General features: G+C 58.9%; 41 protein-coding genes and 1 other annotated feature. Of the genes, 20 read left to right on the top strand and 21 right to left on the bottom strand.

All coding sequences use genetic code 11. The features are described 5' to 3' along the window. The 14 genes from P8Z34_04640 to ilvD all read right to left on the bottom strand — a co-directional run. Positions 1-354: GNAT family N-acetyltransferase (locus P8Z34_04640; protein MEJ2549952.1), on the bottom strand; the 354-nt coding region annotated here is incomplete at its 3' end. A 135-nt stretch (positions 355-489) separates the two neighbouring features. Continuing rightward, a complete protein-coding gene (locus tag P8Z34_04635) occupies positions 490-1,101 on the bottom strand; it encodes a hypothetical protein (GenBank protein MEJ2549951.1) in 612 nt (203 codons plus the stop codon). Between the two features lie 201 nt (positions 1,102-1,302). After that, entirely contained in the window at positions 1,303-1,596 is a 294-nt protein-coding gene (locus P8Z34_04630) for a hypothetical protein (protein ID MEJ2549950.1), read from the bottom strand. A gap of 89 nt (positions 1,597-1,685) precedes the next feature. Further along, the gene (gene aroH, locus P8Z34_04625; GenBank protein MEJ2549949.1) at positions 1,686-2,045 is read right to left on the bottom strand and encodes a chorismate mutase; all 360 of its coding nucleotides are present in this window, start codon (positions 2,043-2,045) and stop codon (positions 1,686-1,688) included. A gap of 53 nt (positions 2,046-2,098) precedes the next feature. After that, positions 2,099-2,935 (bottom strand): prephenate dehydratase, encoded by an 837-nt coding sequence (gene pheA / locus P8Z34_04620; protein MEJ2549948.1) that lies wholly within the window; start codon positions 2,933-2,935, stop codon positions 2,099-2,101. A gap of 47 nt (positions 2,936-2,982) precedes the next feature. After that, positions 2,983-4,047 (bottom strand): 3-isopropylmalate dehydrogenase, encoded by a 1,065-nt coding sequence (gene leuB, locus P8Z34_04615; protein ID MEJ2549947.1) that lies wholly within the window; start codon positions 4,045-4,047, stop codon positions 2,983-2,985. Positions 4,048-4,161: 114 nt separating this feature from the next. Beyond that, positions 4,162-5,760, bottom strand: a complete 1,599-nt coding sequence (gene cimA, locus P8Z34_04610) for a citramalate synthase (protein ID MEJ2549946.1) — start codon at positions 5,758-5,760, stop codon at positions 4,162-4,164. Beyond that, positions 5,738-6,340: a 3-isopropylmalate dehydratase small subunit gene (gene leuD, locus P8Z34_04605; GenBank protein ID MEJ2549945.1), complete on the bottom strand. Its 603-nt coding sequence runs from the start codon at positions 6,338-6,340 to the stop codon at positions 5,738-5,740. Before leuD ends, cimA begins: the two co-directional genes overlap by 23 nt. Further along, positions 6,333-7,763, bottom strand: a complete 1,431-nt coding sequence (gene leuC / locus P8Z34_04600) for a 3-isopropylmalate dehydratase large subunit (GenBank protein ID MEJ2549944.1) — start codon at positions 7,761-7,763, stop codon at positions 6,333-6,335. The genes leuD and leuC overlap by 8 nt, the downstream gene beginning before the upstream one ends. Positions 7,764-7,772: 9 nt before the next feature. After that, positions 7,773-9,410 (bottom strand): 2-isopropylmalate synthase, encoded by a 1,638-nt coding sequence (locus P8Z34_04595; protein ID MEJ2549943.1) that lies wholly within the window; start codon positions 9,408-9,410, stop codon positions 7,773-7,775. A gap of 26 nt (positions 9,411-9,436) precedes the next feature. Beyond that, complete coding sequence (ilvC, locus tag P8Z34_04590; GenBank protein MEJ2549942.1) at positions 9,437-10,450, bottom strand: ketol-acid reductoisomerase; 1,014 nt, start codon at positions 10,448-10,450, stop codon at positions 9,437-9,439. A gap of 40 nt (positions 10,451-10,490) precedes the next feature. Then, complete coding sequence (ilvN, locus tag P8Z34_04585) at positions 10,491-11,066, bottom strand: acetolactate synthase small subunit (GenBank protein ID MEJ2549941.1); 576 nt, start codon at positions 11,064-11,066, stop codon at positions 10,491-10,493. Between the two features lie 23 nt (positions 11,067-11,089). Further along, positions 11,090-12,796 (bottom strand): biosynthetic-type acetolactate synthase large subunit, encoded by a 1,707-nt coding sequence (ilvB, locus tag P8Z34_04580; GenBank protein ID MEJ2549940.1) that lies wholly within the window; start codon positions 12,794-12,796, stop codon positions 11,090-11,092. Between the two features lie 61 nt (positions 12,797-12,857). After that, positions 12,858-14,528, bottom strand: coding sequence for a dihydroxy-acid dehydratase (ilvD, locus tag P8Z34_04575; GenBank protein MEJ2549939.1), 1,671 nt, complete (start codon positions 14,526-14,528; stop codon positions 12,858-12,860). A 55-nt stretch (positions 14,529-14,583) separates the two neighbouring features. Between ilvD and P8Z34_04570 the strand changes: the two genes are divergently transcribed. Beyond that, positions 14,584-14,709, top strand: coding sequence for a hypothetical protein (locus P8Z34_04570; protein MEJ2549938.1), 126 nt, complete (start codon positions 14,584-14,586; stop codon positions 14,707-14,709). Positions 14,710-15,476: 767 nt separating this feature from the next. Here the strand turns inward: P8Z34_04570 and P8Z34_04565 are convergent. Both P8Z34_04565 and pckA read right to left on the bottom strand, forming a co-directional pair. Then, positions 15,477-15,794, bottom strand: coding sequence for a hypothetical protein (locus P8Z34_04565; GenBank protein MEJ2549937.1), 318 nt, complete (start codon positions 15,792-15,794; stop codon positions 15,477-15,479). A gap of 83 nt (positions 15,795-15,877) precedes the next feature. Beyond that, positions 15,878-17,539, bottom strand: a complete 1,662-nt coding sequence (gene pckA, locus P8Z34_04560; GenBank protein ID MEJ2549936.1) for a phosphoenolpyruvate carboxykinase (ATP) — start codon at positions 17,537-17,539, stop codon at positions 15,878-15,880. A gap of 763 nt (positions 17,540-18,302) precedes the next feature. Continuing rightward, positions 18,303-18,620 (top strand) — a binding site (T-box leader). Positions 18,621-18,661: 41 nt separating this feature from the next. Between pckA and trpE the strand changes: the two genes are divergently transcribed. From trpE to cysE, 17 genes are all read left to right on the top strand, one after another. Beyond that, on the top strand, positions 18,662-20,158 hold the full coding sequence (gene trpE / locus P8Z34_04555; GenBank protein ID MEJ2549935.1) for an anthranilate synthase component I: 1,497 nt from the start codon (positions 18,662-18,664) through the stop codon (positions 20,156-20,158). Beyond that, on the top strand, positions 20,158-20,772 hold the full coding sequence (locus P8Z34_04550) for an aminodeoxychorismate/anthranilate synthase component II (protein MEJ2549934.1): 615 nt from the start codon (positions 20,158-20,160) through the stop codon (positions 20,770-20,772). Before trpE ends, P8Z34_04550 begins: the two co-directional genes overlap by 1 nt. A 19-nt stretch (positions 20,773-20,791) precedes the next feature. Continuing rightward, entirely contained in the window at positions 20,792-21,817 is a 1,026-nt protein-coding gene (gene trpD / locus P8Z34_04545) for an anthranilate phosphoribosyltransferase (protein ID MEJ2549933.1), read from the top strand. Between the two features lie 12 nt (positions 21,818-21,829). Continuing rightward, on the top strand, positions 21,830-22,615 hold the full coding sequence (gene trpC, locus P8Z34_04540) for an indole-3-glycerol phosphate synthase TrpC (protein MEJ2549932.1): 786 nt from the start codon (positions 21,830-21,832) through the stop codon (positions 22,613-22,615). A gap of 4 nt (positions 22,616-22,619) precedes the next feature. Next, on the top strand, positions 22,620-23,276 hold the full coding sequence (locus P8Z34_04535) for a phosphoribosylanthranilate isomerase (protein MEJ2549931.1): 657 nt from the start codon (positions 22,620-22,622) through the stop codon (positions 23,274-23,276). Then, positions 23,270-24,463, top strand: a complete 1,194-nt coding sequence (trpB, locus tag P8Z34_04530; protein MEJ2549930.1) for a tryptophan synthase subunit beta — start codon at positions 23,270-23,272, stop codon at positions 24,461-24,463. Before P8Z34_04535 ends, trpB begins: the two co-directional genes overlap by 7 nt. 32 nt (positions 24,464-24,495) lie before the next feature. After that, positions 24,496-25,284 carry a tryptophan synthase subunit alpha gene (gene trpA / locus P8Z34_04525; GenBank protein ID MEJ2549929.1) on the top strand — a complete coding sequence of 263 codons (789 nt, stop codon included), beginning with the start codon at positions 24,496-24,498 and terminating at the stop codon, positions 25,282-25,284. A 13-nt stretch (positions 25,285-25,297) separates the two neighbouring features. Beyond that, a complete protein-coding gene (locus tag P8Z34_04520) occupies positions 25,298-26,209 on the top strand; it encodes an HAD-IB family phosphatase (protein MEJ2549928.1) in 912 nt (303 codons plus the stop codon). A gap of 50 nt (positions 26,210-26,259) precedes the next feature. Next, positions 26,260-27,855, top strand: a complete 1,596-nt coding sequence (gene serA, locus P8Z34_04515) for a phosphoglycerate dehydrogenase (protein MEJ2549927.1) — start codon at positions 26,260-26,262, stop codon at positions 27,853-27,855. A 411-nt stretch (positions 27,856-28,266) separates the two neighbouring features. Then, entirely contained in the window at positions 28,267-28,437 is a 171-nt protein-coding gene (lysW, locus tag P8Z34_04510) for a lysine biosynthesis protein LysW (protein ID MEJ2549926.1), read from the top strand. 1 nt (position 28,438) lies between these two features. Then, positions 28,439-29,317, top strand: a complete 879-nt coding sequence (gene lysX / locus P8Z34_04505; GenBank protein ID MEJ2549925.1) for a lysine biosynthesis protein LysX — start codon at positions 28,439-28,441, stop codon at positions 29,315-29,317. Beyond that, positions 29,314-30,351: an N-acetyl-gamma-glutamyl-phosphate reductase gene (gene argC, locus P8Z34_04500; protein ID MEJ2549924.1), complete on the top strand. Its 1,038-nt coding sequence runs from the start codon at positions 29,314-29,316 to the stop codon at positions 30,349-30,351. Before lysX ends, argC begins: the two co-directional genes overlap by 4 nt. Positions 30,352-30,394: 43 nt before the next feature. Further along, entirely contained in the window at positions 30,395-31,210 is an 816-nt protein-coding gene (locus P8Z34_04495) for a [LysW]-aminoadipate kinase (protein MEJ2549923.1), read from the top strand. Next, positions 31,203-32,420: an aspartate aminotransferase family protein gene (locus tag P8Z34_04490; GenBank protein MEJ2549922.1), complete on the top strand. Its 1,218-nt coding sequence runs from the start codon at positions 31,203-31,205 to the stop codon at positions 32,418-32,420. The genes P8Z34_04495 and P8Z34_04490 overlap by 8 nt, the downstream gene beginning before the upstream one ends. After that, positions 32,413-33,543 (top strand): [LysW]-lysine hydrolase, encoded by a 1,131-nt coding sequence (locus tag P8Z34_04485; GenBank protein MEJ2549921.1) that lies wholly within the window; start codon positions 32,413-32,415, stop codon positions 33,541-33,543. Before P8Z34_04490 ends, P8Z34_04485 begins: the two co-directional genes overlap by 8 nt. Before the next feature lie 317 nt (positions 33,544-33,860). Further along, positions 33,861-34,796, top strand: coding sequence for a cysteine synthase A (gene cysK / locus P8Z34_04480; GenBank protein MEJ2549920.1), 936 nt, complete (start codon positions 33,861-33,863; stop codon positions 34,794-34,796). A 13-nt stretch (positions 34,797-34,809) separates the two neighbouring features. After that, the gene (gene cysE, locus P8Z34_04475; protein MEJ2549919.1) at positions 34,810-35,520 is read left to right on the top strand and encodes a serine O-acetyltransferase; all 711 of its coding nucleotides are present in this window, start codon (positions 34,810-34,812) and stop codon (positions 35,518-35,520) included. Positions 35,521-35,831: 311 nt separating this feature from the next. Here the strand turns inward: cysE and P8Z34_04470 are convergent, their stop codons facing one another. From P8Z34_04470 to P8Z34_04455, 4 genes are read right to left on the bottom strand one after another with little or no spacing between them, the layout of a single operon-like run. Continuing rightward, on the bottom strand, positions 35,832-37,163 hold the full coding sequence (locus P8Z34_04470; protein ID MEJ2549918.1) for an efflux RND transporter periplasmic adaptor subunit: 1,332 nt from the start codon (positions 37,161-37,163) through the stop codon (positions 35,832-35,834). A 41-nt stretch (positions 37,164-37,204) separates the two neighbouring features. After that, positions 37,205-38,335, bottom strand: a complete 1,131-nt coding sequence (locus P8Z34_04465) for an ABC transporter permease (protein ID MEJ2549917.1) — start codon at positions 38,333-38,335, stop codon at positions 37,205-37,207. 57 nt (positions 38,336-38,392) lie between these two features. Next, the gene (locus P8Z34_04460; GenBank protein MEJ2549916.1) at positions 38,393-39,340 is read right to left on the bottom strand and encodes an ABC transporter ATP-binding protein; all 948 of its coding nucleotides are present in this window, start codon (positions 39,338-39,340) and stop codon (positions 38,393-38,395) included. Then, on the bottom strand, positions 39,333-40,328 hold the full coding sequence (locus P8Z34_04455) for an ABC transporter ATP-binding protein (GenBank protein MEJ2549915.1): 996 nt from the start codon (positions 40,326-40,328) through the stop codon (positions 39,333-39,335). Before P8Z34_04455 ends, P8Z34_04460 begins: the two co-directional genes overlap by 8 nt. A gap of 132 nt (positions 40,329-40,460) precedes the next feature. Between P8Z34_04455 and P8Z34_04450 the strand changes: the two genes are divergently transcribed. After that, positions 40,461-41,720: a sensor histidine kinase gene (locus P8Z34_04450; protein ID MEJ2549914.1), complete on the top strand. Its 1,260-nt coding sequence runs from the start codon at positions 40,461-40,463 to the stop codon at positions 41,718-41,720. Further along, positions 41,698-42,357, top strand: a complete 660-nt coding sequence (locus P8Z34_04445) for a response regulator transcription factor (protein ID MEJ2549913.1) — start codon at positions 41,698-41,700, stop codon at positions 42,355-42,357. Before P8Z34_04450 ends, P8Z34_04445 begins: the two co-directional genes overlap by 23 nt. A 373-nt stretch (positions 42,358-42,730) precedes the next feature. Here P8Z34_04445 and P8Z34_04440 read toward each other — a convergent pair. Next, the coding region (locus tag P8Z34_04440; GenBank protein MEJ2549912.1) for an ABC transporter permease at positions 42,731-43,528 on the bottom strand (798 nt) is incomplete at its 5' end.

Here is a 43,528-nt window from a genome sequence, read left to right as displayed (position 1 = left end):
AGCCGTTAAACCAGAAAGCAGGTAGATCCGCCGCAGTCGACGGTCGAGAGCTTTGGCTTCAATTGCAGCCATCAACTTCCTGCCGACTCCCATACCATGCTTTTCGACGGCGACGAACATATTTCGAACGCGATCACCGTCCAAGGATGCCGTGCCCACGATCACATCCGCGTCGACGCCCACGAGTGTATACCCGTTTCGGGCCAGATCCCGAATCCGCTCCGGCGTGTGGGAAGGGATCAAGGCTTCGATGACCCGGGGCGAATAATCGCGGATATTCACGAGCTTCAGATTTCGAACGATCAAGCGGCTCAATCGCTCTGCATCGTCCGGAGAAAACTGTCTTACATGCATGATTTCGATATATTCATAACGACCGTATCTCGTTGACTTATAGAATCTTCCCATCGCTACTCATGGGGAAGAACTTGATCTATTCCGATCTCCCCAAAGCCATTCCACAACTGCAGGCGCTCTTCGATTGTATCTCTATCTTCGATGAAGAGAACTCGCGACTCGATAAGTCGTGAAATAAATAACTCTTGTCACAGGACTGCTTGGTGCGATCTCAATCGTTGACGTGTCTACGTTCGGATTAAGCTCGACATCGGCTCTAACGACGTATCCCTCAAGCGGATATACAAAAACGACCTCGATCCATCGACGGTATTCAGTCTTTTTATATCTCAGCCAGAATTCATCCGGTTCACCCAGCAGATCAAATATCGCGGCGAGTGAAAAAGTGTCATAGGTCTGGAAACTTATCGCCCCAACGAGATCATCGATAGGATAGAGATAGCCTCCAGATTCCTGGACCGGATGCATGAATAACCACTGAATTGCTCTTTCTCTTGCATTGCCGGTTTCATGAATTCCGCCTACTTTTGGCGTATCGAGAAGGATATCGACAGCCTCCCACGTCTTGGTCTCACCGGGACTTATACCGTTCCAGCAAGGTGGCGCGCACTTTTCATCGGAAAGCAGCACCGAAGGTCCTTTTCGGGACAGGAAAAACAAAAGCCCGGCAGCCCCGAAAATGAAGATGCAGAGGATGATTACGACGTGGAAAAAGTTATAGTTATCGAGATTAAATCGGTTCATTACTGATTTTAACTAGAGGCGTAATGAAAATCTGCATGATGCTTGCATATCACGGCTTATTGCGATCTTGCTTTATTGTAACCGATGACTCAGCTACTCAGAATCGTCCGGATTGTACCGTCTGGCGGACATTGAAATCAGTTTCGCCGAAAGCCGAGAAACCCCCAGTTCACCGGGGTTGATTTGACGTCGATCTGCTTGCTACTCCAAATCCAAATGTACGCCACCCAGAAACTGGGCGATCAGATTGTAGAGCCAGGCCCCGACGAGACCCTGTAAAAAACCGATGATGCCGTAGATGAATGGCATGACGAGAATGGAACCGATGCCAAACACCGCCGACATTATCGAGGAATTTCTGAAGGAATCTCCGAAGTAAGCGCTGGTCGCCATAGAAACGACGATCGTGAACACGCCCATCAGCAGCCCCACGATAAAACCCATTACTCCCAAAATTTTCCCAGCCGATAGTGGACCGATACGTTTTAGTTCCATGACTTCCTCCTGCATCTCGAGTGGTGTTGATATTGCCCCAAACTGCTATTCAATCATAGCTTAATCTCGCGTCCCTCTACTCCCACAGTTCAATCGAGATCGTCGCGTAAGCTGTGCGTCTCTCCCAGGTAGCAATGCTTCATCTCCGCCTGCGTCTTATCCGTTTCCCAAAGCAGCAGAATACGCAGCACCATTGTCATGCTGCCCGGCACGGCCATTTCCTGAAAGCAAAGCAATCCAGGTTGGGTCCAACCGATCAAGCGTGCGGCTTCTGCGGGAAATGCCGCATTCAAATCCGGAGTCGCCGAGAACATGATTGAAACAATGTCTTCCTCGATGAGATCATTACGTTCGATCAGGGCCCGCAATAATTCCTGCGTGGCTGAAAAGATAGATTCCTTGGTGTTTTCCGGGACGCGCACTGCGCCCCGCAAAGCTCGTGTCGCCATCGTAATTCCTTTTTAGATGATGTGATGATGTTAACAATTAACCCACCTCAGGGCTATCCGGCCGATGATTTCCAATGATGCCGGGGATAAGCACCGAGTACGCGGAACATCGTGGAGAGGGCTTTTAACTCCTCCAGCGCCTCACCCACCGCCTCCTGCTGCGGAGAACCGGCGAAGTCGAGGTAAAACAGGTATTCCCAGGGTTTGCCCACGATAGGCCGCGATTCGATCTTGGTCAGATCGATGCCCCGCGCAGCGAAGGTGTGTAAGCCCTCATACAAAGCTCCGGGGCGGTTACGCAAAGCGAAAGCGATGGAAGTCTTGGCATCGTCCCCCGGATCGACGGCCGTCTTCTTCAAGCCCAGAAAGCGCGTATAATTGGCCGTATCACTTTCGATTCCCTCTGCAAGGATGTGCATGCCATAGACTTCCGCCGCTCGGTGAGAAGCGATGGCCGCCGCATCACGCCGCCCCTCCTCCGAAATGATGCGTGCGCTTCCGGCGGTATCGTAGGCAGAAACGATCTCTATGTCCGGATGCTGCTCCAACCACTGGCGGCACTGCGCCAGCGCCTGCGGATGGGAGAGGATCTGGCGCAGGTCAGCCACCTCCACGCCCGGCAAAGCCAACAAACAGTGGCGTACGCGTAGATGATATTCAGCGACGATGTGAAGTTGGTATTGCAATAGCAGGTCGTAATTCCGGTAAACGCTGCCCGCGAGCGAGTTTTCGATGGGAATCAATCCCTGATCCGCTTTACCTTCTTCGACCGTGATAAACACTTGCTCAAAAGTGGGACAGGGCACAGGCTCGACTTGGGGTCCAAAAAGAGCCAGCGCCGCTTCCTCGCTGTAAGCGCCCAATTCACCTTGAAATGCGATCGATGTCATGTTGGTTATTCAACCTCCCCTATTACAAACCGGGTAACGCCTGCGCCTTACGACCCAAGACGTGCGCAGACCGAATCACCCATGGCCTGCGTGGACAACTCACCGCCCAGATCTTTCGTGCGGTCCCCGGCTTCGATGGCTGCCGAGACTGCAGATTCGACAGCCTGCGCCTCCTCCTCCATTCCAAGCGAGTGGCGCAGCAGCATGGCCGCACTGAGAATCGTGCCTAACGGGTTGGCGATACCTTTCCCGGCGATGTCCGGTGCAGAGCCGTGGATCGGTTCGTAGACGCCCAAGCTTCCCTCACCCAGTGAAGCGCTGGGCAGCATGCCCAGCGAGCCGGTGAGCACGGAGGCTTCGTCGCTGAGGATGTCGCCGAACATGTTTTCGGTGACAATCACGTCGAAACTGGCGGCATTGGCGATCATGCGCATGGCCGCCGAATCGACCAATTGGTCTTCGAATTCGACTGCAGGGAATTCCGCCGCCACCTCGTGCGCGATCTGGCGCCACAGCCGCGAACTCTCCAGGACGTTGGCCTTGTCCACGGATGTAACCTTTCGCCTGCGCCCTTGCGCCAGTCGGAAGCCAAGCTCGACGATGCGCCGGATTTCGACTTCATTGTAAACCAGCGTGTCGATGGCCTGCGTCAGACCGTCGATCTGTTTGCGCGTGCGCGGTTCGCCGAAATACAAGCCGCCGGTCAGTTCGCGCACGATGAGCAGATCCACGCCGCGCACTCTCTCTTCACGCAGCGGAGAGGCATCGATCAACGCCGGATAGGCGAATACTGGGCGCAGATTGGCGAACAATCTCAAATCATAGCGCAGCTTCAATATCCCCTGCTCGGGGCGCACGGCTGCTTGCGGATCGTCCCACTTCGGGCCGCCCACTGCCCCCAAAAGCACCGCATCGGCTTGCTTGCATGCCGCGAGAGTCTCGTCGCTCAGGGCAATGCCCGTGGCATCGATGGCCGCACCGCCAATCAGATGTCCCTCGAATTCAAAATCATGCCCAAAGCGTTCGGCCACCGTTTCCAGGACCTTCCGGCCTTCACGAACGACCTCCACTCCGATCCCGTCTCCGGGCAGTTCAACAATTTTTTTATGCATGATGTTGGCTCCACGTGACGCGGGAATCACTCCCGTCGGATCCAGAATTCAGATCCGTGGAAGCGGAGCGCTTTTTCCTCCTCGTTCTAATTTTCGTTTCAAACCCTCGGGCGATCAACCCCCCGATGGGTGTTCCGCAATCATCAAACCGTACTCGACGCTGTCCGCCAGCGCCAACCAGGATGCCTCGATGATGTTCGCCGAGGCCCCTACTGTACTCCAACTGGAATTTTCGTTGCGCGTGTCGATGAGCACTCGCGTCGTGGCTGCAGTGCCGCTGTTGCCATCCAGGATGCGCACCTTGTAATCCATCAGTTGGAACTGGCGCAATGCAGGATAGACCGGGATGAGCGCCTTGCGCAGCGCAGCGTCCAGGGCATTCACAGGTCCGTTGCCTTCCGCAGCTGTGTGCAGCACCTCCCCATCGACGGACACTTTCACCGTCGCTTCGGCAAACGTGCCGCGACCCTGACGGTGTTCGACCATGACGACGAAATCGATGAGCTTGAAAGGCGGCTCATAGCCCGGTTCCTGGCGTTTCAACATGATCCCCACCGAAGCCTCGGCGGCTTCGAACGAGAAACCCCTCGCTTCGAGGTCCTTGATGCGTTCGAGAATCTGGCCGATTTCTCCATTCTCGCCCACCTCGATGCCCAATATCTCGGCGTGGCTGAGTAGATTGCCGCGTCCCGAAAGCTCGCTCACTACCACACGCATCTGATTGCCCACAAGTTCCGGCTCGATGTGCTGGTAGGAATGGACGTTGCGGCGCATGGCGGCGGCGTGGATGCCGCCTTTGTGCGCGAAGGCGCTGCGGCCGACGTATGCCATGTGTTCGTCGGGAGAGAGATTGGCGACTTCGGATACGAACCCGGAAACGTCGTACATTTCTTTTAGTTTGCCTTCCGGCAAACAGCGGCAGCCCATTTTCAATTCGAGATCGGGAATGATGGTACACAGATTGGCGTTGCCGCAGCGTTCGCCGTAGCCGTTGATCGTCCCCTGAATCTGGCTCGCTCCGGCCCGCACAGCGGTCAACGTGTTGGCCACGGCCAACTCGCTGTCGTTGTGCGTGTGAATTCCGAGCGTCACGTCCACCTTCTGTCCAATGGCAGAAACGACATCCGCGATAAACCACGGCAGCGAACCGCCATTCGTGTCACACAGCACCACGGTTTCCGCTCCACCGCGTTCGGCGGCGCGCAGGATTTCCAGGGCGAATTCAGGATCGTCCTTGTAACCATCGAAGAAATGCTCCGCGTCAAAAATGACCCGCCGGCCCTTGCTGCGCAGATAGGCGATGCTCTCTTCAATCATGCGGAAATTCTCACCCACAGTAGTCCGCAGCACTTCTTCCACGTGCAGCGTCCAAGCCTTGCCTACCAGCGTACAGACAGAAGTTCCCGCCGCCAGCAGCGCATTCAAATTTACATCTTCTTCCACTGGCGTGTCCGCCCGCCGCGTCGCGCCAAATGCGGTAATTTCTGCCGTTTTCCAGCCGATGTCCCTGGCGCGCTCGAAAAATTCGACGTCCTTCACGTTCGATCCTGGCCAGCCGCCCTCGATATAACCTACGCCCAGTTGATCGAGACGCTTGGCGATACGGATCTTGTCGTCACAGGAGAAAGATAGACCCTCCCGCTGCGATCCGTCGCGCAGCGTCGTATCGTAAACCTCGACGATCCGGGGTTCAGCCTGCGTAAGTTTCGTCATGTTTCGCCTCGTACCTCTCGATCGGCTCACTCATAGAGAGTAGATAATCGAGTGAATCGATTCCTTCCAACAAACAATGTTTGGAGAAATGATCGATGGGAAAGTCTATTTTCGAACCGTCGGGCAGCGTGATGGTCTGCTCCGTCAGATCGATGCTGATTTCCGCATGCGGCTCAGCGGTGATCAAAGCCACCAATTTCTGATAATCACCCGCTTCCACAGGAATGGGCAGCAAGCCGTTTTTCAATGCGTTATTTTTGAAGATGTCGGCAAAAGACGTCGAGATCACTGCCCGGAAGCCCCAGTCATACAACGCCCAGGGCGCGTGTTCGCGGGATGAGCCGCATCCGAAGTTATCACCTGCAAGGAGCACGTTCGTCTGTCCGGGCTGCAGTTGATTGAGTAAGAACGTCGGATTGGGCGACCCGTCCGGCAAATAGCGCCAATCGGCAAAGAGATGTTTGCCAAAGCCCTCTCGGTCAGTGAGTTTGAGATAACGGGCCGGTATGATCTGGTCCGTATCGATGTTTTCCTGGGGCATGTACGCCATCCGGGAGGTCAGACGCGTGAATTCAGGCATCGATTAACTCCCTCCCAGCCATCAACGGACGCGGATCGCTTACGCAGCCCATCACCGCCGCAGCGGCCGCGGTGAGCGGAGAAGCGAGGAAAGTACGGCCGCCCTTGCCCTGCCGACCCTCGAAATTGCGGTTGCTGGTGCTGACGGCGTATTGACCGGGCTCGAGCTGGTCCCCGTTCATGGCGATGCACATCGAACAGCCGGGAAGACGCCACTCCGCACCGGCCTGGGTGAAAATCCGATCCAGGCCTTCGGCTTCGGCCTGCTGGCGGATGTGATGCGAACCCGGAACCACGAGCATTCTCACCCCCTCGGCCACCTTGCGGCCTTCAAGCAGCGATGCGGCCATGCGTAAATCCGGCAAACGGGAATTGGTGCAGGAGCCGACGAAAACCACGTCGATTTTCTGGCCCAAGATCGGCGCGCCCGGCTGCAAATCCATGTACGCCAGCGCCTTCTCCACAGCAGCACGTTCGCTTGCATCGCCAAATCGGTTTGGATCGGGAATCGGTGCGCTGATGGGAATGCCCATGCCCGGATGGGTGCCGTAGGTGATCATCGGCTCCAGACCGGAAACGTCGATCGTGATCGATTTATCGTACGTCGCTTGCGGATCCGACGGCAGCTTGCGCCAGTGCTCCAGCGCACGATCCCAATCTTCGCCTTTGGGCGCATGTTCCCGCCCGGCGAGATATTCGAACGTGGCGTCGTCCGGCGCAATCATCCCCGCACGCGCGCCCGCCTCGATACTCATGTTGCAAACCGTCATACGGCCCTGCATGTCCAGCCGGCGGATCGCCTCGCCGGTGTACTCGATCACGTTGCCCGTGCCGCCTTCCACGCCGATCCGGGAGATCAAGCCCAGGATGAGGTCCTTGGCCGTAACCCCCGGACCCAACGTACCTTCGAAACGGACCTCCAGGGTGTTCGGTTTGTACTGCAGCAGACACTGCGTGGCCAGCACGTGGCTCACCTCGCTGGTGCCGATACCGAACGCCAGGGCGCCAAAGGCGCCGTGAGTCGCTGTATGGCTGTCGCCGCAGACGACGGTCATGCCGGGATGGATCAGTCCCAATTCCGGACCGATCACGTGCACGATGCCGTTGCGTTCCGTGCCCATGGGAAAAAGTGTGATCCCGAAGCGACGTGTGTTGTCCTCGAGCAAATCGAGCTGTGCCTTCGCCTGCGGCTCGAATTCGATCTGGTTCAATGGCAAGGTCGGGGTGGAATGATCCATCGTGGCGAACGTCATGTCCGCACGACGGACCTGGAGACCGCGCGCCCGCAACGCGCTGAACGCTTGCGGCGAGGTGACTTCGTGCACCAGATGCCGGTCGACGTACAGCACGGCCGGATAGCCCAGTTCCTGTTCGACGACATGGGCGTCCCAGACCTTGTCGAAAAGTGTCTTGGAATTCGTCATTGCCTATCTTTACTCCACAGCGCCCAAAGGTGCGGGTTTGGGTTCCTTCGTCTCGTCGCCCTGCACGCTCAACAGCTTGTTCAACGCCGCCATGTAGGCTTTAACGCTGGCGACGATAATGTCCGTATCCGCACCGTAACCGCCGTAGGTACGCTGATGTTCTTCGTCGCACTGCGCATGGGTTGAATGATCGCCGTCCTGCGCCTGGATGCGGACGGTTACTTCACCCTGCGCATCGATCCCCTCAGTCACAGCCTGCACGGAAAATTCAAGCAGCCTGTTGGGAACCCGGACGATCTGGTCGATGGCAGCGTAGGCCGCGTCCACGGGTCCCGTCCCGACGGCAGCCTGCACATACTCCTCACCGTCCGGGCCGTGCAAACGCACCGTGGCCGTCGGCAAGCCCATCGTCCCACAGGCGACCTGCAAACCGTCCAGCCCATAGATTTCCGCCGGCTGGTAGATCACGTCGGTGGTCAACGCTTCGAGATCGGCATCGGTAACGGTCTTCTTCTTGTCGGCCAGATCCTTGAAGCGGTAGAACGCTTCATCCAATTCCGCATCGTCGAGCAGATAGCCCAGCTCCTCCATCCGTACACGGAAAGCATGCCGGCCGGAGTGCTTGCCCAGCACCAGCGTGCTCTGCGTCAAACCGATCGTTTCCGGGCGCATGATCTCGTAGGTAGTCTTTTCCTTGAGCATGCCGTCCTGGTGAATGCCAGCTTCGTGGGCAAAGGCGTTGGCGCCGACGACGGCCTTGTTCGGCGGCACGACGATCCCCGTGTAGTTGCTCACCAGGCGACTCACGCGCGCGATCTGCGGTGTGACGATACCGGTTTCCAGGCCGAGCACCGGGTGGCGCGTGTGCAGGATCATCACCACTTCTTCCAGCGAGCTGTTTCCCGCCCGCTCGCCGATGCCGTTGATCGTGACTTCTACCTGGCGAGCGCCGGCGCGAATACCGGCCAGCGTGTTCGCCGTCGCCAGGCCCAGGTCGTCGTGACAGTGCACCGAGATGATCACGTCCTCGATTCCCGGGACGTTTTCGGCGATGCCGCTGATCAAGGCGCCGAATTCATCCGGCGTGGTGTAACCGACGGTGTCGGGTATGTTCAGCGTTGTCGCGCCGGCATTGATCGCAGCCTCCAAAACGACGTAGAGAAATTCGGGATCGCTGCGGCCTGCATCTTCGGGGCTGAACTCGACATCTTCGCAGTATGCCTTGGCGTAGGCCACCATTTCCTTCACGCTGGCCAGCACCTGCTTCGGTTTCATGCGCAGCTTGTGCTTCATGTGGATTTCAGACGTGGCCAGGAATGTGTGGATGCGCGGCCGTTCGGCGTATTGAATCGCCTGCCAGGATTTATCGATGTCAGCTTTGGTGGCACGCGCCAGGCCGCAGATGACGGGCGGCTGCCCACTCGGTCCGGCGACCTGGCCGATGTCCTCGGCGATGCGGCGCACCGCCTCAAGATCGTCCGGCGAAGCCGCCGGGAAGCCGGCTTCGATGATGTCCACGCCCATGCGCGCAAGCGCACGCGCCAATTCCAGCTTTTCGGCGGAGGTCATCGTCGCGCCTGGCGACTGTTCGCCATCGCGCAGCGTCGTGTCGAAAATGCGGACGTAGTTATTTTTCTGATCAACCATTTCCCTACCCCAATTCTCTCTTGCGATTATTCGCCGGGCTTGATCGTAACTGGATCCAAGAACGGCATCATTTCGCGCAGCTTCGCACCCACCTTCTCGATAGGATGCTCCTGCTCTTTACGACGTTGTTCGTTGAACCAGGGGCGCCCGGCTTCGTTCTCGGCGATCCATTTCTTGGCATAGGTGCCGTCTTGAATCTCTTCCAGGATCTTGCGCATTTCACCCTGAGTCTCTTCGGTGATGATGCGCGGTCCGGCGGTGTAATCGCCGTGCTCCGCCGTATCACTGACCGAGTAGCGCATGTAGTTCAAACCGCCGCGGTACATCAAATCTACGATCAGCTTCAACTCGTGCATACATTCGAAGTAAGCCAGTTCCGGTTGGTACCCCGCCTTGACCAGCGTCTCGAACGCCGCCTTGACCAGGGCGCTGATGCCGCCGCAGAGGACCGTTTGTTCGCCGAAGAGGTCGGTCTCGGTTTCCTCGGCAAAGGTGGTCTCGAGCACTCCGGCGCGTGTGGCGCCCAGCGCTTTGGCGTAGGAGAGCGTCAGCTCGCGTGCCTGGCCGCTCGGATTCTGTTCCACGGCGAACAACGCCGGTGTACCGCCGCCCTGCTGGAAAACCTCACGCACGCGATGCCCGGGCGCCTTGGGGGCGACCATGCTGACGTCGACGAAATCCGGCGGCTGGATCGTCTCGAAACGGATGTTGAAACCGTGGGCGAACATGAGCATCTTCCCCTCGCTGAGATTCTCACGTATCGCGGATTCGTATACCTTCGGTGCGGCCGTGTCGGGTACCAGCATCATGATCACGTCCGCCCAGGCTGCGGCCTCGGCGGCGTTGGTCACGTCCACATCGTGGGCGACGGCTTTTTCGTAGTTGCTGGTGCCTTCGAGTTCAGCGACCTTAACCGTCACGCCGCTGTCCGTCAGGTTGAGGGCATGTGCGTGGCCTTGCGATCCGTAGCCGATGATGGCCACTTTCTTGGCCTGAATCAGCGACAGATCGGCATCCTTATCATAATAAATCTTCGCCATTGGATAACTCCTTCTTAGAGTGTCGGCCGTATTGCGACCGTTATTTCCCGCTGTATTCCGGCACGCGCGCCGAGACGAATTCCGGATCCGCCGTAGGTGCGTGGGAACCACGCGTCATCGCCACGCGTCCCGTGCGTACCATCTCGATGATGCCGAAAGGCTCCAACACTTCCATGAGCCCTTCGATCTTGTCTTCCGTCCCCGTTATCTCGACGATCAAGGCATCCTGTGCCACGTCGACCACGCGGGCGCGGAACACGTCGCAGATCTGCAGCACCTGGGCGCGCGCTTCCGAATCGGCGGCCACTTTGATCAACGCCAGATCGCGCATCACCGAAGGCGTTTCGGTGACTTCCAGGACGCGCAGGACGTTGACCAACTTATACAGCAGCGCTTCCACGCGTTTGGCGGTGTAGGCGTCCACGTCGATGACGATGGTCATCCGCGAAACGCCGGGGATTTCGGTGTGCCCGACGGCGAGTGATTTGATGTTGAAGGCGCGCCGCCGAAAGAGCGAAGCCACGCGATTGAGAACGCCGGGTTTGTCTTCGACGTAGGCGATAAACGTGCGTTCGATGGGCGTCACCGCGGCCGGATTACCATTGTTGTTCATCATCATGAGATCTACTCCTCAATGTGTTACTTCTGCTTGGATTTCTGTGGTTCGGGACGACGGATCATGGCGTCCAGGTCGGCACCGGCGGGCACCATGGGATAAACACTGTCCTCCCCTTCCACGCAGAAATCGATTACGACCGTTCCTTCTTCTTGCCGGGCAGCGCGAACCACATCTTCCACGTCGTCGCGCTTTTCTACGCGCATTCCGGTCAGTCCGTGCGCTTCGGCGATCTTGACGAAATCCGGATTCAGCATCGGTGTGCCCACGTAGCGTCTGTCGTAGAAAAATTCCTGCCATTGGCGCACCATGCCCAGATAGCCGTTGTTCAGGATGGCGATGTTGAGTTTGATGCCCTCCTGGCGGCAAGTCGATAGTTCGGATTGGGTCATCTGGAAACCGCCGTCCCCGACGATGACCCATACCTCGCTGTCCGGCTGGGCCATGCGTGCACCGATCGCAGCGGGGAGCGCGAATCCCATCGTGCCCAGGCCGCCGGACGTGATGAGCCGGTTCGGCTTTTCGTGTTTGTAGTACTGCGCCGCCCACATCTGGTTCTGTCCCACGTCCGTTACCAGAAGGGCGTCGCCATCTGTGAGACGCCAGATATCGTTGACCACATGTGCGGCGTACAGGCTGCCATCGTCCACAGGGACGTTCTGAATGTCGCGCATTTCGGTGTCGCTCTTCAATTCGGCGATAGTCTCCAACCAATCGTCGTGCCGCAGTTTGGGGAGAGAATCCGTGATCGTGCACAAGGTTTCGCGCAGATCGCCCACGATGCCCACGTCGACCTTCACGTTCTTGTTGATTTCCGAAGGATCGATGTCCACGTGGATCTTGCGCGCATTTTGCGCGTAGGTTTTCAGATTGCCGGTGACCCGGTCGTCGAAACGCATGCCGAAAGCCAGGAGCAAATCCGCTTGCTGGATTGCCGAGTTGGCATAGGCTTCCCCGTGCATGCCCATCATGCCCAGATTGAGCGGGTGACTGGCTGGAAAACATCCCAGACCGAGCAGCGTCATCGTGACGGGAATTTGCGTCTTCTCCACGAATTCCCGCAGCTCCTGCATGGCGCCGGACATCATCACGCCGTGCCCGGCCAGAATCAACGGTCGCTCGGCGCTTTGAATGAACTCCATGGCTCGCTCGAGTTCCTCGGGCAGCACGCGCAAATCGGGCCGGTAACCGGGTAGACGAACCGGCGAATCGTCCCACTCGAAATCGACGACGCCTTGCTGCGCATCCTTGGTAATGTCCAAAAGCACGGGTCCGGGGCGTCCGGAGGTGGCGATGTAAAACGCCTCCCGCAGCGCAGGTCCCACCTCTTCCGCACGGGTAACCAGGTAGTTGTGTTTCGTGATGGGAAGCGTGACGCCGGTTACGTCGGTTTCCTGAAAAGCGTCGCTGCCGATGACGGACGAGTTCACCTGACCGGTGAGGCATACCACGGGAGATGAATCCAGCATCGCTGTGGCGATTCCCGTGACGAGGTTCGTCGCGCCCGGGCCGGATGTGGCGATCGCCACACCGGCCTTCCCGGAAGCGCGTGCGTATCCGTCGGCCATGTGTGCAGCGCCCTGTTCGTGGCGCACGCGTACGTTGCGAATGGGATAATCGTACATGGCGTCGAACAACGGCAATACCGCACCGCCCGGATAGCCAAACACCGTGTCCACGCCTAGTTTCGAGAATACTCTCCAGATGATTTCTGCGCCGGTTAATTTCATCGCCTCTCCTTCTCCTTTGAATGCATGCCTTTAACTACCTACGACCGGATTCTCTCCGGACTCAGATATCCTGAAACACGGCGCCAGTCGAAGCGCTGGTGACCATTTGTGCGTAGCGCCGCAGCCACTTGCTCTTCGTTGTAGGTTGGAACGGCGGAAGCACTTGAAGGCGCGCTTCCATTTCCTCTTCACTGAGTCGGACGTCGATCCTGCGCTCGGGCAGAGAAATTTCGATCACGTCGCCGGAGCGGATCGCGGCGATCGGCCCGCGGGCGGCCGCCTCCGGGCTGACGTGCCCGATGCATGCGCCGCGTGTTCCGCCGGAGAAGCGCCCGTCGGTGATCAAGGCGACTTTGTCGCCAAGTCCCATTCCGACGATGGCGCTGGTGGGGCTGAGCATTTCCTGCATGCCCGGCCCTCCCGCAGGGCCTTCGTAGCGAATGACGACCACTTCACCCGCCTGGACTTCCCCGGCCAAAATCCCTCGAATCGCTTCATCGTGGCTCTCGTAAACGCGCGCCGGGCCGCTGTGCTCGTGCATGGCGGCGTCCACCGCCCCGGTCTTGACCACAGCGCCTTCCGGCGCAAGGTTGCCGAAGAGAATTGCCAGTCCGCCCCTGTCCGAATGTGCGTTGCTCACCGGGCGGATGACTTCCTCGTCGGTAATCTGTACATCCTTGATGCTTTCACCAAAGGTGCCGCCGGTGACGGTCGGCCGGTCGAGGTGCAGCGTGTTGCCCGCCGAACCGATCTCGTGCAAGATAGCGGGTACACCGCCGGCGCGGTGAACGTCCTCCATGTGCCACGGTCCCGAAGGACTGACCTTGCACAGATGCGGCACTTTCTCGGCGATCTGATTGATCCGCTCGAGGGGAAACTCGATGCCAGCCTCGTGCGCGATCGCAAGAACATGCAGCACCGTATTGGTGCTGCCGCCCATGGCCATGTCCAGGGCAAACGCATCATCAAAGGCTTCGGGGGTGGCGATCTGACGCGGCGTGAGTCCCGTCTCGATCAGATCCACGATCCTCTGCGCAGCTTGCATGGCCAACTCGTCGCGTTCCGAAGACACGGCCAGCGCCGTTCCATTGTACGGCAGGGCGATGCCCAGGGCTTCCATCAGGCAGTTCATGCTGTTGGCGGTAAACAAACCGCTGCACGAACCGCAGGAAGGACAACCATGATCCTCGAGGACTTTAAGTTCGGCGTCGTCGATCTTGCCCGCCTTGTAGGCGCCGACTCCTTCGAAGACGCTGATCAAATCGACCACACGACCATCCGGTGTACGCCCCGCGGACATCGGTCCGCCGCTGACAAAAATGGTGGGAATGTCGAGCCGCATGGCGGCCATCAACATGCCAGGGATGATCTTATCGCAATTGGGAATGCAAACCATGCCGTCGAAACGATGCGCCGTGATCATGGTTTCCACGCTGTCGGCGATTAACTCGCGGCTTGGCAGGGAAAATTTCATCCCTTCGTGTCCCATGGCAATACCGTCACAGATGCCGATGGTGTTGAATTCGAAGGGCAGTCCCCCCGCATCACGCACCGCCTGAGCAACGAGTTTCCCCAATCGCTGCAGGTGTTTGTGGCCGGGAATGATTTCCACGTAGGAATTCACCACCGCCACGAAGGGCTTGCTCATGTCCTCATCCCGCACGCCCGTCGCCTTTAACAATGCTCGATGAGGCGCTCGTTCGAAACCGCTTTTAATGAGATTTGATCGCATCATATCCACCTTTAAACAATACATGAGGGCCTTTTAGCCCTCACGTAATCTCGCAATGAACCTATTCATGCCGTTGGCTTGTGTTTTCATCGCAGTCGCGCCGGTCGAAGAACACGTTGCCATGCCGCCCGGTCGAGCCGGCGCGCGGAATGGAAATCCCACCTGGGGACGCGTGCATTGATACTTCGAACGCTTCGGTTCAAAATGCATCACACATCTTCCCGATCTAGTTCGCAGGGTAATCGGTCGTGTCACGTAGCGGAACTTGATCCGATCCTTCCGACCACGCAAATCGGGCTTGGAGGGCCATATCCGATATTCGATCCGTGTCCGCATCCAGGCACCATTCGTTCGCCCAGGGCCGGCTCCAAGAATTCGGGACCACGCTTTCGATCGGGTTTCTATCTGAGTTTGATTCTGCTGCCGTCATCGTCTTTCACTCCATCGATTCATGTATCCGGTACGAAAAAACCGCCTCCGTCGATTGAGGCGGCTCCTGGTGTTCCTTACGGTTTCGCTTGGCTTCTATTCGTCTCGCATTTGCCTTCACGAACCCAGGATGGGCTCAACCGACAATCCCTGCTGCTTGATAATAAGCAACAGGACCAATATGACGATCAAAACCAATTTATCGGCGAGTCCCATCATGCTACAAAACGTCCTCAAAAACGAAGCGCCTCCCGGCTGGAAGGCGCTTGTCATTCAACATGATTGTTGCGTGTAAGCTACACTGCTCCAACCGGAACCAACTTCTCATTCTTAATCAGGATGAGAAGCAACAAGGGGCTGACAACTAAGACCAGGTTGAAGATACTCATTTTGTAACTCAACACGTTCCTTACGTATTTACGTAACTCTAGCACACATTTCGAAAATGTCAACAACGAATTTCAGAAACTCAAGTTTGATTCAAAGTCGATATTCTCGAAAGCAGGATCGGCTTTCAGATCAATGATCGTATTCCGTTCTACACTGGATTGCGGTGCACAAATCGATATCCATCTGATCCGCCAGGCACAGCGTATAGATGAAGATATCGACCAATTCAGTGACGACTTTCGCCCGCATTATCGGGTCTCCGGTCATGGCGATGCTGTCTTCGGTCGAATGGCGCTGAAACAGACGGAGCAAGTCCGCTGCCTCGACCGCGATGCTCGTGCTGAGATCCTTCGGTGAATTGCACTGGCTGATGCCCTGGCGCGTGGCAAACGTACGCGCGGCCGCACGCAGTTCTTCGAAGGTCGAAGGTAGATTCGTCGTCGACATTGTAATACCCTCCAATGGATAGATAACGGATATAAATGAGAGGAAGCGATACCAGATACGTTGTCTGGATTGTGATAATCTGTTCATGATACAGATCCCAATGATTCGATTCGAGGTCCGGCAACGCGGATCTCGATCGGACAGCGCGGCTCGAAGCGTCGGAAATTTTCGACGAATTTCGCCGCCAATTGACGGTAACGTGCCAAATAGCCGTCTCGTGAGGGCCAACTCGATGCGGGATCCAATATCCCTTCCGGAATCCCCTCACAAGCGCGGGGAACTTCGTACCCGAAGACGGGGTCCTCGACAAACTCCCCGTCCTGAAGCGTGCCGCTCAAGACTGCTTCGATCATCGTTCGGGTGTAGTCGATGCGGATGCGTTCTCCCACACCGTACGGCCCTCCGACCCAGCCGGTGTTGATCAACCAACAATCCACGGCTTGCTGCTCGATTTTCTCCCGGAGCAAATTCGCGTAGACCGTCGGATGATGAACCATGAACGGCGCACCGAAGCAGTTGCTGAAGGTGATCACGGGTTCATCGCGCAACCCTGCCTCGGTTCCGCCGACTTTCGCCGTGTAGCCGGAGATGAAGTGATACACCGCTTGTTCGGGGGTCAATCGAGCGATGGGCGGCATCACGCCGGAGGCGTCACAGGTCAAAAGCACGATGTTCCTAGGATGGCCTGCGACGCTGCCGTCGAACGCATTGTCGATCTTGGATAGCGAATACGACGCTCGCGTGTTTTCGGTGATGGCGTCGTCATTCAAATCGATCGCCCGCGAGGTCGAAGTGCAGGCCACGTTTTCCAGGATCGTGCCGAATTGCGACGTGGTGCGGTAGATCAGCGGTTCGTCCTCCGGGCTGAGTCGGATGACCTTCGCATAACAACCTGCTTCGAGGTTGAAAATCCCTTCGTCTCCCCAGGCATGCTCGTCATCCCCGATCAGACGACGCTTGACGTCGGCGGACAGCGAGGTTTTCCCCGTTCCGGACAATCCGAAGAACAACGCGACGTCCCCGTGCGCTCCGACGTTGGCCGAACAGTGCATCGGTAACACATCCTTGCGGGGAAGCAGGTAGTTCATCACCGTAAAGACGGATTTCTTGATCTCCCCGGCATATCCGGTTCCGCCGATCAGGCACATCCTGCGTTCGAAGTTGAGCAAGATGAAAGTGCCCGTCCAGGTGCCGTCAATCGAAGGGATCGCCTCAAATGAAGGTACGCAAACGATCGTAAATTCTGGCTTGAAATTGCTCTGGGCAGCTCGATCGGCGGGAAGGATGAACATGTTCCGGGCGAAAACACTGTGCCACGCCCATTCCGTGACGATGCGTATCGCAAGTCGGTTCTGCGGATCCGCGCCCGCAAAACAATCCTGTACGAACAGGTCCTTATCGGCGACGTACCGTTTGATCCTGCAGAAAATCTGGTCGAACTTCTGGGGCGAGAAGGCCTGATTGTTTTCACTCCACCAAACGTCGCCCAGCGTACTTGGTTCGCGGACGATGAACTTATCCCTGGCCGCCCGGGCGGTGTGAACGCCCGACTTTACGGCCAAGGCGCCGTTGCGCGCGATCATCCCCTCCCTGCGGCAGACAGACTGCTCGTAAAGTGACTCGATGGGCAGATTCCGATGAATTCGGCCACTGCCAGATTCCGCCAGGCTGTTCAAATTAAAATCGTTCCCGAGTCCCTCACAGTCAGCACTCAACGACTCGTTCATTTTGTTAGTGGTTTCCATTGCCTCGTCCCCATGGTCTGTTAGGCTGCTTGCTGATTTCGTGCTTCAAACGTTTTTTAACCCAATTTCGAATCACCTTGAACCGATACCGACAGGAACCACCACGACCCCGACTTATAAAAAGCGGCGGTCGTAGTATTTTTTCCCGGACCGCCGACGATGTTCCCGAGAACTGGGAATCCACGACCATCCGAGTCTCCTCTCTGGCGCCTTACCTTCCCGCTTCCAATTTCCCATTCCAAAAATCCGCATGTCGCACTCACAAATAAAAAACCCGCCATATATGTCTGGCGGGTTGGTGGTGTGTTTCAATACACGCAAGCAACTAGCCAGACACCCCCATAGAAGCTGGCAATGGCTTACGACCACGAAGAACAGTAACGTTTTTATCGATCATTATTGGGATGAGAGTAGCAAAAAAGAACTTCGCTGTCAAGACCCAAGTTATATTTGGGATGTGTCACTTTATTGCCGAGGAGGAGAAAAAGAAGTAGGCTCACCCGGGTAATCTCGAAATCACCAATGCAGGCCTACCATGACTCACGTCGAAACGAAGGTCACACCAAGTATAAACCCAATAAGGAATGAACCTGGAAGTGCTGGAGAAGGAAATTGGCCGGGTTCTTCTACTAGCAGGGCGGCAACTCCTGCAGCAGGTTTCGAATAGACGAAGCGAAGTTGTGCGATCAAGATTCAACTCCGTCCGAATTCATTCTTGACACGCATCCAGGATATTGATATAAACGTCCTAACCGAATATCCACTAAAAGCCGTGAAGGGGAAGAGTATCTGCTGAAACGAAGGCACAGAAAGCGGGAGATGGATGAGAATCCCGCCCCGACGCCAGCGGAGAATGGACCCCAGAGCTGCCGGCCGAAAGGTTGAAACCGAGTAGTCCGCGCCGGAAAGCCGCCGTTATCGAGGCAGAAGGTATAAGCGATGATCGCATCATCGCCGTACCGGAATAAGTGAGGCTGGCATGTTCCCACCCGTCGTCGTCACCGGCGGGTTTTTTCATAGGTACCCGGGAACATCGAGCCTAACTGGGGTGGCACCACGGGAACCCTCTCTCGTCCCCAACGATGAGAGAGGGTTTATTTATTCGAGAGTGAAGTGAAGCGGATGGAAAAAACGACGTCTCGAAATCATACCGGTGAAAGCCACCCCACCAACCTCGTGCCGGTGGTGCGGGAGCTGCCGGCCGACCTGGAAACGCCGGTTTCCGTGTACCTTAAACTGTCCGAACTCGGACCGGGGTTCCTGCTCGAGTCCGTGACAGGCGGCGAACAGGTCGCCCGTTATTCGTTCATCGGCGCCGGCCTCTCCGAGGCTTTCGTGCTGCGTGGAACCAACTTGGAGCATCACAACGCAGGAGAAGTATCTGCGGCTACGCTGCCGGAAGATGTCAACCCCGTCGATGCACTTCGGGCACAAATCCGTCAGTACCGGCCCGAACTGCCATCCGGTTTGCCGCGCTTCGTGGGCGGGCTCGTCGGCTACCTGGGATACGAAATGATGCGCTACTTCGAACCCAGCCTGTCCTCACTTCCTGTGGGCGATCTGCCGGACGCCGTTTTCCTGCAGGCCGATACCGTCATCGCCTTCGATCACGCCTTCGGACGCCTGGTATTGTTAACCTATGCCGAGACGGACGGCGACGAAGGGCTCGCGCTGCGGGAGGCCAACGGACGTCTCGACCGCTTGCAAGAACGTATCTCCGGTCCGTTGCACCCGCAAGATCATCCATCCCCTTCCGGCGAACCTCAGGAATTGACATCGAACATGTCCCCCGAACACTACTGCCAGGCCGTCGAGCGGGCCAAAGAATACATCGCCGCCGGGGACATCTTTCAGGTCGTCGTCTCGCAGCGCTTCTCGCGCCGCACGAGTGCCGATGCGTTTTCGGTGTACCGGGCGCTGCGGGCGTTGAACCCTTCGCCGTACATGTTCTTCTTCAACTTCGGCGATTTCGCCGGGGATCCTGCGTTGTACATCATCGGCGCCTCACCGGAAATGCACGTGCGTCTGGAAGGGAATGAGGCCACGATCCGTCCACTTGCCGGAACACGCCGCCGGGGGGACAGCGAAGCCGAAGATGAACGTTTCGAGCAGGAGCTGCTCGCCGATCCGAAGGAGCGCGCCGAGCACGTGATGCTCGTCGACCTCGCCCGCAACGATCTCGGTCGCGTGTGCGATTACGGTTCGGTACACGTCCCGATAAAAATGGCCGTCGAACGCTACTCGCACGTGATGCACATCGTCTCCCAGGTGCAGGGAAACCTCCAGCCGGAATACGATGCCTTCGACCTGATGGGCGCCACCTTCCCCGCCGGCACCGTCAGCGGCGCGCCGAAAATCCGGGCCATGGAAATCATCGCCGAGCTGGAAGGCGAAGCGCGGGGACCCTACGCCGGCGCGATCGGTTATTTCTCCTACGACGGCTCGCTGGATTCGTGCATCGCCATCCGCACGCTGGTGATGCATGGCGATGAAGTCCGCATTCAAGCCGGTGCGGGACTCGTAGCGGATTCGGTGCCGGAACATGAACTGCAGGAAACCATCGATAAGGCAAGCGCCCTGGCCGTGGCGCTGGAAATGGCAGAGAAAGGACAGATCTGATGCTGGTAGTGATCGACAATTACGATTCTTTCACCTACAACCTGGTTCAATATTTCGGCGAACTCGGCGTGGAAATCGAAGTCTTCCGCAACGACAAAGTCACGGTCGACCAAATCGCAGCCTTACAGCCCAATCACGTCGTTATCTCACCCGGCCCCGGCACACCACTGGATGCCGGCATTTCCAACCGGCTCATCGAAGAACTGGGTGCATCGACTCCCATATTGGGCGTCTGTCTTGGGCATCAATGCATCGGGCACGTATTCGGCGGCGAGATCGTACGCGCCCCGCGTTTGATGCACGGAAAAACCTCGCAGATACACCACCAGGGCGACGGATTGTTCGCCGGTCTCCCCAGCCCATTCGAAGCCACGCGCTATCATTCGCTGATCATCAACCAGCCTGTACCGCCAAGTCTGCTGGTCACCGCCCGCACGGCGGCGGACGAAATCATGGGCGTTCGCCATCGTGAATATCCGATTTACGGCGTGCAGTTCCACCCCGAATCGTTTCTCACGCAGCACGGAATGCAAATCCTGCGAAATTTCCTATCCCTTGGCCGCAACGGGATGCAAAAACCAGAAATGCAGCCCGCAGCAGCCAGGGAAGAATAAAGAAGAGGAGTAAAAAATCATGTTGAAGCCATATCTAGCGAAAGTGTTGGATCGTCAAGATCTGTCCCCTGAGGAGGCCGAAGCCGCCATGGGGATCATCATGCGCGGCGAAGCCACCGACGCACAAATCGGTGGTTACCTCATGGCACTACGCATGAAGGGGGAATGTGTGGACGAAATCACCGGCAGCGCCCGCGCCATGCGCGGGGTCGCCAGCAAAGTTCCCCTGGAAAACGGAGAGGAACCGATTTTCGACATCGTCGGAACCGGCGGTGACGGCGCCCACACCTTCAACATTTCCACCGCCGGTGCGTTCGTCATCGCCGGCACGGGGCGTAAAGTGGCCAAACACGGCAACCGCGCCGCATCATCGCGCTGCGGAAGCGCCGACGTGCTCGGTGAACTGGGCGTGCAGGTGGACCTGGAACCGCAAGCGGTGGCCGAGTGCATCGAGGAAATTGGCATCGGCTTCATGTTCGCACCCCGCTTCCATCCAGCCATGAAGTACGCCATCGGCCCGCGCCGCGAACTGGGCCAGCGTTCGATCTTCAACTTGCTCGGACCGCTCACCAATCCCGCGGACGCCAGTCACCTGCTTCTTGGCGTCTACGACGCCGAACTCACCGAGCCGATCGCCAACGTACTCCGCGCCTTGGGCGGGAAAGCCGCCATGGTCCTCAACGGTCACGGCGGCATCGACGAGCTGGCCACGAGCGGGCCCAACAAGGTGAGCCACCTGCGCAACGGCGAAGTGCGCACCTATGATCTGGATCCAGAGACGCTGGGATTGCCGCGCTCCGATCTCGAATCCCTGCGCGGCGGCGACCCGCCGGAAAACGCGCAGATCATCCGGGACCTGTTCCAGGGCAAAGATACGGGTCCGAAGCGCGATGTGCTCCTGTTGAACGCTGGCGCTGCGCTGGCGGTCGAAAGCGGCGATCTCGCCGCCGGCATCGAAGAAGCGCGCCAATCCCTGGACAGCGGCAAGGCCCTGGAGAAATTGGAACGGTTCATCGAGTTCAGCCAGAAAATGGTGAAGCACTAGGGAGTCGGTTTCGTGAGTCTCCTGGAAGAGATCATGGCGCACAAGCGCCAGGAAGTTGCAGTAAGCAAAGCGAATCTGCCCTTTGGGGAAGTTCGCCGGCGGGCCGACGAACGGCCTGCGGCCGTGGATTTCGTGGAAGCGCTGCGCACTGCATCGTCAAATCCGGCCCTGATCGCAGAGGTGAAGCGCGCCTCCCCATCCCGTGGCGAGTTGCGCGCCGATCTCGATCCCGTCCGGCTGGCGAAAATCTACCGTGATAACGGCGCGGCGGCGGTCAGCGTGCTTACGGACCAGCGCTACTTTCAAGGCCGGCTGGATGATCTGCGCGCCATCGCCGATCGTTTCGACGGCATCCCCCTGCTGCGCAAGGACTTCATCTGCGATCCCTATCAGGTCTACGAAGCACGCGGGGCCGGCGCGGCCGCAGTGCTGTTGATCGTCGCCGCGTTGACCCAGGACACACTAGCCGAGCTTTATCACCTCGTGGATCAATGCGGCATGGCTGCGCTGATCGAAGTCCACAATGAAGCAGAACTCGAACGTGCGCTGGACCTGTCTCCAGAGTTGATCGGGATCAACAATAGAGACTTACGCGATTTCAGCATCGATCTGCGAACCACGGTCCGGCTGCGGGCGATGATTCCGCAAGAAACTTGCGTCGTCGCCGAAAGCGGCATCCACACACCCGAAGACGTAGCCAGAGTCTACGCCGCAGGCGCCGACGCCATTCTGGTCGGTGAATCGCTCGTACGCGCAGACGACATCGGCGCGCAGGTCCGCCAGCTTACAGGAGGCTAGAAGGTTGAAGATCAAAATCTGCGGACTCACGAATCTCGAGGATGCCCTGGCCGCCATCGAATGCGGTGCAGACATGCTGGGCTTCAACTTCTATCCGCCGAGCCCGCGTTCGATCTCCACCGAAAACTGCGCCGGTATCGTCGGCGAACTGCGCCGGCGACACCCGCTCGTCGAGACGGTTGGCGTGTTCGTGAACGAAACAGCCGAGGCGGTCCAACGGACGTTGGCAGCGTGTGACCTGCAGTATGCCCAGCTGCACGGCGACGAAACACCCGCCGATGTTCAGGCGCTTGCTGCACACGCCTACAAAGCTATCCGGCCCAGGTCGGCGCAAGAAGCTCGCGAACAACTCCAGCAGTACGCCGGAATCGGTGTGCCACTCCCGGCTTTGCTCCTGGATGCTTATCAAATGGGCGTCTATGGTGGCACGGGCGAAGTGGCGGATTGGGAGATCGCTGCCCAATTGGCTCGCTTGGCGCCGCTGCTGCTCGCCGGCGGACTCACTCCGGACAACGTGCTTGCGGCGGTCGAGCAGGTGCGGCCCTGGGGCATGGACGTGGCCTCCGGTGTGGAAAGCGCGCCCGGCAAGAAAGACGTAATAAAAATGAAGGCGTTCGTACAAACTGTACGAGAACGAGAAACGGAGACACCTGCATGTTGAAAGACGCTACCCCGATCGCCGCCAAGTTCGGCCCGTACGGTGGGCAATTCGTCCCGGAAACCTTGATGCCCGCATTGGAGGAACTGCAGCGCGCCTACCAGCGCCTGCGCGCCGACGGAACCTTCCAACGCGAACTCGACACGCTGCTGACCACCTACGCCGGACGTCCCACACCATTGACGCACGCAAAACGCCTCAGCGAGCATCTCGGCGGTGCCACGATCTACCTGAAGCGCGAAGATCTTGCCCACACCGGCGCGCATAAAATCAACAACGCGCTGGGTCAGGCATTACTCGCCAGGGCCATGGGCAAAAAACGCATCATCGCCGAGACCGGCGCCGGCCAGCACGGGGTGGCGGTGGCGACCGTTGCCGCGCTGCTGGGCATGGCGTGCGTCGTTTACATGGGCAGCGTCGACATCGAACGCCAGCACATGAACGTGCTGCGCATGCGCCTGCTTGGGGCAGACGTTCGTCCCGTGACTTCCGGCAGCAAGACACTTAAGGACGCCATCAACGAAGCCATCCGCGATTGGGTGACGAACGTAGGCGACACCTATTATCTACTCGGTTCGGCGCTGGGGCCGCATCCCTACCCCACGATCGTGCGCGATTTCCAGACCGTCATCGGCGTGGAAGCCAAGGCACAGATGCTCGAGCAGGCGGGCGCCATGCCGGATGTTTGTGTTGCCTGCGTTGGAGGCGGTTCGAACGCCATTGGGCTCTTCTACGCCTTCCTCGAGGACGACGACGTCGAACTGGTCGGTGTCGAAGCCGGCGGAGAGGGCATCCAGAGTGGACATCACGCCAGTCGTTTCAGCGACTCTCGCATCGGGCGGCCCGGCGTGCTCCACGGCACTTATTCCTACGTATTACAGGATGAAGACGGTCAAATCGCCCAAACGCATTCGATCTCGGCCGGATTGGATTATCCGGCGGTCGGACCCGAGCACGCTTATTTGCGCGAAATCGGTCGTGCAGAATACACCTACGCCACGGACGATCAAGCGCTCGAGGCGTTCCAGCTGCTCAGCCGTCTCGAAGGGATCATACCCGCACTCGAGTCGGCGCACGCCGTGGCCGAGGCCATCCAGCGGGCGCCGAAGATGTCGCCGGAGGAAATCATGCTGGTCAACATTTCCGGACGCGGCGACAAGGATTTGGATACCGTCTCCAAGATCATATAAAACCGAATTGTGATATAAGTGTTATGAATGGTATGGACAACATCGCTGCAGCCTTTGCCGACGCACATCCACGCGCGTGCTTGATGCCGTATTTCACGCTCGGTTTTCCCACCGCCTGCCAATCGCTGGACATCATCGAAGCCATCGCAGGCGCCGGCGCGGACCTGATCGAACTCGGCGTTCCCTTTTCCGATCCTCTGGCCGACGGACCGTCGATACAATACTCCACCCAGGTCGCACTCGAAAATCAGATCAACGTAGCCGAATGCTTCCGGCTTGGTTTAGAATTACGCTCGCGGGGAGTCGATCAGCCCATACTCTTCATGGGATACATGAATCCCATCCTCGCATTCGGCGTCGAGCGCTTCGTACGAGAGGCGAAAGAATCCGGCGTAGACGGTTTCATCGTGCCGGATTTGCCCTCGGAGGAGGCGTCGGAAATCGAATCGCTCGCAGAAGAACAAGGTCTTGCCTACGTGCACATGCTTGCCCCGACCTCGACCGAGGCCCGGGTAAAAGATGCAGCGGAACGTTCGAAGGGATTTCTCTATCTGGTATCGCTGACGGGCACGACCGGCGCACGCACTTCCCTGCCGCAAGATCTCGATGCGTTCATCCAGCGCGTGCGGCAGTACACGTCCACACCTCTGGCGCTCGGATTTGGCATCTCGACACCCGATCAAGCCCGCACCGTTGGGTCGTTGGTGGACGGCGTCATCGTCGGCTCGGCGATCATCGATGCGGCGCGGAACGCCAGCGATGCACCGAAAGCCGCGGCGGACCTGGTGCGCAGTTTACGAGAAGCGTTAACCTTGGAATGAAAAGTTGGACAGCATGAGTCAAAAACCCGTATCCCGATTGCAGAGTTTCCAGCACGTTTTCTTCGATTGCGAAAGCACGTTGACTTCGGTCGAAGGCATCGATGAACTGGCGCGTATCAAGGGCCAATTCGAATACATCTCCGAACTTACACGCAAAGCCATGGAAGGCGAAATCGAACTCGAGGCGGTGTACGACGAGCGCTTGAAAAGACTGCAGCCCACGCGCGCGGATTTACGCCTGATCGCCCGCGCCTACTGCGAGAACGTCGTGCCGAACGCAAAAGAAGTGATCGCCGCCTTGAAGGCTGGCGGCTGCGAAGTCTCGATCATCAGCGGCGGACTGCTGCAGTCGGTTTTGAAGTTCGCCCGTTGGCTGGGCGTTTCTGCGGACAAAGTGCGCGCCGTGCCCATCAAATTCGACCAGCTTTCCGGCGAATGGTGGCGCTTCGATCAAAATCAGTACGGCGGCAATCCCGAAGAGCACTTCCTCGACATCGCCCCGACCCCGTTGGTAGAGACGGAGGGAAAGCGCGCCGTGATCGCCGAGTTGGCTGGGAACGAATCCCGCACGATGCTCGTCGGCGACGGGATCACCGACCTGGAAGCGCGCCAGACGGTCAAGCTGTTCGTCGGCTTCGGTGGCGTGGTACGCAGGGAACGCGTCGCCGAGGAAGCGGACGTGTTCATCGAATCGCCGGGACTGGAAGCCGTGGTTCCCCTGGCGTTGGCGGAAGGCAAAGCCAAGCGTTTGCAAGGAACGGAACACGAAGCGGTTTTCCGGGCTGGAATTGAGGTTTTGAAACAAGGACTGGTACAATTTCACAACCCGACCTTGAAACGACAGATCAACGCTCGGCTGCAGTCGTTCGAAGCTGTTGACGATCCCTTGATCGATCTGCTTCACATGTCTGGCTATAACTCCTAGGCGGGTGGATCGCATTCGACTCCATCACGTTCGGTAAAATTGAGGCAACTATGTACCGCATTCTGATCACCGAAGACATCGGCCCTGCAGGGTTGGCGCTGATCGACGAAGCCGACGATGCAGCTTACGACATGATCCATCTCCCCGAAAGAGAGAGACTGCTCGAGATCATCGGCGACTACGATGCCATCATCACGCGTTCCGGCACGGCGATGGACGAAGAGGTGTTCGCCGCCGCGACGAATCTCAAAATCGCCGCGCGCGCCGGCGTCGGCCTGGATAACATCGACGTGGACGCCGCCACCGTGCGCGGCATTCAAGTCATGAACACGCCGGGGGCAAACACGCTCGGCGCCACGGAGCTGACCATGGCACTCCTGCTCGGCTTGTGCCGCAATCTGCCCAAAGCCAACGATTCCATTAAGAAGGGGGAATGGACGCGCAAGGTGTTCATGGGGACCGAGCTCAACGGGAAGACCCTGGGGGTCGTCGGTTTGGGGCGCATCGGCTCCCGGGTGGCCACTCGTTGTCAGGCTTTTGGCATGACCGTGATCGCCTACGATCCCTATATCGCCGAGGAGATTGCGGAACGTATCCGTGTGGAACTCGTCGCCGAACTCGACGAACTCCTGGCCCGCGCGGATGTCATCACCATTCACACGCCGTTGAACGAAGAGACCTGCGGCATGATCGCTGCCCCGGAAATCGCCAAGATGAAAGACGGCGTGAGGATCGTCAACGCCGCACGTGGTGGAATCATCGAGGAGCAAGCCTTATACGATGCCCTGAAATCCGGAAAGATCGCGGGCGCCGCCCTGGACGTTTACAGCAATGAACCTCCAAAGACGGATCTGCTGCAGAAATTGATCCGCCTGCCCAACGTCGTGACAACGCCGCACATTGGGGCCAGCACCCACGAATCCCAGCACGGGGTCGCCGTACAGGTGGCCCAGCAGGTTCTCGACGCGCTGCGGGGCGACAACTACCGCAACATCGTCAACATGCCCTTCGCCGAGGGTGTGGACTACCAAACACTGGCGCCCTACATGACTCTCGCCGAGAAGATCGGCGCCCTGCAGATGCAGTTGATTCACGGCCGCGTCAGCCGGGTCGAGGTGGAATACCGAGGTGAAGAGCTGGAACCCCACACCAAGCTGCTCACCGTAGGCCTGCTCAAGGGCATGCTGGCCCCGATACTTTCGGACACGGTGAATTACGTGAATGCCCCCCGTCTTGCGGCCGAACGCGGCATTCTGGTTTCCCAGGCCCGCCATCCGGCCGCGGAAGATTACATGAACGTCATACTCTGCCGGGTGGTCTCCAATGAGGAATCCCGCCTGATCGGCGGTGCGTTGTTTCTGCGCACCGAACCGCGCATCGTGTTGATCGACAACATGCGCCTCGACGCCGTCGCCGATGGATGGACTCTGGTGATGACCAGCCACGACGAACCGGGAGTGATGGGACGCGTGGGGACGCTTCTGGGCGAACACGGCGTCAACATTGCCCACTGGCATATGGGGCGCGAAGCGCCGGGTGGCAAACAGATTTCGATCATCAACATCGACTCACCCGCCGACGAAGAAGCGCTCGAGGCCATCACCGACTTGCCTCAGGTGATCCATCTGGAACAAGTCTCGCTCTGAGTCGGTATGAGATAGGCAAGAAAAGTGAACCTCTTACGAATGTAATTGTCTTGACAATTGCACCAATATTTGTTAATCTATGCCGGATCATGAACAATAAAATCAATAATTCTGGGAAGAAGTGCAGCAAGAAGCCGGGTAGGAGCCTGTCTGGCTAGTCTTTGCCTGCAAAGAAATGGTTTTGCCTAGGACCCGCCAGACGAGCGGGGTTTTTTCTTAAATACGAGTCTCTAAAACATGACGAACCGAGAAACCATCTCCATCTTGAAGAAGAAGTGCCTCAAGCAACCTGAACCGGGTCCTGGATAAGCGCGCTTCTTACGTCCACGCGGAGATGAGAGGCCAGCGATCCAGGCCAAAGGGTCGCTGGCTATTTCAATGCCAACAAATCAACGTTTTCGGAGGAAAAGAATGTCTAACCAAACATGCACAGAATGCGGAGCGGAGATCAACCTTACGGATGATGTCGTCTTGAACGAAATCCTGCCCTGCCCCGAGTGCGGCGTCGAACTGGAGATCGTCGACCTCGACCCACTGACCCTGGCATTGGCCCCGGAAGTCGAAGAGGACTGGGGCGAGTAGCATGCAGATCGGCATGATCGTCTCGAGGGTCCGGCGCGAGGAAAAGCTTCTCATGGAAGCGTTTCAAGCGCGCGATATCCAGATCGACGTGTTCAACGACGGGGAGTTCATCCTCAATCCCCTCGATCCGGACCCGCGTTGGCTGGCGTACGATCTGATCCTCGAACGCAGCATCAGCAGCTCCCGCACGCTCACCACGCTGCAGATCCTGGAAGCCTGGGGGGTTCCGACTCTGAACAATTTTCACACTGCGAGCACCTGCAGCGACAAACTCAGCACAACGCTGGCGCTGGCGCGCCATTCCGTTCCGCAGGCGCAGGTCAGCATTGCCTTCACGGAAGATTCGATTCTGCAAGCGATCGAGAATCAGGGTTATCCTGCCGTTCTCAAACCGCTAACCGGTTCGTGGGGGCGTCTGGTGACCAAAGTCAACGATCGAGAATCGGCGGAAGCGATCCTGGAACATCGCTTCACGCTGGGCAATTATCCCTACCACACCGGTTACGTCCAGGAATTCGTCCGCAAACCCAACGGCCGTGACATCCGCTCGTTCGTCGTGGGCGGCCAGGCGTTGTGCGCCATCTACCGCACGTCCGAACATTGGATCACCAACACGGCGCGCGGCGGCGTAGCCAGCAATTGCGAGATCAGCGGGGAAATCGCTGACATCTCCCAACGCGCCGCAGCCGCCGTGGGCGGCGGAATCGTCGCCATCGATCTCTTTGAAACGGACGCCGGCTACCTGGTCAACGAAGTCAACCACTCGATGGAATTCCGCAACAGCATCGAGCCCACGGGGGTCGACATCCCCGCAGCGATCGTGGAGTTCGCGCTCCAGACGGCAGCGGAAAGTGCCGCCGTTCGGGAGGCGCAGATATGAGTATCCGGGCTGCGATCGTCGGTGGATCGGGTTACCTGGGCGGTGAATTGATACGTATACTCACGCTGCACCCCCAGGTGGAATTGGCGCAGGTCTCCTCCCGCAGCCAGATCGGCCGCTACCTTCACAGCACGCACCCCAACATGCGCGGCTTTACCGGTCTACGCTACTGCCACGCAGACGATCTTCAGCACTGTGATGTGCTCTTCCTCGCCCTTCCCCACGGCGAGGTTGCAGCGGACATCGAGCGTTATGCGCAGTTGGCCGAGCGCATTATCGACTGTTCCGCCGATTTCAGGCTGCGCCGTAAAGAAGCCTATCCGAAATGGTACGAATGGGAACACCCCGCGCCGGATTGGTTGGCGCGCTTCGTTTACGGATTGCCGGAACGCCATCGCGATGAATTAAAGGAAGCGCAGTATGCTTCCGGAGTCGGCTGCAACGCCACGCTGATTAACCTTGCGCTGGGGCCGCTCGCCGACGCCGGATGGCTCGAGCGGGTCACGGCGGAAGTGAAAGTCGGATCTTCGGAGGCCGGAGCTTCCGTCAATCCGGGCTCGCACCACCCCGAACGCAGCGGCGTGGTGCGCGTCTACAGCCCCAGCGGGCACCGCCATCTGGCCGAAGTCGAACAGGAACTGGGCGGTTTCCCCATTCATCTCACCATGACCGCCATCGAACTGGTCCGCGGCGCACACCTCACTGCACATTGTTTCCTGAACGAAAATGCGCAGGTGGAAGAGCTTCGGGACGTCTGGGCCTGCTACCGCCAGGCGTATCAGCAGGAGCCTTTCATCCGCCTCGTGGCGGAGCGCAGTGGTGGCTACCGCTACCCCGAGCCCAAGATCCTTTCCGGCTCGAATTACTGCGACATCGGTTTTGCATACGATCAAGAAGCGAACCTGTTGATCGTCATCGCCGCGCTGGATAATTTAATGAAAGGCGGTTCGGGCACTGCCGTTCAGGCCATGAATTTGATGTTCGGTTTCGATGAACGCCTGGGACTGGAATTCCCGGGCCTACATCCCATCTGAACGCTCACGCACGGAAAGCACTTTACAGGAAATGGGAGCAAACATGGAAAACAATCGTCTCATCGTCATCAAAATCGGGGGCGCCCGAGATATCCAACTCCGTCCGATCTGCGAGGACATCGCCGCCATGATCGCCCAGGGCCAGCGCATCGTCCTGGTGCACGGCGGTTCGGAGCGCGCCAATCAACTCGCCAACGAAATGGGCCATCCGCCGCAGTACCTGCGCTCGCCGTCCAACTTCGTCAGCCGTTACACGGACGCCGCGATGCGCGATATCTTTGTGGACGCAGTGACTTCGTTCAACAGCGACATCTGCCGCGAACTGAACGGTTTCGGGGTACAGACGCTGAGCCTCGGCACAACGGAAGCCTGCGTCCTGCGCGGGGAGCGGAAAAGCGCCATCCGCGCCGTGATCGACGGACGCATCCGCGTGATTCATGACGACTACTCCGGTAGTCTCATCGGAGTCGACCGGGATCGCATCCAGAGCATCCTGGACCAGGGCATGGTACCCGTGATTCCGCCCTTGGCCTACAGCGAAACGGATGGCTATCTCAACGTCAACGGCGATCGCGCCGCCGCAGCGGTATCCGCAGCGCTTGCGGCCGACATGCTCTTGATGCTTTCCAACGTCGTCGGGCTGTATCGCGACTGTGAAGATCAATCCAGTCTGGTGCATGTGGTACCGCGCGGACAGCTGGACACGGCCATGTCCTGGGCCGATGGCCAGATGAAACACAAAGTCTTGAGCGTGCGCGAAGCGCTGGAAAACGGTGTCGCGCAGGCCGCTATCATCGACGGACGACGCCCGCAACCGCTGCAGGCTGCGCTCGCCGGAGGAGGAACCTGGTTTGCTTAACGAAATCGTCCTACACGCTGCAGCAGACGCTGCAAATCAAGCAGATATCCTCGCTTCCGAGGATCTGCACACATCCGGCGCTTACGGAAAGCGGCCCATCGCCATCGTCGCCGCAGAGGGCGCACATTTGATCGACGCCGAAGGGAAAGCGTACATCGACGCGGTCGGCGGCCACGGAGTCTGCCTGTTGGGACACCGGCATCCGGCCATCCTGGAGGCAATCACCCGCCAATACGAGCGCGTCGTCACCTGTCCCGAAATTTTCTACAACGATCAACGCGCCCGTCTGTACGAATCCCTGCAGGCCCACCTGGCGCCCAGATTCGGCCGCTATTTCCTGTGCAACTCGGGCGCGGAAGCGGTCGAAGCCGCATTCAAACTCTCGCGCGCCCTGACTCAACGTCCTGGCATCGTCGCCATGCAAGGCTGTTTCCACGGCCGGACGCTCGGTGCCCTGTCCGCAACGTGGCGCGCGAAGTATCGCGAACCGTTTGTGCCGCTCGTACCCGGCTTCGGACACGTTCCCTTCAACGATCTCGAGGCGGCGCGAGCCACAATTAATGATTCCACCGCCGCAGTGATCGTCGAATTGCTCCAGGGCGAAGGCGGCATCAATCCCATCGAGGATGAATTCCTCCGCGGACTACGCACGCTTTGCAGCGAACGCGGCGCACTGCTCGTCTTCGACGAGATCCAAAGCGGATTGGGCCGCACCGGACGCTGGTTCTGTTACGAACATCACGACGTCGTCCCCGACCTCATCTGTCTCGGTAAGGGCATCGCCGGCGGACTGCCGATGGGTGCCCTGGCCTGGCGATCCGACCTGGGGACATTTCCACCACACACCCACGGGAGCACCTTTGGCGGCAACCCGCTCGTCTGTGCTGCGGCGAACGCCACGCTTCAGGTCCTCGAAGCGGAGAGCTTGCCCGAACGAGCAGCGGACGTCGGCGAACGGTTTCTCGATTCTCTGCGTTCGATCGAGCATCCGCTGATCCGCGAAGTGCGCGGCCGCGGCCTGATGATCGGCATCGAGCTGCGCAGACGCGCCACTCCCGTCCTGCAGGCCATGGCAGAAAACGGCGTGCTCGCAATACCCGCCGGAACGACCGTGGTGCGGCTTCTGCCGCCTTTGAGCATCCCGGAAGGGGATCTGGAACGAATCCGGACGACCTTCATGGAGGCGTTGGAAGAGGTTTACGGTGGTTGAATTCGCACCGACCCGAAGCGAGGCAGCGCTGCTCGATGAGCGCGAACGCTTGATCCACGACCTGGTATCCATCCCCAGCCCATCCGGCGACGAAGCCACTGCGGCCCTGTTCCTGGCGCATTGGATGGGCGATCACGGCATGCGCGCCTACGTCGATCGAACCAACAGCGTCGTGGGCATCCGCGGCGAGGGCGAAACGGACATCGTGCTGCTGGGCCACATCGACACGGTACCCGGGGAAATCCCGGTACGCGTCGACGGCCGGGTGCTCTACGGCCGGGGCAGTGTGGACGCCAAAGGCCCACTGGCGGCGTTCATCATCGCCGCCACGCAGGTGGAACCACCCAGCGGCACCCGAGTAATCGTCATCGGAGCCACCGGTGAGGAAACGGACAGCCGCGGCGCTCGAAACGCCCTGAAAATCTTTCAACCGAAGGCCTGTTTGATCGGTGAACCGAGCAGCTGGGACAGAATCACCCTGGGCTACAAGGGTCATCTCATGCTGCGTTGGGTTTTTACCGGTGCGCTGGCGCATTCCGCTGCGCCGCTCCAGACCCCCGCAGAATGCGCCTTTCGTTTCTGGCAAGAAGTGCAGCGCTACGAAGACGATTTCAACCGCGACCGCCCCGGAGTCTTCGATCGTCTTGACGCTTCGCTGCGCAGTTTGAATACCCATCAAAGGGGCTGCTATGGCCAGGCCGATATGCAGTTGGTGTTCCGTTTGCCACCCGACCTGCCGCTCGAGCGACTGGAAAACGACTTGCGCGCCTTGAATGGGACGGCACGTCTCGAATTTTCGAGACGCGAGGTCAGCCACGTGGCCGAGAAGAACACCTTCCTCACACGGGCCCTGCTGCAGGCGATCCGCTCCAACGGCGGCCGACCGCGTTTCGTCAACAAAACCGGAACGTCGGACATGAACATCGTCGCACCGGTTTGGAACTGCCCCATCGCGGCCTACGGACCCGGAGATTCGAGCTTGGACCACACGCCGCAGGAACACCTCGATCTGAATGAGTTCCAGCGCTCGATCGACGTCGTTCGACTCACGTTGGAGAAATTGCTTCAGGAGTGCTGCGGCGAGTCGAAGGCTGCGTTTGACAATTCAGACCCCTTTCGGTAGACTTTGAATCAAGGGACTGCGTTCGAATAATGAAAAACAATCCTACCCTGAACCTGATCGCTCACGTCTGCTCCTGTCTTTAGCAGGCATTGTACCGGCCAAACGCCGGACTTGCCTGCTTTCCATTGAGCCGAGCGATGAGCATCGCAGGGTAGTTTGTTATTAAAAACAATCGAATATCGGCTGGAATTTTCGAGAATCTATTTCCATCACGTCCGATTAAGAAACCCGAGACTCATCGAATGGAACACTCCAGATGAGTCTTTTGTTTTTCGTAGCGCTTTACCGAGGTATCGACCCAAAGGGAGAAAAATAAAATGTCAGCCATTGCAGATAATGTTACAGAACTCATCGGCAACACCCCACTCGTGCGCCTGCATAAGGTGACTGAAGGTGCAAAGGCCGAAGTACTGGTGAAGTTGGAGTTTCAGAATCCGGGTTCGAGCGTCAAGGACCGGATCGCATTGAGCATGATTACCGCAGCCGAAAAGGCGGGGAAGATCAAGCCGGATACGATCATCCTCGAGCCCACGAGCGGAAACACGGGCATCGGCCTGGCCATGGTATCTGCCGCGAAGGGCTATCACTGCGCACTGGTGATGCCGGACACGATGAGCATCGAGCGCAGGATGCTGCTGAAAGCGTTCGGCGCGGAATTGATCCTCACACCCGGATCGGAGGGCATGAAAGGGGCAATAGACAAAGCCCAGGAAATGGCCGCCGGGGATAAACGCTATTTCATTCCGCAGCAGTTTGAAAATCCGGCCAACCCGGAAGTCCATCGCCGTACGACGGCGGAGGAAATCTGGCGCGACACAGACGGAAAGATCGACTTCTTCGTCGCGGGCGTTGGGACCGGCGGCACGATCACCGGCGTCGGCCAGGTGTTGAAAGAACGCAACCCCGACGTGCAGATCGTCGCGGTCGAACCTGAAGGATCGCCAGTGCTCTCCGGCGGCAAACCGGGCCCGCACAAGATTCAGGGCATCGGCGCCGGCTTCATCCCCAAAGTGCTGGATACCAGTTTGATCGACGAGGTGGTGACGGTGTCGAACGAAGAAGCGTTCGCCATGGCCAGACGCATGCCGAAAGAGGAAGGCATCCTGGTGGGAATCAGCTCGGGAGCCGCCATTCACGCAGCGGTGAAAATCGCTTCGCGTCCCGAAAACGCCGGGAAACGCATCGTCGCCATCGTGCCATCCTACGGAGAGCGTTACTTAAGCACCCCGCTCTTCGCCGATCTGCGTGATTGACCGGAGAAGGATCATGTTTACTACGCTTCGCGAAGACATTCGCGCCGCTCTGGAGCGCGATCCCGCAGCCCGCTACGCCCTGGAGATCGTCCTCTTTTACCCGGGATTCCACGCCATCTGGATGCACCGGCTGGCGCACTGGCTGTGGGGCAAAGGTTTGAAGCTCGTCGCCCGCGGCCTGAGCGACTTCAACCGCTGGCTGACGGGAATCGAAATCCACCCCGCGGCAGTCATCGGTCCCGGCTTCTTCATCGACCACGGCATGGGCACGGTCATCGGGGAAACCTCCGAGATCGGCAGCTGCGTCACCTTGTATCACAACGTGACCCTGGGCGGCGTCAGTTTCAAAAAAACCAAGCGCCACCCCACGCTGGAAGACCACGTCGTCGTCGGCGCCGGGGCACAGATCCTGGGACCGATCCGCATCGGCGCCCACAGCCGTATCGGCGCAAACTCGGTGGTGGTGAAGGACATTCCACCCCGCTCCGTGGTGGTCGGTGTACCTGGCAGGATTCGCAGCCGCAACGGGGTACAGCTATCCGAGCCACAGCCGGAGGATCTGCGTCACGACCGGTTGCCCGATCTCACCATGGAGCGGCTGCAGGCGCTTACCGAACGTATCGACCATCTGGAACAAAAGCTGAACGATCTGCAGCTGGAGGACGACGCCATGATGGCGAACGCCTGGGTCGATTACGAGGCGCAGGACGGCAGTCACATCTGAAGCAGTACGGTTTTGCAGTAGTATCTGTAGGGGCGGTTTGCGAACCGCCCCTGCTTTGACTCACGATGCTTTCCGATGGCGCCGGATATGTATCCGGTGCCGAGGAATAGCGGATTCATATCCCCAACCGGCGCCTACGGATTATTAAACCGTGTATAAAGGGAACCTATGTGTCTGCCTGAATCAATCCATGAAAGCAAAGGGCCGACACACAGGTCGGCCCTTACGTGCATACAAACAGGAATCCGTGCGGGTTGAAGTGTGAAGGCGATCCGACGGGTCGCCCTCACAAATCAATCCACAGCTCGCTACTATTGTTCCACGAACGTCACGTCGACGGGCATGCCGGGCTTCAACTTCCCGTCCTGATTCGGGACGCTGATGTCGATGGCGAACACGGTCGTCTTGCGGCCGTCGACCGTCTGCACGTTACGCGGCGTGAATTCGGCTTCTTCGGCGATACGTGTCACGTCACCGCTGAAGGCAAATTCAGGGAACGAATCGGAATGGATCAGCACTTCTTGCCCCAGGTGGATGCGCCCGTACTGTTTCTCCGGAATGTAAACCGTCAAGCGGACCTCTTCCAGACGGCCGATACGCATGACCGTCCCTCCCGGAGAGATGATCTCGCCGACCTCGAGATTGCGTATCAGCACCACGCCGTCCATGGGCGCCTGCACGCTGACCTTTTCCAATTGGATCGACAGGATCTGCAAAGCGTCCTGCGCTTGCTGGACGTTGGCCTCGGCCTGCGTGATGACGGTTTCCGAAGCCTGCAACGCGGCCTTCGCCGCCTCCACCTGCAGGGACTGCTCCCCGCTTCTGAGCTTGTCCAACGCTACCCGGGCTCGGCTCAATCTCTCCCGAGCCACGGCGACTTCTGCGCGGGCCTCGAGGATCGTCTGCGCCTGGCTCGTGCTCAAAAGGCTGTCGTATTCCTGCTGTGCTGATACGAGCTCGGCCGAAGCGGCGTCGTACGCCTCGTCTGCGGCATCGCGCAGGTCCTGGTTGTCCAGCGCGGCATACGCCTGATCGCGCGTCTGCGTTGCGACGTCGAATGCGCTTTCCGCCTGCGCGAGGCGTTCCTCTGCCGCCACGAAATCACCCCCGCTGATATCCGCAAGTTCGCTGTCGAGATTGTCCAGCTTCTTCTGCAGCGCCGTCTGCGCCGCAGCCACTTCCGCTTCCATGGCCTGGATGCGCTCGTCCTTCTCGAAATACCAGGGAGGCAGTTCCGACTCACCGGTCACCCGCATTTGCCAGTAAGCCGACTGGCCGGCGGGGTCCTGCATTCTGGCAGCCTGAAGCGCCAAATCGTACTGCACCTGGGCCTGATCGCGTTGGGATTGCGCCGCCTCGACGGCCGTCTTAGCTGCATCCAGTGCAGACGAGGCTTGATCGTACTGCGCCTGCAGCAGTTCGTCGTCCACACGGAAGAGCAAGTCGCCCTGGGAAACCGCGTCGCCCTCCTGGACGAAGATATCGACGACTTTGCCGCCAATTTCGGAAGCGACGGCGACTTCGTCCGCCGCAATCGTTCCCGTCGCCTGGATGGCCGTGGATCCTTCGCCGTTGATGCTGCTGCATCCGCCGACGAGCAAAGCCAGGCAGAGTAGAAACGTCATGGATGTCTTTCGGTTCATTCTCATACTCCTGTATAAACGATACGCATTTGATGTCGCCTTCATATCCGTTTGCGGAAGGTGAAGACGCTGCTGACGAAATAGATAACGCTGAGTAAGATGAGTGGAACGGTGGAAGACCACAGCGCGGCGGCGGAGACGCCCCGCAACATGATGCCGCGTGTGATTTCCAGATAGTGCGTTACGGGCAGCAACTCACTGTAGATGTAGGTTACGATGGGCATGTTGCCGCGTGAAAACAACAAACCGGACAAAATGATGGCTGGGATGAGCACGATGAAGATCGCCATGTAGATCGCCTGCATCTGCGTCCGTGAAAGATTCGAAATTAAGACGCCCATACCTAAGGACCCAACGATGAAGATCATACTCAAACCGACCAACTCCCATAGATTGCCCACGATCCTGACCCCGAAAAGCAGATCGCCAAGCCACAGAAGTGCAAAAAGATTGAGTATGCTGACGAGCAAATATGGGATGAGTTTTCCCAGCATCAACTCCCAGGATTTGATCGGCGTGACGATCAACTGCTCCATCGTTCCCTGTTCGCGCTCCTTCACGATCGCCAGCGCGGAGAGAATCAGCGCCTGCACCTGAAGCAGGATGGGAATCAAACCCGGTATCATGAACAGGTAGGATATGCCGTCAGGATTGTAGAGTGTCAATGAAGAAGCATCGATGGGCAGCTGCAGACTCGCCGCGCCCGGCGTGGATTGAATGCGCTTGATGAGGATTTCCTGTGCCGCCATCTGACTGATGGCGTTCAATTTGAGTTGAATGCTGCTCACTTCCGAAGGGTCGGAAGCGCCGTTGACGTAGAGCATCACGCTCGCCGGCTCACCCGTGGCCACCTTGCGGCCGAAGTCCTCGGGAATGAGCAGTCCCACGCTGACCAAATCCTGGTCGATCAAATCCAGGATTTCATGCTCGCTGAGGACGTCGTAGGCACGCTCGAAATCCTGGCTGGCGGTGTAGTATTCGATGTATTCCCGGCTGGCGTCGGTTTTCGAGAGATCGGCAATGGCCGCCGGAATGTTGCGCCGTTCGAAGTTGATGCCGTATCCCAGCAGGATCAAGAGCATGCCGGGGAGCAGCAGGATCAACCCCAGGGTGCGCGGATCGCGCCAGATGTGGAGCAGCTCCTTTTTTACTACCGTCCATAAACGATCCATTATTTACTCCGCTTCGGTCCGCTCTTCCCGGACAGGGAAGTAAGCTGACTATGTTTTTCAAGCAGCGGCTTCCCCCCGGGATGCCACTCGTTCTTCGTCGACCAGGGTGAGAAATACGTCTTCGATCGACGGTTGGATGTCTTCGATGTTGCGCACCTCGATCCCCTGCCGTTTGAGGGATTTCTCCAGGTGAGACGCCCCGCCGTTCGGCTCGACGGTAACGTGCAGCAAGGCGCCGTGGAAGGACGTTTCCATCACACCCGGCAGCGACTGCAGCACCTCGAGGGCACTCGCCGGCCGGTCGCAGTCCACCTGGTAGAGCGTGCCCGGCTGCTGCGCCTTGAGCGTGTCCGGACTGGCCACGGCGATCAGCCGGCCCCGGTACATCATCCCGATCGTGTTGCAGTAATCCGCTTCGTCCATGTAGTGCGTCGTGGCCAGTACACTGACGCCTTCTCCGGCCATGTTGTAGATCAAATCCCAGAAAGCCCGCCGCGAAACGGGGTCGACGCCGGCGGTCGCCTCGTCGAGGAACAGAATCGGAGGCCGGTGGGCGATGGCGCAAGCCAGGGCCAGCCGCTGCCGCCAGGCGCCGGAGAGATCGCATGTGAGCTCGTTCTCCAACCCCTGCAGTTCAGTAAGTTCGATCACTTCCGCCACACGCTTGCGGCGCTGTTCCCGCGGCACGGCGTAGATCGAGGCGTAGAAGGTGACGTTCTCCACGACCGTCAGATCGTTGTACAACGAAAACTGCTGCGACATGTAGCCGATGCGTTTCTTGATCTCCTCCGCTTCGCGGACGATGTCCAGCCCGAGCACACGGCCTTCCCCCGAAGTGGGCCGCATGATGCCACACAGCATGCGGATCAACGTCGTCTTGCCCGCGCCGTTGGGCCCCAACAGGCCGAAAATCTCGCCTTCGGGGATGTAGAAATCCACCCCATCGACGGCGACGAAATCGCCGAACTGCTTGGTGAGCTGCCTGGTTTCGATTGCCTTACTCATCTTTACCACCTCTGTCGTTGAGCAGTCTGACTTCGTGCACGAAGACGTCTTCCATGGAGACTTTGTCACGCCGCAGCAGACGCAGGTCGCATTCTTCCCGCTTGAGGGCAGACTCGAGCCGCTTCATCACCCGGCGTACGACCCGATCGTCGTCCTCGACGAGCATGCGGATGCGGTCGCCCACGGGACGCCAGCGGATGACATCATCGATGTCCGCCACGATGGTGCGCATCGTCTTGCGCGGTTTCGCCTTGACTTCGATCACGGCGTAGGGCAGTTTCGCCTTGAGCGACGCGGGAGTGCCTGCGGCGATCATGTGACCCTCGTAGAGGATACCCACCCGATGGCAGCGATCGGCCTCATCCATGTAGGGCGTGGTCACCACGCAAGCGACCCCGCGCTGCACGACTTCCGCCAGGATGACCCACAATTCGCGACGCGAGACCGGATCGACTCCCGTGGAAGGTTCGTCCAGGAGCAGGACGTCGGGGTCGTGGATCAGCGCGCAGGCGAGGGCCAGTTTCTTCTTCATCCCGCCCGAGAGCTGGTGCGCCGCACGGCGCTCGAAGTCCGCCAGGTTGGTGAACGCCAGCATGTCCTCGATCCGCTGACGTTTTTCGGCTGCGGGGACCTGATTCAGGTCGGCGAAGAACACCAGGTTCTCCATCACGCTCAAATCGGGGTACAGGCTGAACTGCTGCGGCATGTAGCCGATGTTCCGCCGCACCTGTTCCACGTCTTTCTGCAAATCGAAGCCGGCGATGACGCCTTCCCCCGCGCTGGACTCGATGACGGTCGACAACATACGCATGACGGTCGTTTTCCCCGCACCGTCCGGGCCGATCAGCCCGAAGAGCTGACCCTGCTCCACCTGCAGGTCGAATCCGGCGACCGCCGGGCGCTTGCGCCGGCCGTACCGTTTTTCCAGTCCCTGTACCTGAATCATGGTCTGCACGATGTCGTCGGTCTTTCGAATGGTTTCGTTCACGATGCAAATGGTAAAGAATGGCGGCCCGCCTGGCGAGATACCGGCCGCCACGACTCGCCGTGACGCCCGCCACATCCGTACGTGACGAGTGTCACGTATGGATCGGGAGACAGGGATGCTATCATATAGAAGATGATCAATCGTCTGGAACCCGGTCTGCTGCGGATTTTTCGCTACTTCAACGGCATCGCCATGGTCTATTTCGCCTGCCTGGTGGCCTACACCGCGCTCGACACGCACAGGCTTTTTTCCGCCTCCCAGAGCCAACTCTACCTCAACCTGGCCACCAACCTGGCGCTCTTCGGCTACCTGTCCTGGTCCTGGCTGCGACGAATCATGCGCGGCAGCTACCTGCCCGTGGCCTTGATTTCGGCGACCGCCGTGCCGCTCCTGAGCAACCTCGTTTTCTTATATAAGCCCACGGTCAGCGATCTGCCGGACATCGTACTGCGTAGCTGGCTGCTGCTGCCCATCCTGGTCGTTCCCGTGGTGATCATGGCCTGGCAATATCCTTTGCGATACGTGGTCATTTTTGCAATTGCAACTGGAGGGATCGAATTGGCCCTGCTCGTGCGCGTGGCGGGCAGGGTAGACATCGATACCCTGCCGGTGCTGGGCGTGCCCATCATCCAGGCTTTCGCCTTCGGCACCGTGGGGCACATCGTCTCCCACCTGGTCACCAGCCAGCGCACTCAGCGGCAGGCCTTGCTGGACGCCAACGTCAAGCTCGGCCAGTACGCCCGCACGGCCGAGCAGTTGGCGACCAGCCGCGAGCGCAACCGCCTGGCGCGCGAACTGCACGACACGTTGGCGCACACACTCAGCGCCCAGACCGTCAACCTCGAGGCGATCAAGCTGATGATCCCTGCGGAGCAGGACGAAATTCACGCCATGCTGCAGCATTCGCTGGACAATACGCGCAAGGGCCTGGCCGAGACGCGCCGTGCGCTGAAGGATCTGCGTTCCAAGCAGCTGGAGGATTTGGGACTGAGTCTGGCCTTGCGCCACCTGGCTCAGGACGTCTCCCAACGCGGCACGCTGCGCCTGGAGATCGATCTACCCGATCGTCTTCCGGACCTGCCCGCGCAGACGGAGCAGAGCCTGTACCGCATCGCCCAGGAAGCGCTGGAGAACGTGGTGCGGCACGCCAACGCCCGTTCGGTCTGGCTGCGTCTGACGCAGGAAGACTCGCGCCTGTGCCTGTCGATCGCCGACGACGGCGAGGGATTCGACCTCGACGACCCGACCGTCGGCGAGCGGCTGGGCATGCGCGGCATGTCGGAACGCGCCGCGCTGGCTGCGGGAACCATCCAGGTGCAGAGCCGGCCCGGTGGTGGAACGACGGTCCTATTTTCGATCGAGGTGCCCGATGGTGCGCGTGGCGATCTGTGACGATCAGGTCATCGTCTGCGAAGGCCTGCAGCGGATCCTGGATTCCGACCCCGAGATCGAAGTCGTCGGCGTGGCGCACGACGGTGAGGAAGCCTGCCGGCTGGTGGAAGAGGCGCAGCCGGACTTGATCCTCATGGATCTGAAAATGCCGCACATGAACGGCATCGTCGCCACGCGCAAGATCCACATGAGCCATCCCGAAGTGCACGTACTGGTGCTTACCACCTACGACGACGACGAATGGCTTTTCGACGCCGTTCGCAGCGGCGCGGGTGGCTACCTGCTCAAAGACACCCCACCCGGGGAGCTCATCGCGGCGATTAAAGGCACCGTGAGCGGGAAGGCCTTCGTCGATCCCGGCGTGACGGGTAAACTGTTGTCCGAAGTCTCGAAAAGCGGTCCGGCGAGCGGGAGCCCGACGCACTTTTCGCTCAGCGATCGGGAACGCCAGGTGCTGCAGTTGATCGTCGCCGGCTTCTCCAACGCCGACATCGCCGAGCGGCTCTTCCTGGCCGAGGGCACGGTACGCAATTACACCAGCGCGATTTTTCGCAAGCTGGGCGTCTCCGACCGTACGCAGGCCGCCGTGCTCGCCCTGCGCCACGGGCTGGTCGATGCCGAAACGGAGTCGAAATAAGCGCGCGGGTTGGGTTTGGACCCCTTCAATCCCACCCACGGATTATAGAAGCAGTTTTGTGACGGAAGATTGGCAGATTCACATCTGCCCAATATTCAAGATGCTGGCGGCGGATATGCATCCGGCGCCGATAATTCGCGGATGTTTATCCACAAAAGACTATACCGGTATTGGAATCGAGGTCAATGAGTGACTCGGCATATCAATTTCTTAATGCAGTGAAAATAATAGAATGGCAGATACACATCTGCCTAATATGGGTTGCGGATGGATATCCGCACCCAACTTACAGGTGTTGGGTTTTAGTCCCCATCAAACCAACCCACGGAAGTAGGGATGTGGGGTTGCCCCCACATCCCACCACAAACACCCCTCACTCAAACTTGAAGCGCCGCACCGCGATGACGAAGTAAATCACGCCCATCCCTACCAGAAACCCGATCTCGGGCAGGACGTCCACCAGCCCGGCGTTTTCCGCCATGATGGAATAATACGCTTCGATGGCGTGCGCATGCGGCGTGAAACGCGTCAGGATCGAGATGAAACCCTCCGCCCGGGTGAGCAGCAGCGGCGCCACGGGGATCGCCCCGCCGATCGCCGCCAGCACGAACGAAGCCATCGTGCCCAAGCTGTCCGCCTGGCTCACCGATTTGGCGATCGTTGCCATCAGCAATCCCATCGACGTCGCCACCGCGGCCACGATCACGGTCAGCACGATCAGCGCCAGCGGATGCTGCCCCAGCGGCGTGTCGAAGAACACGTGCGCCACGCCGAGCAGCACGATGGTCTGCAGGCAGGGGATCACCATGAAGGCCAGCATCTTGCCGCCGATGACCGCCCCGCGCGGGATCGGCGAAGCCACCAGGCGCCGCAGCGTCCCGGCCTCCCGCTCCCTGAGAACCGATGTCGCGCACGTGCCGATGACGAAGAAAATGAACATCACCGTGTAGGCGGGGTACATGTAGGCGAAGAAATCGTTGGTGCCCGCATCGACCTCCTCGCCTTCCAGACTCTCGTTCACCACCAGGATAGAGGGATCCTGGCGCAGCTCGTTCAAGCTGGTCATGATCACACCCAGGTTCTGCGCTTCGATGCCGCGGCGCTGTTCGGCGTTGAGATCGCCCAGCAGCCCGGATTTGTCGAACACGCTGCGGATGCCGTACTGCACTTC

The sequence above is a fragment of the Anaerolineales bacterium genome (assembly GCA_037382465.1).
GTDB lineage: Bacteria > Chloroflexota > Anaerolineae > Anaerolineales > E44-bin32 > WVZH01.
Note: the sequence above shows the minus strand (reverse complement) of the source record. Positions and strands in the feature narration are given on the sequence as shown.

What these genes read in the sequence shown, in the direction of transcription:
- P8Z34_04635 (MEJ2549951.1), bottom strand. Translation starts at nt 1,101, where the DNA reads ATGAACCGATTTAATCTCGATAACTATAACTTTTTCCACGTCGTAATC.
- P8Z34_04630 (MEJ2549950.1), bottom strand. Translation starts at nt 1,596, where the DNA reads ATGGAACTAAAACGTATCGGTCCACTATCGGCTGGGAAAATTTTGGGA.
- aroH (MEJ2549949.1), bottom strand. Translation starts at nt 2,045, where the DNA reads ATGGCGACACGAGCTTTGCGGGGCGCAGTGCGCGTCCCGGAAAACACC.
- pheA (MEJ2549948.1), bottom strand. Translation starts at nt 2,935, where the DNA reads ATGACATCGATCGCATTTCAAGGTGAATTGGGCGCTTACAGCGAGGAA.
- leuB (MEJ2549947.1), bottom strand. Translation starts at nt 4,047, where the DNA reads ATGCATAAAAAAATTGTTGAACTGCCCGGAGACGGGATCGGAGTGGAG.
- cimA (MEJ2549946.1), bottom strand. Translation starts at nt 5,760, where the DNA reads ATGACGAAACTTACGCAGGCTGAACCCCGGATCGTCGAGGTTTACGAT.
- leuD (MEJ2549945.1), bottom strand. Translation starts at nt 6,340, where the DNA reads ATGCCTGAATTCACGCGTCTGACCTCCCGGATGGCGTACATGCCCCAG.
- leuC (MEJ2549944.1), bottom strand. Translation starts at nt 7,763, where the DNA reads ATGACGAATTCCAAGACACTTTTCGACAAGGTCTGGGACGCCCATGTC.
- P8Z34_04595 (MEJ2549943.1), bottom strand. Translation starts at nt 9,410, where the DNA reads ATGGTTGATCAGAAAAATAACTACGTCCGCATTTTCGACACGACGCTG.
- ilvC (MEJ2549942.1), bottom strand. Translation starts at nt 10,450, where the DNA reads ATGGCGAAGATTTATTATGATAAGGATGCCGATCTGTCGCTGATTCAG.
- ilvN (MEJ2549941.1), bottom strand. Translation starts at nt 11,066, where the DNA reads ATGATGAACAACAATGGTAATCCGGCCGCGGTGACGCCCATCGAACGC.
- ilvB (MEJ2549940.1), bottom strand. Translation starts at nt 12,796, where the DNA reads ATGAAATTAACCGGCGCAGAAATCATCTGGAGAGTATTCTCGAAACTA.
- ilvD (MEJ2549939.1), bottom strand. Translation starts at nt 14,528, where the DNA reads ATGCGATCAAATCTCATTAAAAGCGGTTTCGAACGAGCGCCTCATCGA.
- P8Z34_04570 (MEJ2549938.1), top strand. Translation starts at nt 14,584, where the DNA reads ATGAACCTATTCATGCCGTTGGCTTGTGTTTTCATCGCAGTCGCGCCG.
- P8Z34_04565 (MEJ2549937.1), bottom strand. Translation starts at nt 15,794, where the DNA reads ATGTCGACGACGAATCTACCTTCGACCTTCGAAGAACTGCGTGCGGCC.
- pckA (MEJ2549936.1), bottom strand. Translation starts at nt 17,539, where the DNA reads ATGGAAACCACTAACAAAATGAACGAGTCGTTGAGTGCTGACTGTGAG.
- trpE (MEJ2549935.1), top strand. Translation starts at nt 18,662, where the DNA reads ATGGAAAAAACGACGTCTCGAAATCATACCGGTGAAAGCCACCCCACC.
- P8Z34_04550 (MEJ2549934.1), top strand. Translation starts at nt 20,158, where the DNA reads ATGCTGGTAGTGATCGACAATTACGATTCTTTCACCTACAACCTGGTT.
- trpD (MEJ2549933.1), top strand. Translation starts at nt 20,792, where the DNA reads ATGTTGAAGCCATATCTAGCGAAAGTGTTGGATCGTCAAGATCTGTCC.
- trpB (MEJ2549930.1), top strand. Translation starts at nt 23,270, where the DNA reads ATGTTGAAAGACGCTACCCCGATCGCCGCCAAGTTCGGCCCGTACGGT.
- trpA (MEJ2549929.1), top strand. Translation starts at nt 24,496, where the DNA reads ATGGACAACATCGCTGCAGCCTTTGCCGACGCACATCCACGCGCGTGC.
- P8Z34_04520 (MEJ2549928.1), top strand. Translation starts at nt 25,298, where the DNA reads ATGAGTCAAAAACCCGTATCCCGATTGCAGAGTTTCCAGCACGTTTTC.
- serA (MEJ2549927.1), top strand. Translation starts at nt 26,260, where the DNA reads ATGTACCGCATTCTGATCACCGAAGACATCGGCCCTGCAGGGTTGGCG.
- lysW (MEJ2549926.1), top strand. Translation starts at nt 28,267, where the DNA reads ATGTCTAACCAAACATGCACAGAATGCGGAGCGGAGATCAACCTTACG.
- lysX (MEJ2549925.1), top strand. Translation starts at nt 28,439, where the DNA reads ATGCAGATCGGCATGATCGTCTCGAGGGTCCGGCGCGAGGAAAAGCTT.
- argC (MEJ2549924.1), top strand. Translation starts at nt 29,314, where the DNA reads ATGAGTATCCGGGCTGCGATCGTCGGTGGATCGGGTTACCTGGGCGGT.
- P8Z34_04495 (MEJ2549923.1), top strand. Translation starts at nt 30,395, where the DNA reads ATGGAAAACAATCGTCTCATCGTCATCAAAATCGGGGGCGCCCGAGAT.
- cysK (MEJ2549920.1), top strand. Translation starts at nt 33,861, where the DNA reads ATGTCAGCCATTGCAGATAATGTTACAGAACTCATCGGCAACACCCCA.
- cysE (MEJ2549919.1), top strand. Translation starts at nt 34,810, where the DNA reads ATGTTTACTACGCTTCGCGAAGACATTCGCGCCGCTCTGGAGCGCGAT.
- P8Z34_04470 (MEJ2549918.1), bottom strand. Translation starts at nt 37,163, where the DNA reads ATGAACCGAAAGACATCCATGACGTTTCTACTCTGCCTGGCTTTGCTC.
- P8Z34_04465 (MEJ2549917.1), bottom strand. Translation starts at nt 38,335, where the DNA reads ATGGATCGTTTATGGACGGTAGTAAAAAAGGAGCTGCTCCACATCTGG.
- P8Z34_04460 (MEJ2549916.1), bottom strand. Translation starts at nt 39,340, where the DNA reads ATGAGTAAGGCAATCGAAACCAGGCAGCTCACCAAGCAGTTCGGCGAT.
- P8Z34_04450 (MEJ2549914.1), top strand. Translation starts at nt 40,461, where the DNA reads ATGATCAATCGTCTGGAACCCGGTCTGCTGCGGATTTTTCGCTACTTC.
- P8Z34_04445 (MEJ2549913.1), top strand. Translation starts at nt 41,698, where the DNA reads ATGGTGCGCGTGGCGATCTGTGACGATCAGGTCATCGTCTGCGAAGGC.